Origin of the sequence: Microbacterium sp. B35-30 (assembly GCF_010634855.1) — a bacterium.
Classification (GTDB): Bacteria; Actinomycetota; Actinomycetes; order Actinomycetales; family Microbacteriaceae; genus Microbacterium.
In genome coordinates, this window is sequence record NZ_MWLQ01000035.1 from 1 (window position 1) to 46958 (window position 46958).

Annotated in this window: 43 protein-coding genes and 2 riboswitches; of the genes, 14 read left to right on the plus strand and 29 right to left on the minus strand. The window is 69.8% G+C overall.

What is annotated here, in order from left to right; genetic code table 11:
* Positions 1-72: 72 nt before the first annotated feature.
* Positions 73-1029, plus strand: coding sequence for a 2,3,4,5-tetrahydropyridine-2,6-dicarboxylate N-succinyltransferase (gene dapD, locus B2K11_RS17210; protein ID WP_163620121.1), 957 nt, complete (start codon positions 73-75; stop codon positions 1027-1029).
* A gap of 53 nt (positions 1030-1082) precedes the next feature.
* Here the strand turns inward: dapD and B2K11_RS17215 are convergent, their stop codons facing one another.
* On the minus strand, positions 1083-1652 hold the full coding sequence (locus tag B2K11_RS17215; protein ID WP_163620123.1) for a TetR/AcrR family transcriptional regulator: 570 nt from the start codon (positions 1650-1652) through the stop codon (positions 1083-1085).
* A 185-nt stretch (positions 1653-1837) separates the two neighbouring features.
* Between B2K11_RS17215 and B2K11_RS17220 the strand changes: the two genes are divergently transcribed.
* Positions 1838-3283, plus strand: a complete 1446-nt coding sequence (locus tag B2K11_RS17220; protein WP_163620125.1) for an MFS transporter — start codon at positions 1838-1840, stop codon at positions 3281-3283.
* 104 nt (positions 3284-3387) lie between these two features.
* Here B2K11_RS17220 and B2K11_RS17225 read toward each other — a convergent pair whose 3' ends face one another.
* The 6 genes from B2K11_RS17225 to B2K11_RS17250 form a co-directional block, all read right to left on the minus strand.
* On the minus strand, positions 3388-4686 hold the full coding sequence (locus tag B2K11_RS17225; RefSeq protein WP_163620127.1) for a citrate synthase: 1299 nt from the start codon (positions 4684-4686) through the stop codon (positions 3388-3390).
* A gap of 187 nt (positions 4687-4873) precedes the next feature.
* Positions 4874-5995, minus strand: a complete 1122-nt coding sequence (gene dapC / locus B2K11_RS17230) for a succinyldiaminopimelate transaminase (RefSeq protein ID WP_163620129.1) — start codon at positions 5993-5995, stop codon at positions 4874-4876.
* Between the two features lies 1 nt (position 5996).
* The gene (fdxA, locus tag B2K11_RS17235) at positions 5997-6317 is read right to left on the minus strand and encodes a ferredoxin (protein ID WP_018170155.1); all 321 of its coding nucleotides are present in this window, start codon (positions 6315-6317) and stop codon (positions 5997-5999) included.
* Positions 6318-6365: 48 nt separating this feature from the next.
* Entirely contained in the window at positions 6366-6731 is a 366-nt protein-coding gene (locus B2K11_RS17240) for a DUF6113 family protein (protein WP_163620131.1), read from the minus strand.
* Positions 6732-6799: 68 nt separating this feature from the next.
* Positions 6800-7114 carry an AzlD domain-containing protein gene (locus tag B2K11_RS17245; protein WP_163620133.1) on the minus strand — a complete coding sequence of 105 codons (315 nt, stop codon included), beginning with the start codon at positions 7112-7114 and terminating at the stop codon, positions 6800-6802.
* Complete coding sequence (locus B2K11_RS17250) at positions 7111-7872, minus strand: AzlC family ABC transporter permease (RefSeq protein ID WP_163620135.1); 762 nt, start codon at positions 7870-7872, stop codon at positions 7111-7113. The genes B2K11_RS17245 and B2K11_RS17250 overlap by 4 nt, the downstream gene beginning before the upstream one ends.
* 168 nt (positions 7873-8040) lie before the next feature.
* On the opposite strand from B2K11_RS17250, the gene B2K11_RS17255 reads away from it, so the two are divergent.
* Positions 8041-10125, plus strand: a complete 2085-nt coding sequence (locus B2K11_RS17255) for a hypothetical protein (RefSeq protein WP_163620137.1) — start codon at positions 8041-8043, stop codon at positions 10123-10125.
* Positions 10126-10206: 81 nt separating this feature from the next.
* Here the strand turns inward: B2K11_RS17255 and typA are convergent, their stop codons facing one another.
* Both typA and B2K11_RS17265 read right to left on the minus strand, forming a co-directional pair.
* Complete coding sequence (typA, locus tag B2K11_RS17260) at positions 10207-12117, minus strand: translational GTPase TypA (protein ID WP_163620139.1); 1911 nt, start codon at positions 12115-12117, stop codon at positions 10207-10209.
* Positions 12118-12207: 90 nt separating this feature from the next.
* Positions 12208-14001 (minus strand): ABC transporter ATP-binding protein, encoded by a 1794-nt coding sequence (locus B2K11_RS17265; RefSeq protein ID WP_163620141.1) that lies wholly within the window; start codon positions 13999-14001, stop codon positions 12208-12210.
* Positions 14002-14032: 31 nt separating this feature from the next.
* Between B2K11_RS17265 and B2K11_RS17270 the strand changes: the two genes are divergently transcribed.
* On the plus strand, positions 14033-14641 hold the full coding sequence (locus B2K11_RS17270; protein ID WP_163620143.1) for a PH domain-containing protein: 609 nt from the start codon (positions 14033-14035) through the stop codon (positions 14639-14641).
* A gap of 11 nt (positions 14642-14652) precedes the next feature.
* Here B2K11_RS17270 and B2K11_RS17275 read toward each other — a convergent pair whose 3' ends face one another.
* The 3 genes from B2K11_RS17275 to B2K11_RS17285 form a co-directional block, all read right to left on the minus strand.
* Positions 14653-15834 (minus strand): ABC transporter permease, encoded by a 1182-nt coding sequence (locus B2K11_RS17275; protein ID WP_163620145.1) that lies wholly within the window; start codon positions 15832-15834, stop codon positions 14653-14655.
* Between the two features lies 1 nt (position 15835).
* Positions 15836-17353: an ABC transporter permease gene (locus tag B2K11_RS17280; RefSeq protein WP_163620147.1), complete on the minus strand. Its 1518-nt coding sequence runs from the start codon at positions 17351-17353 to the stop codon at positions 15836-15838.
* A gap of 176 nt (positions 17354-17529) precedes the next feature.
* Entirely contained in the window at positions 17530-19380 is a 1851-nt protein-coding gene (locus B2K11_RS17285; RefSeq protein WP_239526206.1) for an ABC transporter family substrate-binding protein, read from the minus strand.
* A gap of 202 nt (positions 19381-19582) precedes the next feature.
* On the opposite strand from B2K11_RS17285, the gene B2K11_RS17290 reads away from it, so the two are divergent.
* On the plus strand, positions 19583-20410 hold the full coding sequence (locus B2K11_RS17290; protein ID WP_163620149.1) for a CPBP family intramembrane glutamic endopeptidase: 828 nt from the start codon (positions 19583-19585) through the stop codon (positions 20408-20410).
* A gap of 63 nt (positions 20411-20473) precedes the next feature.
* Here B2K11_RS17290 and gcvP read toward each other — a convergent pair whose 3' ends face one another.
* The 9 genes from gcvP to B2K11_RS17335 all read right to left on the minus strand — a co-directional run bounded on the left by gcvP (position 20474) and on the right by B2K11_RS17335 (position 31998).
* A complete protein-coding gene (gcvP, locus tag B2K11_RS17295) occupies positions 20474-23365 on the minus strand; it encodes an aminomethyl-transferring glycine dehydrogenase (RefSeq protein WP_163620151.1) in 2892 nt (963 codons plus the stop codon).
* Positions 23362-23745, minus strand: coding sequence for a glycine cleavage system protein GcvH (gcvH, locus tag B2K11_RS17300; RefSeq protein WP_163620153.1), 384 nt, complete (start codon positions 23743-23745; stop codon positions 23362-23364). Before gcvH ends, gcvP begins: the two co-directional genes overlap by 4 nt.
* A complete protein-coding gene (gcvT, locus tag B2K11_RS17305) occupies positions 23742-24875 on the minus strand; it encodes a glycine cleavage system aminomethyltransferase GcvT (protein WP_163620155.1) in 1134 nt (377 codons plus the stop codon). Before gcvT ends, gcvH begins: the two co-directional genes overlap by 4 nt.
* Before the next feature lie 45 nt (positions 24876-24920).
* Positions 24921-25016: riboswitch (glycine riboswitch) on the minus strand.
* Positions 25017-25113, minus strand: a riboswitch (glycine riboswitch).
* A 43-nt stretch (positions 25114-25156) separates the two neighbouring features.
* On the minus strand, positions 25157-26329 hold the full coding sequence (locus B2K11_RS17310) for a MarP family serine protease (protein ID WP_163620157.1): 1173 nt from the start codon (positions 26327-26329) through the stop codon (positions 25157-25159).
* A 113-nt stretch (positions 26330-26442) separates the two neighbouring features.
* Positions 26443-27309, minus strand: a complete 867-nt coding sequence (locus tag B2K11_RS17315) for an ATP-binding cassette domain-containing protein (RefSeq protein ID WP_163620159.1) — start codon at positions 27307-27309, stop codon at positions 26443-26445.
* Complete coding sequence (locus B2K11_RS17320; RefSeq protein ID WP_163620161.1) at positions 27306-28202, minus strand: ABC transporter ATP-binding protein; 897 nt, start codon at positions 28200-28202, stop codon at positions 27306-27308. Before B2K11_RS17320 ends, B2K11_RS17315 begins: the two co-directional genes overlap by 4 nt.
* Complete coding sequence (locus B2K11_RS17325) at positions 28199-29179, minus strand: ABC transporter permease (protein ID WP_163620189.1); 981 nt, start codon at positions 29177-29179, stop codon at positions 28199-28201. The genes B2K11_RS17320 and B2K11_RS17325 overlap by 4 nt, the downstream gene beginning before the upstream one ends.
* A 103-nt stretch (positions 29180-29282) precedes the next feature.
* Positions 29283-30278 carry an ABC transporter permease gene (locus B2K11_RS17330; RefSeq protein ID WP_163620163.1) on the minus strand — a complete coding sequence of 332 codons (996 nt, stop codon included), beginning with the start codon at positions 30276-30278 and terminating at the stop codon, positions 29283-29285.
* A gap of 43 nt (positions 30279-30321) precedes the next feature.
* Positions 30322-31998 (minus strand): ABC transporter substrate-binding protein, encoded by a 1677-nt coding sequence (locus tag B2K11_RS17335; RefSeq protein WP_163620165.1) that lies wholly within the window; start codon positions 31996-31998, stop codon positions 30322-30324.
* A 258-nt stretch (positions 31999-32256) separates the two neighbouring features.
* Between B2K11_RS17335 and B2K11_RS17340 the strand changes: the two genes are divergently transcribed.
* The 6 genes from B2K11_RS17340 (at position 32257) to B2K11_RS17365 (ending at position 39268) form a co-directional block, all read left to right on the plus strand.
* Complete coding sequence (locus B2K11_RS17340; protein WP_204260175.1) at positions 32257-32976, plus strand: NUDIX domain-containing protein; 720 nt, start codon at positions 32257-32259, stop codon at positions 32974-32976.
* 23 nt (positions 32977-32999) lie between these two features.
* Positions 33000-34370, plus strand: a complete 1371-nt coding sequence (gene nadA / locus B2K11_RS17345; protein ID WP_163620167.1) for a quinolinate synthase NadA — start codon at positions 33000-33002, stop codon at positions 34368-34370.
* Positions 34367-36196: an FAD-dependent oxidoreductase gene (locus B2K11_RS17350; protein ID WP_163620168.1), complete on the plus strand. Its 1830-nt coding sequence runs from the start codon at positions 34367-34369 to the stop codon at positions 36194-36196. Before nadA ends, B2K11_RS17350 begins: the two co-directional genes overlap by 4 nt.
* On the plus strand, positions 36190-37047 hold the full coding sequence (gene nadC / locus B2K11_RS17355; RefSeq protein WP_163620170.1) for a carboxylating nicotinate-nucleotide diphosphorylase: 858 nt from the start codon (positions 36190-36192) through the stop codon (positions 37045-37047). The genes B2K11_RS17350 and nadC overlap by 7 nt, the downstream gene beginning before the upstream one ends.
* Before the next feature lie 25 nt (positions 37048-37072).
* Entirely contained in the window at positions 37073-38242 is a 1170-nt protein-coding gene (locus B2K11_RS17360; RefSeq protein WP_163620193.1) for a cysteine desulfurase family protein, read from the plus strand.
* A 72-nt stretch (positions 38243-38314) separates the two neighbouring features.
* Complete coding sequence (locus B2K11_RS17365; protein WP_163620172.1) at positions 38315-39268, plus strand: glycosyltransferase family 2 protein; 954 nt, start codon at positions 38315-38317, stop codon at positions 39266-39268.
* A 20-nt stretch (positions 39269-39288) separates the two neighbouring features.
* On the opposite strand, the gene B2K11_RS17370 is transcribed toward B2K11_RS17365, so the two are convergent.
* The gene (locus tag B2K11_RS17370; protein WP_163620195.1) at positions 39289-41304 is read right to left on the minus strand and encodes an ABC transporter ATP-binding protein; all 2016 of its coding nucleotides are present in this window, start codon (positions 41302-41304) and stop codon (positions 39289-39291) included.
* Between the two features lie 60 nt (positions 41305-41364).
* Between B2K11_RS17370 and B2K11_RS17375 the strand changes: the two genes are divergently transcribed.
* The 3 genes from B2K11_RS17375 to B2K11_RS17385 all read left to right on the plus strand — a co-directional run bounded on the left by B2K11_RS17375 (position 41365) and on the right by B2K11_RS17385 (position 43939).
* Positions 41365-41574, plus strand: a complete 210-nt coding sequence (locus B2K11_RS17375) for a hypothetical protein (RefSeq protein ID WP_163620174.1) — start codon at positions 41365-41367, stop codon at positions 41572-41574.
* 134 nt (positions 41575-41708) lie between these two features.
* Positions 41709-43235, plus strand: coding sequence for a DHA2 family efflux MFS transporter permease subunit (locus B2K11_RS17380; RefSeq protein WP_163620176.1), 1527 nt, complete (start codon positions 41709-41711; stop codon positions 43233-43235).
* Between the two features lie 107 nt (positions 43236-43342).
* Entirely contained in the window at positions 43343-43939 is a 597-nt protein-coding gene (locus B2K11_RS17385) for a carboxymuconolactone decarboxylase family protein (protein WP_239526207.1), read from the plus strand.
* A gap of 71 nt (positions 43940-44010) precedes the next feature.
* Here B2K11_RS17385 and B2K11_RS17390 read toward each other — a convergent pair whose 3' ends face one another.
* From B2K11_RS17390 to B2K11_RS17415, 7 genes are all read right to left on the minus strand, one after another.
* Positions 44011-44520, minus strand: coding sequence for a hypothetical protein (locus B2K11_RS17390; RefSeq protein ID WP_163620178.1), 510 nt, complete (start codon positions 44518-44520; stop codon positions 44011-44013).
* A gap of 33 nt (positions 44521-44553) precedes the next feature.
* Positions 44554-44676: a hypothetical protein gene (locus B2K11_RS20805; RefSeq protein WP_275575845.1), complete on the minus strand. Its 123-nt coding sequence runs from the start codon at positions 44674-44676 to the stop codon at positions 44554-44556.
* A gap of 51 nt (positions 44677-44727) precedes the next feature.
* Positions 44728-45567, minus strand: coding sequence for a DNA-formamidopyrimidine glycosylase family protein (locus tag B2K11_RS17395; protein WP_163620180.1), 840 nt, complete (start codon positions 45565-45567; stop codon positions 44728-44730).
* 39 nt (positions 45568-45606) lie between these two features.
* On the minus strand, positions 45607-45894 hold the full coding sequence (locus B2K11_RS17400; protein ID WP_163620181.1) for a hypothetical protein: 288 nt from the start codon (positions 45892-45894) through the stop codon (positions 45607-45609).
* Positions 45895-45910: 16 nt separating this feature from the next.
* The gene (locus tag B2K11_RS17405) at positions 45911-46099 is read right to left on the minus strand and encodes a hypothetical protein (RefSeq protein ID WP_163620183.1); all 189 of its coding nucleotides are present in this window, start codon (positions 46097-46099) and stop codon (positions 45911-45913) included.
* A 119-nt stretch (positions 46100-46218) separates the two neighbouring features.
* Positions 46219-46587, minus strand: coding sequence for a hypothetical protein (locus B2K11_RS17410; protein ID WP_239526208.1), 369 nt, complete (start codon positions 46585-46587; stop codon positions 46219-46221).
* A gap of 50 nt (positions 46588-46637) precedes the next feature.
* Positions 46638-46958 (minus strand): hypothetical protein (locus tag B2K11_RS17415; RefSeq protein WP_163620185.1); only part of this gene is annotated, 321 nt, incomplete at its 5' end.

A 46958-nucleotide genomic window follows, 5' to 3' on the forward strand; every position in this document is an offset into this window, starting at 1 on the left:
GGGCGTGTCGCACCCCCACGCCCCCGGAAACACGCGGAAGACGGTCCCGGCCGACCGCGCTAGCGTGGAAGCATGAGCGAAGAACGATGGGTGTGGGGCGTGGGCCTCGCGACGACCGCCGAAGACGGAACCGTGCTCGACACGTGGTTTCCCTCCCCCGCCGCGGGACGGATCCCGCTCGGGTTCGACCCGCAGCTGGCGCCCGATCAGCTCGACCACCTCGCGGTGGCCGACCCCCGTCGCGCCGTCACCGTGGACGTGGTGGCGGTAGAGGCCGACCTCGACGCCCCGCCCTCCTCCACGCCGGATGCGTATCTGCGCCTTCACGCGCTCTCGCACCTGCTGGTGCGTCCCAACGACGTGAATCTCGACGGCGTCTTCGCGCACCTGCCGAATGTCGCCTGGACCACCGCAGGTCCGATTCATCCCGACACGCTGACCCGGCTCCGCCCGTATCTCGCGCGCGACGGGATCCAGGTGCAGGGCCTCGACAAGTTCCCGCGCCTGCTCGACTACGTCACGCCCCCGGGGGTGCGGATCGCCGACGCCTCGCGCGTGCGCCTGGGCGCGTACCTCTCTCCGGGCACGACGGTCATGCACGAAGGCTTCGTCAACTTCAACGCCGGCACGCTCGGCCAGAGCATGGTCGAGGGCCGCATCTCGCAGGGCGTCGTCGTCGGCGACGGCAGCGACATCGGCGGCGGCGCGTCGATCATGGGCACCCTGTCCGGCGGAGGATCGCACAAGGTGTCGGTCGGCGCGCGCACGCTGCTCGGCGCGAACGCCGGCATCGGGATCTCACTCGGCGACGACTGCGTGGTCGAGGCGGGCCTCTACGTCACCGCCGGCACCAAGGTCGTGCTCCCCGACGAGCCGCGTCGCGCGGACGGCTCTCCCACGACGGTCAAGGGTGCCGAGCTGTCGGGCCGGGCCGGATTGCTGTTCCGGCGCAACTCGCTGACGGGTGCCGTCGAGGCGGTCCGGCGTGCGGGCGTCGGAGTCACACTCAACGAGGCGCTGCACGCCTGACATCGGCCGGCGGGCCGCATCGCCGACGCCGGGCATGCGGCCGGCCGTACCTATCAGCGGCGGATCGCGTTGATCGCCAGGTTGAGCACCCGCTGCCGCTGAGCCTCGTCGTCGAACGATGCGACGGCAGCGACTCCTGACACGAGCTTCACCACGTCGCCGATGGAGATGTCGGGATCGACGTCGCCGGCAGCCTGCGCGCGCTTGAGCAGCGGCTCACCAGCCGACAGCATGATCGTCCGGCACTCGGCGAGCACCGGAGACCGGCGGTTCAGTCCGTCCAGCAGCGCGTGCTTCGTGCCGACATATGTCACGAACCGATCGAGCCAGGCGCGCAGCGCGTCCCAGGGCTCGAGGTCGGCGACCTCATCGGCGGCGCGAGCGAGGGCGTCGACTTCGCCGAGGTAGAGCGTCTCGATCAGATCGTCGCGGGTCGGGAAGTTTCGGTAGAGGGTGCCGATGCCGACACCGGCGCGGCGGGCGATGTCTTCGAGAGAAGCGCCGGAGCCCTCCTCGGCGAACGCCTCGCGCCCGGCGGCGACCAGAGCGTCGAAGTTGCGCGCGGCGTCGGCGCGCTGGGGACGGCGCGCATCCAACGCGGATACCCGCTCGACGACCGACATTCCGACGACCTCCCGTGGTGATGATGGCTGGCGCCCGCCGAGACGGGTGCAATCCGAATGCGAAGTTGTGATTGCGAAACGGAGGCATCCTCCGCTAATCTGAAAGCGGAGGCTTCCTCCGTTCGGAGACCTACCTCCACTTTACTCCGCATTCATCGGATCCGCACCCATCGGAAGGCCCGTCGATGCCCACCATCCCCTTCACCCCTCGCGCAGCGTTCGCGGCGATCGCCCTCAGCGTCGCCTCGCTCGCGCTGCTGCAGAACCTCGTCATCCCCGTCATCCCCTTGATAGCCGCCGACTTCGACGTGACGGCGGATGCGGCATCCTGGACCAACACGTCGTGGCTCATCGCCGCCGCGGTGGCCACTCCCCTCCTCGGCCGGATCGGCGACCTGCGCGGCCGCCGCAACACCTTCCTCGCCGTCCTCGGCGTCGTCGCAATCGGCGACATCGTGGCGTCGTTCGCGCCGAACCTGCAGATCCTGATCCTCGCCCGCGTGCTGCAGGGGATCGGCGGTGCGCTGTTCCCGCTCGCCTTCGGCCTGCTGCGCGATGTGATGCCCCGCCACCAGCTCACCGGCGCCATCGGCGCTACGAGCGCGATCATCGGCATCGGCGGTGCGGCGGGCAGCGTGCTCGCCGGCCCCCTCGCCGAACTGCTGGGGTGGCAGGGCATCTTCGCCGTGCCGTTCGTCGCCGCCGTGGCCGGCATCGCACTGACCGCGATGCTCGTTCCGCCGGCAGGGCTTCGCGCCACCGGAAGCGTCAATGTCGTCTCGGCAGTCCTGCTCTCGGGGTGGCTCATCGCCCTGCTGGTCCCGCTCAGCTCGGGTGCCCGCTGGGGCTGGGCCTCACCGCTCACGCTGGGCATGTTCGCGGCGGCAGCGGCGCTGGTCATCGCCTGGGTCGTCGCGGAGCTGCGCTCCGACAACCCCCTCGTGGACCTGCGCCTGATGGCGACTCGCGCCATCTGGCCGGTCAACGCAGCCGCACTCCTCATCGGTGCTGCCGCCTTCGGGTTCTGGGGCTACCTTCCCCAGTTCCTCGAGACGCCCGCCGACTCGGGGTGGGGTCTCGGGCTCGGCGTGCAGGCCGCGGGACTCGCAATGCTCCCGCTCCTCATCGGCATGTCGAGCGTCGGCTTCGCCACGGGTGCGATCGCACGCGTCATCCCGCTCCGGCTCATGATGGCGCTCGGCGCGCTGCTCATGGCGGGCGGCGTGGTGTTCGCCGTCTTCGACCACGAGACGGTCCTGACCCTCGCCATCGCGGGCGGCGTCTTCGGACTCGGCATCGGGCTCGCGTACGCCTCCACCGCGAGCATCATCGTCGAGAGCGTTCCGGCGGACCGCACCGGCATCGCGACGGGCGTCAACGCCAACCTGCGCACGATCGGATCGGCGATCGGCTCGGCCTTCACGACCGCGATCGTGTTCGGCTCGGTCGCTCCGGGAAGCTCCCCCGCCGTCGACGGGTACGCCGTCGCGTGGCTGACGCTCGCCGCCGGCGCCGTGGTCGCTGCGGTCATCGTGCTGGTCGTCCGGCCGCGTCGATCGACGGATGCCGCGACCACACCCTCCGACGAGGAGCGTGCGGACGAGCCCGCGACACTTGCCGAGGTCGCCTGATCGCCGTGTGACCCGAACGACGGATGCCGCGGCCCCGAGGGGCGCGGCATCCGTCATCTCTGTCGTCGATCACACGCGCGACGCGCTCATCGACCCAGACGGGGTCAGGAGAGACCGGGGTAGTTCCGCTCCTCGGCGCCGATGTACAGCTGCTGCGGGCGGCCGATCTTGGTCTGCGGGTCGCCCGCAGCCTCGCGCCACTGCGCCAGCCAGCCGGGCAGGCGGCCGATCGCGAAGAGCACGGTGAACATCCGCGTCGGGAAGCCCATCGCCTTGTAGATCACGCCGGTGTAGAAGTCGACGTTCGGGTACAGGCGCCGATCCTGGAAGTACGCGTCGTTGAGCGCGATCTCCTCGAGCTCCTTCGCGAGATCGAGCAGGGGGTCGCTGACGCCGAGCGCGGTCAGCACCTCGTCGGCCGATTCCTTCACCAGCTTGGCGCGCGGGTCGTAGTTCTTGTAGACGCGATGCCCGAAGCCCATGAGCTTCACGCCGTCTTCCTTGTTCTTCACGCGCTCGACGAAGCGCTGCACGCTCTCACCCGAGTCGCGGATGCGCGCCAGCATGTCGAGCACGGCTTCGTTCGCGCCGCCGTGGAGCGGTCCGTAGAGCGCGTTGATGCCGGCCGAGATGGACGAGAACTGGTTGGCGCCAGTGGATCCCACCAGTCGCACGGTCGAGGTGGAGGCGTTCTGCTCGTGATCCTCGTGCAGGATCAGCAGGCGCTCCAGCGCGCGTGACATCACCGGGTCGACCTGGTACACCTCGGACAGCACGCCGAAGTTCAGCTTGAGGAAGTTGTCGACGAAGCCGAGCGAGTTGTCGGGGTACAGGAACGCCTGGCCGATGCTCTTCTTGTGCGCGTAGGCCGCGATGACCGGCAGCTTCGCCAGCATGCGGATCGTGTTCAGTTCGACGTGCTCGGGATTGTTGGGGTCGGACTGGTGCTCGTAGTACGTCGACAGCGCCGAGACGGCCGAGGAGAGCACCGACATCGGGTGCGCGGTGTGCGGCAGCGCCGAGAAGAACCGCTTGAGGTCTTCGTGCAGGAGCGTGTGGCGACGGATCTTCTCGTCGAACTCCCCCAGCTGGTCGGCCGTGGGCAGCTCGCCGTAGATGAGCAGCCACGCGACCTCGAGATACGTGCTGTTCTTCGCCAGCTGCTCGATCGGATAGCCGCGGTAGCGCAGCACGCCCTGGTCACCGTCGATGTAGGTGATCGCGGACTTGGTCGCCGCGGTGTTCACGAAGCCGTAGTCGAGAGCCGTGTAGCCGGTCTGGCGGGTGAGGGTGGAGAGGTCCACGCTCGGCGAGCCGTCGGTGCCCCGCAGCAGCGGGAACTCGGCGGACGTATCACCGATCGTGAGGGTGGCCTTCTCCTGGTGGGTGCCCGCGTCGCTCACGGCGCCTCCTCGCGATTTCTGGTCGTACCGGGGGTGTCGTCCGGTCCTGAGCGTCACCGTGGGGCGGTCTGCGTCAGAACGGAGGGGCGGGACGGGCATGCCGCGTCGCCGCGTTCCTACAGCCTAGTGCGCCGCCGCGCCTACTGTTGACACGGCCAAAGGGACCCGGCATCCGATGGAGGAATCCTCAGCGAGGGACAACGGATGCCGCCCGCAGGCGTTCTGCGGCCGCAGCGATGCGGTCGTCGGTCGCGGTGATCGACAGCCGGACGTGCTGCGGGAAGTGCACGCCGTAGAAGTGACCGGGGCCGGCGAGGATGCCGAGGTCGGCCAGCCGGCCGAGGCTCTCCCACGCGTCGCGGCCCTCCGTCGCCCACAGGTACAGCCCGGCCTCGCTCGCGTCGATGCGGAAGCCCGCCGCTTCGACCGCGGGCCGCAGCGCCTCGCGCCGGCGACGGTAGAGCTCCTTCTGCGCGGCGACATGCGCGTCGTCCTCGAGGGCGGCCACCATCGCCGCCTGCACCGGCAGCGGCAGCATCAGGCCGAGATGCTTGCGCGCCGTGAGCAGGCGGGCCACCACGGCCCGATCACCGGCGAGGAATGCGGCGCGGTAGCCGGCGAGATTCGACTGCTTGCTCAGCGAGTACACCGACAGGATGCCGCGCAGGTCGCCGTCCGTCACCCGGGGATCCAGCACCGAGGGCACCGGGTCCCGGTCCCAGGGTGCGTCCCACCCGAGTTCGGCGTAGCACTCGTCGGACGCGAGCACCGCGCCGAGCTCCCTGGCCCGGTCGACCGCGGCACGCAGCGCGCCCACGTCGAGCACGCGTCCGTCGGGATTGCCGGGCGAGTTCACCCACGCCAGGCTGGTGCCCACCGGCCATTCCGCCGGGTCGTCGGACGCGACCGGCGTGGCGCCGACGAGTCGCGCACCGACCTCGTACGTGGGGTAGGCCGCGCGGGGATGGACGACGATGTCGCCCGGTCCGAGGCCCAGCAGCAGCGGGAGCAGGGCGACGAGCTCCTTCGAGCCGACGGTGGGGAGCACGTCGTCGGACGTCAGCCCTGGCACCCCGCGGCGCCGGTCGAACCAGGCTGCGATCGCACTGCGCAGCGACGGCGTGCCGACGGTCTGCGGATAGGCGTGGGCGTCGGTCGCCGCGCGCAGCGCGTCGGCGACGACCTCAGGCGTCGGGTCGACCGGGGAGCCGATGGACAGGTCCACGATGCCGTCGGGGTGCGAGCGGGCGCGTGCCGCGTAGGGTGCGACGGCGTCCCAGGGGTAGTCCGCGAGGTCGGCGACCCCCACGTCAGTGTTCCTGGGGCGGGAGCGCCTCGATGATCGGGTGGTCCTTGTGGATGACACCCACCTTGGCCGCGCCGCCCGGGGAGCCGATGTCGTCGAAGAACTCGACGTTGGCCTTGTAGTAGTCCTGCCACTCGTCGGGCAGGTCGTCTTCGTAGTAGATCGCCTCGACCGGGCAGACCGGTTCGCAGGCGCCGCAGTCGACGCATTCGTCGGGGTGGATGTACAGCGATCGGTCGCCCTCGTAGATGCAGTCCACGGGACACTCATCGATGCAGGCGCGGTCCTTGACGTCCACACAGGGAAGGGCGATCACGTACGTCACGCGATCAGTCTACCGGCGCACCGTCGTCGCTCGTCGCTCGTCGTCCGCTCAGTCGGCGGCGAGCGTCCGATCCGGCCAGGCGACGGCGAGTGCCACGAGAATCGGCACGGCGAAGGTCCAGAACACCGCCAGACCGGTCTGCGGTACGACCACCGAGCCGCCGGGGCCGCTCCCCGAGAACACCAGCGTCGAGATCATCATGCCGCCGCCGGTCGCGAGGGTCGCCCACCGGTCTGAGGTGAGGAGACGGACCGCCAGCAGCAGCGCTCCCGATCCGATCACCGCGAGGACGAGGCCGAGCGGGAACCAGCCGAGCTCGTATGAGTGCGCGACGGTGCCGGCGACGCCGTACACCAGCCCGACGAGCAGCGCGACGATCCAGCTGCCGATGCGGGCGGGGACGGAGGAACGCATGACTCGATGCTACCGACCAGGTCGGCGTGCCCGGACGGCATGCCCGGCGGCGCCCGGGCTCGTGTGGCTTACGCGGCCCAGCCCCAGAGCCGCAGCAGCGCCGCCACGAGCGCCGCAGCCATCACCACGACCAGGAACGGCGCGCGCAGGAGCAGCAGGCCGGCCGCCACGAGCACCGCCGGGACGCGGGCGTCGACCACCACGGCCTGACCGGCGCCCAGGGTCTGCACCGCGACCAGAGCGGCGAGCAGCGCCACCGTCAGCAGATCGGCGATCCGCAGCGGCGTCGGCGCCTCGACCCAGCGGGCGGGGATGAGGTAGCCGACGGTCTTGAGAGCCGCGCACACGATCGAGGCCACGAGCACAGCAGTCCACATGGTCACGGCAGACCCTCCCGCTCCGCCACGTCGTCGGGCTCGGCATCCACTCCGTCGTCCTTGCCGAGCCAGTTCGTCCAGCCGACGAGGATCGCGACGGCCGCCGCGACGATCACCGGGATCCCGGGCATCAGCACCGGCGTCAGCACCGTCGCCACCACGGCCGCCGCGATGCCCACCACGATGGGCTGGCGCGACCGCAGCCGCGGCCACAGCAGAGCGAGGAACGCGGCCGCCGCGGCGGCGTCCAGCCCGTACGCCCGCGGGTCGCCCAGCACGTCGCCGAGCAGCGCGCCCGCGAGGGTCGACAGGTTCCAGCCGATGTAGATGCCGATGCCCGTGACCCAGAATCCGAGCGTGCGCGCCCGCGACGTGCGCTGCGCGAGCGAGACGGCGGTCGACTCGTCGATCGTGAACTGCGCGGCGGCGGTGCGGCGCCAGAAACCCGCGCCGATCACGGGCGACATGCGGATGCCGTACGCGACGTTGCGGATCCCGAGGAGCGCCGCCGAGGCGATCGCCGCCGGCGCCGCGGCCAGTCCCCCGGCGCCGACGATCCCGACGAACGCGAACTGCGAACCCCCGGTGAACATCACGAGGCTCAGAACGCACGTCTGCCAGACGTCGAGGCCGGACGCGACGGCGAGCGCCCCGAACGAGATGCCGTAAGCGCTGGTCGCGATGGCGACCCCGAGGCCCTCTCGCACCGCCCGTCTGGCTTCGCCGGCGCCGTGCGCGTCGTCGAAACGAGGATCGAGAGTCACGTCGCCATGCTAGCGACGAGTCCGGACGAAGATCGGATGCGCACAGGTCGAGGATTGCGCTTTCCGGCCCACGCGAGCATGCTGGGGACACACGCAGAAAACGCTTCCTCGCTTGTGGGTGCCACCACCCGTTCTCATCACGGATTCTGCCGCGGACGAAGGAGTCCCATGAGAACGACGCTGCCCACGCCCACCGACACGCCCGCGCGGCGCATCCGCACACCTCGGCGATCGCTGGCCGCCGGCATCGGCGTGGCGACCGCGCTGGCCCTGGCCGCAGCGCCCGTGGTGGCGCTGCCTGCAGCCGCATCGGCAGCCGACCCCGCGCCCGCCCCCGCCGTGGATCTCGGGCACGAGGTGATCGCGCCGGGCGACGGGTGGGCTTCGTGGTCGGGGCCAACCTATCCGGAGCGCGTCCAGCGCCTCGCCGAGCCCGTCACCGGCGGCACAGCCGCCGGTCCGGCCGAGGTGTACGTCGTCGACGACTGGCAGGAGCTGCGCGACGCCCTCGCGGGAGTACCCGGCGGCTCGCAGAACGATGCGCGCTACAACCAGGTGCCGAGGATCGTTTATGTGACGGGCACGCTCGATCCCTGGCTGCGCGCCGACGGCACTCGTGTCACCTGCGACGACATCGCCTCCCAGGTGACGGTCGCGGGCTCCGGCGCGCAATTCGACATGGACGACTACATCGCGGCGTTCGGCCCGGGCGTCGACCCGTCCGGCCCGCTCGAGCAGGCCCGTGTCGAGGCCGCCGCGCTGCAGGCCCGGCTCACGCTGCAGCACATCGGCTCGAACGTGACCCTCGTCGGCGTCGGCGACGACGCGCGCGTGGTCGGGGCATCCCTGCGCATCCGCGATGCCCGCAACGTGATCGTCCGCAACCTGACGCTGTCGGACGCCTACGACTGCTTCCCGCAATGGGATGCCGGCGACTCCGGCGGCAACTGGAACTCGGCGTACGACAACCTCTCGGTGTGGACGTCCACGAGCGTCTGGGTCGATCACAACACGTTCGACGACGGCGACCACCCCGCGTCGAGCCTCGACACGGTGTACGGCCGGCCGTTCGAGGTGCACGACGGTCTGCTCGACGTGACGCACGGGTCGGACCTCGTCACGATGTCGTGGAACTGGTTCCAGCATCACGACAAGACCGACATCATCGGCTCGTCCGACTCGCGCACGCAGGACCGCGGCCAGCACCGCGTCACGCAGCACCACAACCGCTGGACCGACATCGGTCAGCGCGCTCCGCGCGTGCGGTTCGGCGATGTGCACGTCTACAACAACCTCTACGAGCAGACGGATGTCACCACCGCCGCCTCGTCGCCGGATCACGCGTTCTTCCAGTACTTCTGGGGCGCGGGCAGAGAGAGCAGCATCGTCGCCGAGTCCAACGCGGTCGAGCTCGTCGATCCGTCGAGCGTCTCGCGCATCATCGCCGGATGGGGCGGAACGGAGCTCCGCGCGAGCGACACGCTCGTGAACGGCGAGCCGACCGACGTGCTGGCGGCGTACAACGCGACGGCCGCGACCCCGCTCTCCCCCGACGTCCGGTGGGACCCCGCCGACGCCTACCCCTACGCACTCGACGCCGTCGCCGACGTGGCAGCGATCGTCCGCGCGGGCGCGGGTGCCGGCATCCTGTCGTCCGGATCGCCTGTCGCAACCGCCGCACCCGCAGCCTTCGCCGTCTCGGACGACAACGGCCGCGACACCGGGCTGCGCGACGGCGACTACCGGATACTGGCCGACCTCTGGTGGGGGCAGAACGCGACCGTCGTGAAGCTGTACGAGAACGGCGCACTCGTCGACGCGCAGTGGATCGACGGCGCCTCACCCGCCGCGCAGCACGCCGCGTTCGACATCGCGGGGCGCGTCGACGGCACCTACGAGTACACGGTCGTCGCACTCAATCCCCACGGCGAGGCCTCGTCGCGGACGCATACCGTGACGGTGACGGATGCCGCTCCCGGCCGAGCGGTGCTCACCGCCTCGGGCGCACGCACGGGCGTCGTGTCGATCACAGCCGATCTGTGGTGGGGCACCAACGCGACCGAGTACGTGCTGTTCCAGGACGGCGTGGAGATCGACCGGCAGCCGCTCGTCGCGGCGACGCCGGGCGCCCAGCACGCGGTCACCACCGTCGGCGAGCTGCCCTCCGGCACGTACGAGTTCACCGCGGTCCTGTCCAACGCCGCCGGAGCCACCGCCGCGAAGCCGGTGACGGTGACCGTCCGGGCGCGCTGAGAATCGCGAAAGGGTACATCTCCGCCACACACGTGGGGAGATGTACCCTTTCGGCGTTCCTGGACGGACGCGGGGCGCGCGTCAGGCGTTGGCGTCCTGGCGCTTCAGGCGCGCCGTCGCACGGGCGCGCTCGGTCGCGTCGAGATTCACCTTGCGGATGCGCACCATCTCGGGCGTGACCTCGACGCATTCGTCGTCGCGCGCGAACTCGAGGCTCTCTTCGAGCGACAGCTGACGCGGCGGCGTCATCGACTCGAACGAGTCCGAGGTCGAGGAGCGCATGTTGGTGAGCTTCTTCTCCTTGGTGATGTTGACGTCCATGTCGTCGGCGCGCGAGTTCTCGCCGATGACCATGCCCTCGTAGACCTCCTGCGTGGGCTGGACGAAGAACGACATGCGCTCCTGCAGCGCGATGATCGCGAACGGGGTGACGACACCCGAGCGGTCGGCGACGATCGAGCCGTTCTGGCGCGTGACGATGTGGCCCGCCCACGGCTCGTAGCCGTGCGAGATCGCATTAGCGATGCCCGTGCCGCGCGTCGTGGTGAGGAACTCGGTGCGGAAGCCGATGAGACCGCGCGACGGCACGATGAACTCCATGCGAACCCAGCCGGTGCCGTGGTTCGTCATGTTGTCCATGCGGCCCTTGCGCGCGGCGAGCAGCTGCGTGATCGCGCCGAGGTACTCCTCGGGGGCATCGATCGTCAGGTGCTCGAACGGCTCGTACGTCTTGCCGTCGATCTTCTTCGTGACCACCTGCGGCTTGCCGACGGTCAGCTCGAAGCCCTCGCGGCGCATGTTCTCGACGAGGATCGCCAGCGCCAGCTCACCGCGGCCCTGCACCTCCCACGCGTCGGGGCGGCCGATGTCGAGCACCTTCAGCGACACATTGCCGATGAGCTCGCGGTAGAGGCGGTCCTTCACCATGCGAGCCGTCAGCTTGTGGCCCTTGACCTTGCCGACCAGCGGCGAGGTGTTGGTGCCGATCGTCATCGAGATGGCAGGGTCGTCGACCGTGATGGCCGGCAGCGGACGCACGTCGTCGGGGTCGGCGATCGTCTCGCCGATCGTGATGTCTTCGAATCCGGCGATGGCGACGATGTCACCGGGGCCGGCGCTCTCCGCCGGGTAGCGGTCGAGTGCGCGCGTCTTGAGCAGCTCGGTGATGCGGGCGTTGCTGGTGCTGCCGTCCGAGCGCACCCAGGCGACGGTCTGGCCCTTCTTGAGCGTGCCGTTGAAGACGCGCAGGAGCGCCAGGCGACCGAGGAACGGGCTCGAGTCGAGGTTTGTGACCCACGCCTGCAGGGGCGCGTCGTCGTCATAGGACGGGGCCGGGACGTGCTGGAGGATGGCCTCGAACAGCGGCTCGAGGTCGTCGTTGTCGGGCAGCGTGCCGTTGTCGGGGCGGTTGCGCGAGGCGGCGCCGGCGCGGCCCGAGGCGTAGACGACGGGAACGTCCAGCAGCGCGTCGACGTCGAGGTCGGGCACGTCGTCGACGAGGTCCGATGCCAGGCCGAGCAGCAGGTCGTGCGCCTCCTCTTCGACCTCGGGGATGCGCGCGTCGGGGCGGTCGGTCTTGTTGACCAGCAGGATGACGGGCAGCTTCGCCTCGAGCGCCTTGCGCAGCACGAAGCGGGTCTGCGGCAGCGGACCCTCGCTCGCGTCGACCAGCAGCACGACGCCGTCGACCATCGACAGTCCGCGCTCGACCTCGCCGCCGAAGTCGGCGTGACCCGGGGTGTCGATCACGTTGATCGTCACGGGCACTTCGGTGTGGACGCCCTTGTAGGTGATCGCGGTGTTCTTCGCGAGGATCGTGATGCCCTTTTCGCGCTCGAGGTCGTTCGAGTCCATCGCGCGCTCTTCCATGTGCTCGTGAGAGCCGAACGAGCCGGTCTGGCGCAGCATCGCGTCGACGAGGGTGGTCTTGCCGTGGTCGACGTGAGCGACGATAGCCACGTTGCGGAGGTCCGGACGGAGGGCGCGCGCCATGAGGGAATCCTTGAAAGAGAATGGGGATGCCGGAGTGCCGGCATCCCCATTCTATTGGGCGCTCCTGTGTGTCGCCTTTCGGCGCTCTCGTCAGCCCTCCAGGCCCGCGGCCAGGAGCGCCGCACGCGCTTCGCGGCGCACCCGCTGCTCTTCGGGATCCGGCACCGGAACCGCAGCGATGAGGCGCTGCGTGTACGGGTCCTTCGCGCCGCGGAGGATCTCGTCCCGGGTGCCGGCCTCCACCAGCTTCCCGTGGTGCATCACCGCGATGCGATGGGCCAGGATGTCGACCACGGCGAGGTCGTGGCTGATGAAGAGGCAGGCGAACTGCAGCTCCTGCTGCAGCTCCTGGAGCAGGTCGAGGAACCGCGCCTGCACTGACACGTCGAGCGCCGAGGTCGGCTCGTCGGCGACGAGCAGCTCGGGAGCGAGTGCCAGGGCACGGGCGATGCCGACGCGCTGCCGCTGACCGCCGGACAGCTCGTGCGGGAAGCGGTTGCGGTACGACCGAGGCAGCTCGACTTGCGCCAGCAGCTCCTCGACGCGCTTGTCGAGCGCCTTCCCCTTGGCGAGGCCGGCCAGCAGGATCGGCTCGCCGATCGACTGGCCGATGGGCATGCGCGGGTTGAGCGAGGACGCCGGGTCCTGGAAGACGATGCCGGTGCGGCGGCGGATCGCGAACAGATCCTTCTGCGAAGCGTCGGAGATGTCTGCGCCGACCGTGGTGAGCTTGCCCTCCGCGATCGGCAGCAGGCCGATCGCCGCGCGCCCGAGCGTGGTCTTGCCCGAACCCGACTCGCCGACGAGACCGACGATCTCCCCCGGGTAGATCGCCAGGTCGATGTGCTCGGCCGCGCGGAACGCGGGGATGCGGCCGCGCTTGGGATAGTCGATCGCGACGTCCTCGAACGCGAGCACCGGCGTGCGCGTCTCGATGATCTCCGCAGCCTCGCTGGCCCGCTCACGGATCAACGAGACGGACGTGAGGGCCTCCGCTGCGACCACGACCTCGGGGATGGCGGGCGACGTCTCGAGCACGCCGAGACCGAGGTGCGGGACCGATGCCAGCAGCTGCTGGGTGTATTCGTGCTTCGGCGCGTGGAAGATCTGATCCACCGTGCCGGACTCGACGACGACGCCCTCCTTCATCACCATGATGCGGTCCGCGAGGTCGGCCACCACGCCCATGTCGTGCGTGATGAGGATGATCGCCGAGTCCAGTCGCTTGTGGAGGTTGCGCAGCAGATCCAGGACCTCTGCCTGCACCGTCACGTCGAGCGCCGTGGTGGGCTCGTCGGCGATGAGCAGGAGCGGGTCGCCCGAGATGGACTGCGCGATCATCGCGCGCTGCCGCTGACCGCCGGACAGCTGGTGCGGGTACTTGTTGAAGGACTGCACCGGGTTCGGCATCTCGACCATGCTCAGCAGCTCGATCGCTTGCGCCTTGGCCTCGGAGGGGGTCATCGAGCGATCGTGGGAGCGGAGCGCCTCCATGATCTGGAACCCGATCGTGTAGACCGGGTTCAGCGCCGTCATCGGCTCCTGGAAGATGACCGCGATCTCTCTTCCGCGCAGCGAGCGGAGCGTCGCGTCATCCACCCCGCGCAGTTCGCGGCCGAGCAGCTTGATCGATCCGGTGACGCGCGAGTTCTCGGGAAGGAGGCCGAGCAGCGACATCGAGCTCGTGCTCTTGCCGGAGCCCGACTCACCGACGATGGCGAGGACCTCGCCGCGGCGCACCTCGTAGTTCATGTCGATCGCGGCCGGGTAGAACTGGCCCTCGACCCAGAACTCGACGCCGAGGTTGTTGACCTCGAGGATCGTCTCCGGAACGGCGTCCCGCGACGCCGCGATACCGGCGTCCGTGCCCGTCGTGTCAGTCATTCGTGATGTCCCATCTGCAAAGCTTGAGGTCATGTCGTTCCAGGAGGTCGTCTACCGGCCCGTCTTCAGCCGTGTCCTCGCTGTCGTGACCATCGTCATGTGCGGCCTCGGAATCGCCGCGCTGTTCTGGTCGGATCCCGCCTCGGCGGTGCGGTACATGTGGCCGCTCGTCTTCGTGGCCGCCCTGGCGTGGGCGCTGTTCTGGCGCCCGGGTCTGCGGGTCGAGGAGCACGGGATCACGGTCGAGAACGTGCTGCGCACGCATTTCGTGCCGTGGCCCTCGATCGAGTCGATCGACACGCGCTTCTCGCTCACCCTCCACACCGCTGCGGGGCGGATCGGAGTGTGGGCGGCGCCGGCGCCTGGCCGTCACCGCACATTGGGCCTCGCGCCCGGCGATTTCGAAGGAATCGGCGAAACCGCCCGCGGCGGCGCCGGCGAGCTGCGGCCCGCCGATGCCGTCACGACGATGAGCGGCAACCTCGCCCAGCTGATCCGTGGCCGCTGGGAGCAGCTGCGCGGCGCGGGAGCCTTCGCCAGCGGCGTCGACCCCGAGGCGTCGACCACGACGTGGCACTGGGCGACCATCGTCCTGATCGCGGCGCTGGGCGTAGCCGCCGCGATCAGTCTGCTGGTCTGACAGCAGCACCGTCACCGCTCCGGGTCGAACGGCTTGTGCTGCACGTCGCCCGGCTCTTCGGGGCGGGGGTCGTGATAGTTCACGACGTCGCCGGTGTACACCGCTTCGCCGGCCACGGTCACCGACGGCGCGTCGGTGGAGGCGGTGGTGTCGACGAGGACCGGCACCGGGCCCTTGCCGCGAGCGGCACGGGCCATGGCACGCTCGCTCGGCTTCTTCTTCTGGCGCGGGTCGAACGCGTCGCGCAGGCCGTCGCCGATGAAGTTGACGCAGAGCGCGATCATGATGATGAAGACGCCAGGCCACCAGAACAGCCACGGGCGGGTGGAGAACGCCGCCTGGTTGTCCGACACGATCTTGCCGAGCGACGTGTCGGGCGACTGCACGCCGAACCCGAGGTAGCTCAGCGCCGACTCGAGGAGGATCGCCGCCGCCATCAGCAGCGTCGCGTTCACGACGATGACGCCGACGGCGTTCGGGAGGATGTGCCGGAAGATGATGCGGCGGTCACGCGCGCCTGAGACGCGCGCGGCGTCGACGAACTCCCGCTCGCGCAGCGTCAGGAACTCGCCACGCACGAGGCGGGCCATCGTCGTCCAGGCGAACATGCCGATCACCACACCGAGCACCGCGGCGCCCAGGCTTCCGAACGCGTTGCCGAGCACCGAGCCGATGACGATGAGCGGGATCGTGATGATGACATCGGTGAAGCGCATCAGCACGCTGTCACGCCACTTGCCGAAGTAACCCGCGGCCGCGCCGATGACCACACCGATGGTCGTCGCGAGCACGCCCGCGATCACCATCACCATGATCGACTGCTGCGCACCGCGCATGACGACCGCGAAGATGTCGCGGCCCACCTCGTCCTGACCGAACGGGTGCTCGCCGATCTGGAACGGCCACAGCGACAGCGTCGGAACACCGTTGTTGATCTTGGGGGCGATCTCGTCCCACGAGTACGGCCACCACCCGGGGATCCGAAGACCCCACAGGTTGACGCCCACCGACGTGAAGGCGAGCAGGATGATGAGGATCAGCACAGCACCCGAGACCATCGCACCGCGGTGCCGGAAGAACCGGCGGCGGACGATCTGACCCTGGCTGAGGCCCTCGGTCTCCTTCTGCTCGATGGAGATCTCGGCGACAGCCTGGGTTTCGGTCCCGGGCTGCTCGGTGATGGAGGTGTTCATGTCAGCCCACCTTGATTCTGGGGTCGAGCGCCGCGTAGACGAGGTCCGCGATGAGGTTGAAGAGGACGGCGATCGTGCCGGTCACGACGAAGAACGCCATGACGGGGTTCGGGTCGTGCGCACCGAGTCCGGCGACGAACAGGCGGCCCATGCCGGTCCAGCCGAAGACCGTCTCGGTGACCACCGCCCCGCCGATGATCGCGCCGACGTCGAAGGCGATGATCGTCGTGATCGGGATCAGCGCGTTGCGGAACGCGTGGCGAACCACGACCGTGCGCTGGGTGAGGCCCTTCGCGCGCGCCGTGCGGATGTAGTCCTGGTTCATGACCTCGAGCAGGCTGGCCCGCGAGTAGCGGGTGTAGCTGGCGAACGAGATGAGGATGATCGCGATCGTCGGGAGCAGCAGGTGGGTGAACAGGTCGATTCCCTGCACCCAGAAGTTTCCGCCGAGTCCCGGGGTCGACGCCCCGACGGTGGCGATCGGCCGCCCGCGGATCTTGCTGGAGTTCGAGTAGACCTCCCAGTACGACATGTACTTGTCGAGAGCGATCAACGCAGCGACGAGCAGGCCGACGATCGCCGTCGTGCGGACCACGGGTGCGCGATCAGGTGCACCCATGAACCAGCCGACGGCACCGCTGACGACGACCGCCAGCACGGCCAGCCCGAGGAAGACCGGGAGCGTCATGTTGTTGAGGATGTAGTTCTGCATCGGCATGTACAGCGCGATGCCGATGACGGCCACGATGAGCGAGGCGTACACCGCATTGCGGTTGCGCAGGCCCGTGGAGATGGCGGTGACGCCCAACGCGATGCCCACGGCGAGGAAGCCGAAGACGAAGATGCCGATGTTCGGGTCGGCGAACCACTGCGTCGCAGACAGCACCGCGAGTACCGCGCCCGTGGCGACGGCCGAGAGGCCGAAGACGATCAGGCGGCGACGCCATCTGCCGCCGATGAGCGACATCCAGATGAGACCCGCGCCGAGCGAAATGCCGATGATCACGGGTATGGAGATCGTCGGCTCGCCGAGCCAGTCATTGAGCCGGATCGCGCCGTACTGCTTCAGCAGCACCGCGACCCAGAACACGGGGAGCGAGAAGAACAGGAAGGCGATGAGCGTCACGCCGTAGTCGAAGCCGGTGTACTGGCGCAGCGCCGAGAGGATGCCGACCGAGATACCGAGGATGATGGCGACGACCGTGGCGGTGGTGACAAGCGTCAGCGTCGACGCGAGCGCATTGCCCAGGAGCGCATTGACCTGCTGGTTCTGGATGCTGACCCCGAAGTCGCCGCGGAAGAGGGCGCCGAGCCACAGGAAGTAGCGCAGCGGCGGCGGGACGTCGAGGTTGAGGAGCTTGGTGCGAGCTTCGATGAGCTCGGCCTTGTTGGGAGCGCTGCTCTCCTTGATGTCCTGCAGCGGATCGCCCGAGAGCGCCGTGAGGATGTACATCAGGAAAGTGGCGGCGAAGAGCACCAGCACGGATGCGATCAATCGCCGGAAGATGAATGAAGCCATGGATTGGCCGCCTACCTATCGATGAATCAGCGCCGGATGCGCGGACCGGATTTTGTCCGTCACCGCGCACCGCGCTGGGAGGAGTTTACGCGGGTGAGGTGCAGGTCTCCTGAGGAGACCTGCACCCCACCTGAGGAATCAACCGGATCGCGACCCGGAGGAACCTCTACGTCGGATTACTCCTCCGAACCGGCGTCCGTCACTGCCCAGTCCCACGTGTTCCAGAAGATCGTGGGAGCGAGGATCGACGCGTCGATGCCCTCCACACGGTCGCTGATGCCCGTGACTGCCGGGAACTGGAAGATCGTGACCCCGTAGAAGTCGCTCCACAGGATCTTGTCGGCCTCCTGCTTGATCTCGATCTGCTTCTCCGCGTCGAACTCCGACGAGATCTCAGCCGACAGCGCGTCGATCTCAGGGTTCGAGTAGAAGTTCATGTTGTTGATGCCGCCGGTCTTGAACGTCGCCGACCAGTCGGTCACGGCGAGGCTCGTCGACTGCCACCCGAAGAACACGGCGTCGTACGCACCGGGCGTGCCGAGGAGGCCGCCCCACTTGTCCGAGCCGCAGTCCGTGACGTTGAAGCCGGCCTGGTTGGCCGAAGCCTGGATCAGGGCGAACTCGTTGACACGACGCGGGTTGTTCGACGCATACAGGATGCAGACCTCGGGGTTGGTGATGCCCGACTCTGCGAGGAGCGCCTTGGCACCCTCGATGTCGACCTCGGCGAACGCGTCGGAGCCGTTGTTCGCGACCGAGTCGTCGTAGCCCTCGGAGCCCGGCACGAAGTTCTGCGAGCTGCGCAGGAGCGCGTCCTCGCCGACGATCGGCTTGATGAGCTTGTCGACGATCTCCTGGCGGGGAACCGTCTTGAGGAACGCCTCGCGGACCTTCGGGTCCTTGAAGATGTTCTCCGGGTTCTTGCCGTTCTCGAACTGCAGGTCGAGGTGCTCGTACGTGCCCTCGACGCCGGTCTGCACCGTGATGCCGTCGATCGCGTCGAGCGCGGTCTTCAGGTCAGCGGTCGCCTGGGGCGAGATGACGTCGACCTCACCGTTCTCGAGCGCCTGAGCGGCCGCGAGCGGGTCGGGGATGAAGCGGACGGTGATGTCCTCGATGTTCGGGGTGTTCTCACCCTTGTACTCGGGGTTCGCCGTCAGAGTGATGTACTGGTCGGCGACGAAGTCCTTGATCATGTAAGGACCGCTCGCGAGGTACAGCTCCGGGTCATCCGGCAGCTCGGTGAAGTTGAAGCCCGAGTTCCAGAAGGCCGAGATCGGCGCGAGCGCCGCAGCGTCCTCGCTCTCGATGGCGTCGAGGACGGCCTGCTTGGCCTCTTCGTTGTCATCGAGGCCGAGGGCGTTCTTCGCCACCACGTGCGCAGGCAGGATCGTGCCGAGGGTTCCGAACGCGACCTCCCAGTCGACGTAGGGAGCCGAGTAGACCATCGTGATCGACTTGCCGTCTTCGCTGACCTCGGGCGTGTCGTGCACGAGACCGAACTGGGCGTCCGGGCTGGCACCGCTGTCGAAGTAGATGACGTCGGTCGGGAAGGCGTCGGTGAACTCGCCGGTCTCGGCGTCGGTGAAGTCCGACGGGTCGAAGTCGGGCGTGTCGAGCGAACGCGACAGAGCGGCCCAGTTGAGCATCAGGTCGGCGGCGTCGATCGGGGTGCCGTCGGACCAGGTGACGTCGTCGGCAAGCGTGTACTTGACCGTCAGCGGGTCTTCCTCGACGAGCTCGTACGTGCCGAACGAGGTGTTCTGCACCAGCTCGGGCGTGTTGTTGTAGTACGAGAACCCGTCATAGGTCAGGTAGTTGATGTTGTTGTTCGCCGTGGCGTTGCCGAACGAGGTGTTGCCGTTGGCCGAGTAGAACGCCTGGTTCCACGCCGCGGTGATCGACGAGCCTTCGACGAGACCGGAGTCGTCGCCTGTCTCTTCGCCGCCACCGGCGGCGCAGCCCGAGATCGCCAGTGCGCCGGCTGCGGTGAGCGCCACCGCGGCCGAGATGCGCTTAATTCTCACTGTTCCTCCTGTGCAGGGTAGGTGCGCACACGTAGGACGGGGGCCATACGGGGGCGCGGATGGGAAAACCTTATGCACGGGTGATGAGATGGTCAAAACGATGGACGAAAACGTTACAGAGCCTTAACTCAACTGAAGCCAAGTGTGACAATCTGACAAGATGACCGCGCCGAACCGCCCCTCGGACGTGAGAAACCCGACGATGTCGGACCGTGCCCCCGCCTTCGAGCGCCGGCGCCTCACGTGGGAGATCTGGATCGTCCTCGCCGTGACGGTGGGCCAATCGGCACTCTATTCGGTTCTGTCCCTCACTCGGGCCCTGCTCCGCCCCACACCGATCGGCAATCAGCAGACCCAGCTCAACCCCTCGCGGGATGCCGCGGCCTTCTGGGACGTGCTGTACCAGCTGCTGTCCGTCTTCTTCGCGCTCGCGCTGGTGGCGCTCGTCGTCTACCTGCTCTGGGAGCCCGGAGGCAACGCACTGCGGCGCATGGGCCTCGACTTCACCCGGTTCGGCGGCGACCTCGGCCGCGGCATCCTGCTCACCGCCGTCATCGGCCTGCCGGGTCTCGCGCTCTACGCGGCGGGCCGCGCGCTGGGCATCACGGTCGCCGTCGTCGCCTCGCCCCTGGACGCGGCCTGGTGGACGGTGCCCCTGCTGCTGCTGTCGGCGCTGCGGGCGGGGCTCACCGAAGAGGTCATCTTCATCGGGTACCTGTTCGACAGGCTCCGCCGGCTGGGCTGGAACGACTGGTCGATCATCCTGACGACGGCGGCCCTGCGCGGCGCCTACCACGCCTACCAGGGCTTCGGCGCGATCGTCGGCAACTTCGCGATGGGCGTGGTCTTCGGCTGGTGCTACCGCCGATGGGGGCGCATCATGCCCCTCGTCATCGCGCACACCCTCCTGGACATCGTCGCGTTCGTCGGCTACCCCCTCGCGGCCGCGCTGTGGCCCGAGGTCTTCGCCCCGATACCTCAGCCGACCCCGACGCCCGCACCGACGCCGGCACCGACTCCCGCGACGTGAAGGCGATGGGATGCCGGGGGCACCGGCATCCCATCGCTCACGGACAGCTGCAGGACGAGTTCTTCAGGCGAAGGCCTCGATGGGCGGGCAGGCGCAGACGAGGTTGCGGTCGCCGTATGCCTGGTCGATCCGGCGGACCGGGGGCCAGTACTTGGTGCGGATCTGCGCGTGAACGGGGTACACCGCGATCTCGCGAGAGTACGGATGCGTCCACTCGCCCACCACGACGGCCTCGGCCGTGTGCGGGGCGTTCGCGAGGGGGTTGTCGCCGGCGGGCCACTCCCCCGCCGCGACGGCGTCGGCTTCGGCCTTGATCGCGATCATGGCCTCGATGAAGCGCTCGATCTCGGCGAGGTCCTCGGACTCGGTCGGCTCGACCATGAGGGTGCCCGCAACAGGGAACGACATCGTCGGGGCGTGGAAGCCGTAGTCGATGAGTCGCTTGGCGACGTCGTCGACCGTGACCCCGGTGGCCTCGCGCAGCGGCCGCAGGTCGAGGATGCACTCGTGCGCGACGAGGCCGTCCTCGCCGGTGTAGAGCACTGGGTAGTGCTCCCGGAGGCGCACGGCGATGTAGTTGGCCGCGAGCACCGCGGCGGCGGTCGCGTCGCGCAGGCCCTCGGCGCCCATCATGCGCACATACGCCCACGAGATCGGCAGGATGCCGGCCGACCCGTGCGGTGCGGCCGAGATCGGTCCGCCGTCGAAGACGCCGCCGGCGTGGTCCCTGCGCTGCGAGAACGGGTGGCTCGGCAGGTACGGCGCGAGGTGCGCCTTCGCCGCGACCGGGCCCACGCCCGGGCCGCCGCCGCCGTGCGGGATCGCGAACGTCTTGTGCAGGTTGAGGTGCGAGACGTCGCCGCCCAGATCGCCGAAGCGGGCGTACCCGAGGAGCGCATTGAGGTTGGCGCCGTCGATGTACACCTGTCCGCCCGCGTCGTGCACAGCCTGGGTGATCTCGAGCACGTCGTGCTCGTAGACGCCGTGCGTCGACGGGTACGTGATCATGAGCGCCGCCAGCTCGTCGGCGTGCGCCGCGATCTTCGCGCGCAGGTCGTCGAGGTCGACGTTGCCGGCGTCGTCGCAGGCGACCACCACGACGCGCATGCCGGCGAGCACGGCGGACGCGGCGTTGGTGCCGTGCGCGGACGACGGGATGAGGCACACCGTGCGCGCCCGGTCGCCGTTGGCGCGGTGGTAGCCCCGGATCGCCATGAGTCCCGCGAGCTCGCCCTGCGAGCCCGCATTCGGCTGCAGCGACACCGCGTCGTAGCCGGTCACCTCGGCGAGCCACACCTCGAGCTGCTCGATCAGCGCGAGATAGCCATGGACGTCGGCCTCCGGCGCGAACGGGTGCACGCGTGAGAACTCCGGCCACGACACGGCGGCCATCTCGGTCGCCGCGTTCAGCTTCATGGTGCACGAGCCCAGCGGGATCATGCCGCGATCGAGTGCGTAGTCCCGGTCGGAGAGCTGCTTGAGGTAGCGCATCATCGCCGTCTCGGAGCGGTGGGTGTTGAACACCGGGTGCGTGAGGAACTCCTCGACGCGGCGCAGCCCCGAAGGCACGCCGGCGAGGGGCTCGGCATCCGTGAACGGGACCGTGCGCTCGCCCTGCGCGCCCGACCCCAGGAACTCGTCCTCGGGAAGCCCGAAGGCCCAGGCGACCGCGGCGAGATCGTCGGCGGTCGTCGTCTCGTCGACCGAGACGCCGACCGTCGCGTCGTCCGCCCAGAACAGCTGGTAGCCGCGTTCGCGGGCGCGCTCGATCACGCGGCGCGAGGCGCCCGGCGTCGCCACGCGGATGGTGTCGAAGAACGCGTCCGAGCGCAGCGACAGTCCGTACGACCGCAGCCGGGCGGCGAGCGCCTCCGCCTTCTTGGCGACATCCGTGGCGATCGCGCGGAGCCCATCCGGCCCGTGGTACACCGCGTACATCGAGGCCATCACGGCCAGCAGCACCTGCGACGTGCAGATGTTCGACGTGGCCTTCTCGCGGCGGATGTGCTGCTCACGCGTCTGCAGGGCAAGCCGGTACGCGGGGTGGCCCGCGGCATCCTGCGAGACGCCCACGAGGCGTCCCGGCAGCTGCCGCTCGAGCCCCTGGCGCACCGCCATGTAACCCGCGTGCGGTCCGCCGAAGCCGAGGGGCACGCCGAAGCGCTGCGTCGTCCCCACCGCCACGTCGGCGCCGAACGACCCCGGCGAGCGCAGCAGGGTCAAGGCGAGGAGGTCGGCGGCCGCGACCACGAGCGCGCCCGCGACATGCGCCGCGTCGACGACGCCGGACGGGTCCCACACGTGCCCCGAGGCGCCCGGATACTGCACCAGCACGCCGAAGTGCTCGTCGGGAAGCATCGCACCGTGGGCGAGGTCGAGCTCGACGAGCTCGATGCCCACAGCGGCCGCCCGATGGGCCAGCAGCGCCTTCGTCTGCGGCAGCGCGTCGGCGTCGACGACGAACACGTCGGATGCCGACTTCGAGGCGCGCCGCGCCACGAGCATGCCTTCGACCACGGCGGTCGACTCGTCCAGCATCGAGGCGTTCGCCGTCGTGAGCCCGGTGAGGTCGGTCACCATGGTCTGGAAGTTGATGAGCGCCTCGAGGCGCCCCTGCGAGATCTCGGGCTGGTACGGCGTGTAGGCGGTGTACCAGGAGGGGTTCTCGAGCACGTTGCGCGAGATCACGGACGGCGTGAGCGTGTCGTAGTAGCCGAGGCCGATCATCGGGCGAGCCGTGCGGTTCTGCGAGGCCAGCTCACGCAGCTCGGCGAGCGCCTCGGCCTCGGTCGCGGCAGGCGGGATGTCGCTCGTCGGGCGCGGCTTCGCATGGATGGATGCCGGCACCGCCGCCTGCACGAGGGCCTCGACGCCGTCGTAGCCCAGGGCGTCGAGCATCGTGCGCTGGGCTGCAGCATCCGTTCCGATGTGACGATCGGCGAACAGGCCCGTCATTCGGCGCCGCCCGTGAGCGAGATGTAGGCGTCGCGGTCGAGCAGCTCGGCCACGGCGGCGGGGTCGACCGTGAGCTTGACGAGCCAGCCGGCGCCGAACGGGTCGGCGTTGACGAGCGACGGGTCGTCGACCACGGCGTCGTTGACCTCGACGACCTCGCCCGTCAGCGGCGCGTAGAGCTCGCCGACCGACTTGGTGGACTCGATCTCGCCCACGACGGTTGCGGCAGTGACCGTGCTGCCCACCGCGGGGAGCTCGACGAACACGACGTCGCCGAGCTTGTCGGCCGCGTACGAAGTGATGCCGACGGTCGCGGTGTCGCCGTCGAGGGCGACCCACTCGTGCTCGGCGGTGTACTTGAGGGCGGTGAGGTCGGTCATGAGTTCCTCCGGTAGAAAGGCAGGGCGGTCACGGTCGCGGGGATGCGGGTCCCCCGCACGTCGATGAAGAGCTGGGTGCCGGGCGCGGCGGCCGCCGGCGAGACGAACGCCATCGCGATGGGATGCCCCAGCGTCGGGCTGAGCGCCCCGCTCGTGATCTCGCCGACCGGGGCCGCGGCATCCCCGGCGTCGAACACGGCGTAGCCGGCGCGGCCCGCGCGACGGCCCTCGGAGGTGAGGCCGACGAGCACCGGGGCGTCGGGCGTCATGACCGCCGCGAGTCCGGACTTGCCGACGAAGTCGTCCTTGTCGACCGCGACCACGCGGCCGAGGCCGGCCTGTGCCGGGACGATGTCGCGCGAGAGCTCGTGGCCGTAGAGCGGCATCCCGGCCTCCAGGCGCAGCGTGTCGCGCGCGGCGAGGCCGGCGGGAACCAGTCCGAGGGGTTCGCCGGCCGCCAGCAGCGCGTCCCACAGGGCCGGCGCGGCCGCGTTCGGGATCAGCAGCTCGAAGCCGTCCTCGCCGGTGTACCCGGTGCGGGCCACGAACAGGGGGGCGTCGTCGAACGACCCGGACGACCACGCGTAGTAGCCGAGGTCGGCGAAGGACGGCGTGACATCGACGATGCCGGGGGTGGCCTCCACCACGGCACGGGCGATGGGGCCCTGCACGGCGATCAGCGACATGTCGTCGGTGTGGTCGTCGAGCTCTGCGTCGAACCCCTCGACGCGCGCGGCGAACGCGCGGCCGACGGCATCGCGGTTGCCCGCGTTCGCGATCACGAGGAAGCGATGCTCCGCGATGCGGTAGACGATGACGTCGTCGACGATGCCGCCCGAGTCGTCGAGCACCAGCGAGTACTTCGCCTTGCCCACGCGCATCGAGGAGATCGCGCCGGCCAGCGCGTAGTCGAGGAACGCCCCGGCGCCGGCCCCGTCGACGCCGAACTCGGCCATGTGCGAGATGTCGAAGAGTCCGGCCGCCGTGCGCACCGCGTGGTGCTCCGCGAGATCGGACGTGTAGCGCACGGGCATGAGCCAGCCGCCGAAGTCGGTGAACGAGGCGCCCAGCGCCTCGTGGCGGTCATGGAGCACGGTCGTCCGCGAGTCCGAAGGGCGGTGGTCTGTCATGAGTTCTCCCGGTCGCTGACGGGCAGGCGCCGCTCGACGCCTGTGAACTCCCCCTCTGTCATGGGCCTGAGAGTTTCGCCGGGTGCGAGGCATCCGACTTTCTCCTTCGGCGGACGCATCAGCGTCACTCTCCAGAGTCGGCCTGCCCGAACGGTACGCGTACCTGAGAGATTGGCGGGGAGGCTTGCTCCTTCGGTGCTCGACGATCGCGCTGCCGAGGCTCTCCCGCCCGGGTGATGGGCCGTATTGACTTGCGCAGCAAGCATAGCGGTCGACCGGGCTCAGCCGACGCAGGATCCCGTCGACACGGTGTTCGACAGCGACGGCGCACGCTCCGCCACCGGCGTGAGCTCGGCCATCGTCATCGCGTAGCCCAGGTTCTCGTCGTTCTCGGCACGGGCGAAGACGACACCCGCGACGGCGCCGCCGTCGGTGAGCAGCGGGCCGCCCGAGTTGCCGGGCCGCACCACGGCGTTCAGGGCGTAGATCTCGCGCGGGTTCCATGACTCGTCGTACACGTCGGGCACGCTGGCCGTTCCCACGGACTCCACTCCGGCCGCCACCATCGTGAACGGCCCCCCGTAGGGGAATCCCTGCACGGCCGCCGCGTCGCCGGCGGCCAGCGTCCCCGAGAACGGCAGGACGTCGGCGCCCAGGTCGTCGACGGCGATCACGGCGAGGTCGTCGATCGGGTCGAAGTACACGATGCGACCCTCGCGCGCCGACACGCCCGGCAGCTCCACGATGGGGGTGTCGACGCCGGCGACGACGTGGGCGTTCGTGACGACGCGGTCCTCCGCGATGACGAACCCGCTCCCCGCCGATCCCCGCCCGCAGGCGTACGCGGTGCCCGAGATCCGGGCGACGGATGCCGCAGCCCGCTGCAGCTCGGGATCGTCCAGAGCGACCGGGGGCGCCGGGTCGACGGTCCCGGGCCCGAGCAGCTGACCGAGGCCCGGGAGGCTGTCCTCGAGCACCGCCCCGCGCAGCTGTGCCAGCGCCGCGGCGACCGGGTCGGGGGTGGCCGCCTCGATGCCCCGCAGGATGCTCGACGAGGCGACGGCGGACGAGATGATGGGGATGCCGGCGACGGCGATCGCCGGAGCCACGAAGGCGAGCGCGAGGACGGCGGCGAGCACCGACGCGATGCCGCCGAGGAACCGCTCGACGCCGCGGAGCTTGAGCCGGTCCGCGCCGGAGCGCAGCGCCGCGCCGATCGCTGCGCCGATGGCCGCGCCGGCGAAGACGAGGCCGATCGCGGCGAGGATCACGGCCGGTCCTCGCCAGACGGGCGACGGCACCCAGGAGCTCACGAGCGGCGTGAGCCAGTACGCCGCGAAGGCGCCGGCGGCGATGCCCGCGAACGTGCCGATGCTGGCGAAGAAGCCGCGTTGCACTCCGGAGATGCAGGCCCCGATGAGGAGAAGGACGATCACCACGTCGACGACGACCATCCCACCCCTTCCGACCGTCAGGATCCGTCTCGACAGGCTACGCATCCAGCCTGGGAGACGACCCCCACGGGCACTCCGGGCGTGTCGCGTCGTGATCGCGCGCGAGCGGTGGCTCAGTGCTGCGGCGCGGCCAGCTCCCTGCGCACCTCGTCGCGCAGCCTCCCCTGATTCTCGGGATCGGGCGCGGCTCCCAGCAGCGTGCGCGTGTAGTCGTGCTGCGGGTCGAGGATGACGGTGTCGGCCGGGCCGCGCTCGACGATGTCGCCGCGGTACATCACCAGGATCTCGTCCGAGAAGTGGCGCGCGGTCGCGAGGTCGTGGGTGATGTAGAGGACTCCCAGGTGGTCCTCGCGCTGCAGCTGGGCGAGGAGGTTCAGCACGCCCAGGCGGATCGACACGTCGAGCATCGAGACGGGTTCGTCGGCGATGATGAACTGCGCCCCGGGCGCGAGCGCCCGCGCGATCGCGACGCGCTGGCGCTGACCGCCCGACAGCTCGTGCGGTCGGCGCTCCGCCATCTTGTCGGTCGGGGTGAGTCGCACGCGGTCGAGCAGCTCGAGCACGCGCCGGCGCACTTCGGCCTTACCCATGCCCGGGTTGTGGATGCGCAGCGGGCGCTCGAGGTGATGCTCGATCGAGTGGAACGGGTTCAGCGACGCGAACGGGTCCTGGAACACCATCTGCACGTCGCCGCGGTACGCCGCGACCTCCCGGCTGCGGTTGCCGGCCGGCTTGCCGTCGAGCAGGATCTGCCCCTTCGTCGGGGTCTCGAGCCGTGCCAGCATCTTCGCGATGGTGGACTTGCCCGAGCCGGACTCCCCCACCAGCGCGATCGTGCGGCCCGCCTCGAGCGTGAACGACACATCCTTCACGGCGTGGAGGGTGGAGAAGCTCAGCCCGCTGCGGAGCCGGAAGTCCTTGACCAGGTTGCGCGCTTCGAGCGTGCGCGGTCCGTCAGCGGTCGGTGGCTGGGCGGTCATGCGGCTCCTCCTTCGAGCGGGACGTTCGCGGCCGAGCCCAGCGTCGCCGAGACCGGCTGCGTGCCGGTGCGCACGAAGTCGCCGCGATCGCCGCGCAGGCTCGGGAAGCTCGACAGCAGCTTCTTGGTGTACTCGTGCTGCGGATCGCGGTAGATCTCGGTCGCGGTGCCGAGCTCGACGATCTCGCCCTGCAGCATGACCGCGATGCGGTCGCTGATCTCGATCAGCATGGGCAGGTCGTGCGTGATGAAGATCACGGCGAACCCCAGCCGCTCGCGCAGTCGCATGATCTCGCGGATGATGCCGCGCTGCACCACGACGTCGAGGGCGGTCGTCGGCTCGTCCATGATCATGACCTGCGGATCGAGCGCGAGCGCCATCGCGATCATGACGCGCTGCCGCATCCCGCCCGACAGCTCGTGCGGGAAGCTCGACAGCCGCTTCGGGTCGACGCCCACGAGCTCGAGAAGCTCTTCGCTGCGCCGCTGCTTGTCGCGTTTGGACATCTCGGGGCGGTGGGTGGTGAACACGTCGAACAGCTGCGCGCGGACGTTGATGACCGGGTTCAGCGAATTCATCGCCCCCTGGAACACCATCGACACCTTGTCCCAGCGGAAGCGGCGCAGCTCCTCGTCGGCGAGCCCGACGACGTCGATGTCCTCTCCGGAGCGGTCGTGGAACACGATCTCACCCGACGTCATCAGCGCCGGCGGCTTCAGCAGGCGGTTGACCCCGTACGCGAGGGTCGACTTGCCGCAGCCCGATTCCCCGGCCAGGCCGAGGATCTCTCCGCGGTGGAGCGTCAGCGACACATCGCGCACCGCCTTGACGGGCGGATCGACCTCGTACTCGATCGAGACGTTGCGCGCCGTGAGGACGGCATCCCGGTTCATGCGGCGGCTCCGTTCGTGCTGCGGACGGCCTCGACACCACGGCCCGCGCGCTTCGCCTTGCGCACGCGGCGCGCGTTCTCGGGGGCGAGGCGCAGCTTCGGGTTGATGATCTCGTCGATCGAGAAGTTGATGAGCGACAGGCCGGCGCCGAGCAGCGCGATCATGAGGCCGGGCGGCACGAACCACCACCAGGCGCCTGTGCCGAGCGCCTGACCGGTCTGCGCGTCGTTGAGCATCGTGCCCCACGTGATCGATCCGGTCGGCCCGAGCCCGAGATACGACAGACCCGCTTCGCCGAGGATCGCGAAGATGATCGCGAAGAGGAACTGCGCCGCGAGCAGCGGGAGCAGGTTCGGCAGGATCTCGACGCGGATGATGCGCGTCGTCTTCTCGCCCGCCACCCGGCTGGCGGCGACATAGTCGCGCGACCGCAGCGAGCGCGCCTGCGCCCGGAGCACGACCGCGGAGCCCGCCCAGCCGGTGATGCCGAGCACCACGGCCACCAGCATCCAACTTCGCCCGGGGATGTAGGTGGCGATCACCATCACGAGCGGCAGCCCCGGGATGACGAGCATGATGTTCGTGAAGAGCGAGAGGATCTCGTCCCACCAGCCGCCCTTGTAGCCCGCGATGATGCCGAACACGATCGACAGCACCAGCGCGATGAGACCGGCGGTGATGCCGACCATGAGCGATCCGCGCGTGCCCCACGCGAGCTGGGCGAGGACGTCGTAGCCCAGCTTGGTCGTGCCGAGGAGATGCTCCGGGCTCGGCGGCGACAGCGCCGGGTTGTCGGAGTCCATCGGATCCTGGGCGAACAGCGGCCCGAGGATGCCGAACAGCACGATGCCGATGACGATGGTGAGACCGAGCGCCAGCTTGAGCGACATCCGCGGCAGCAGCTGCCGGATGCCGCGGCGGGCGGCGGATGCCTCGTCCCGTGCCGCGACGACCTCGGCGTCGACGGGCGGCGTCATGAGGGCGCCGGGCGCGACGATGACGGAGTCGATGGTGCGGTCGGAGAGCGTCTCGGGGACGCTCACGACTCGGCCGGTCGACGGTTCGGTCACTTCGACCCTCTCAGACATTGTGACGCGCTCTCGGGTCGATGAATCCGTAGACGATGTCCATGATGAAGTTCGCCGCGAGCACCGCGACGGTGATCACGAGGAAGACGCCCTGCATGAGCGCGTAGTCGCTGTTCTGCACGGACTGGATCATGAGCTTGCCGATGCCGGGGTAGGTGAACACCTGCTCCATCACGATGGAGCCGGCCACGACGAAGCCGAGCGAGATGCTGAAGCCTGCGATCGACGGGATCGCGGCGTTGCGCGTCGCGTAGGTGCGGAGGATGCGCATCGGCTTCAGCCCCTTGGCCTCCGCCGTGACGATGTAGTCCTCGGACACCGTCGAGACCATCATGTTGCGCATCCCGAGCAGCCAGCCGCCGACCGAGCTCAGCACGATCGTCAGCGCCGGCAGGAAGCCGTGGTAGATCGCGCTGCCGATGAAGTCCCAGCTCCACTCCGGGCCGTTGGGGAACTCCCAGACGTCGTAGCCGCCGAAGATCGGGAAGATCCCGAGTGCGACGGAGAAGATCGCCACCAGCACGAGCGCCAGCCAGAAGTACGGGATCGACTGCAGCACCGTGGTGAACGGCACCAGGTGATCGACCCAGGTGCCCCGCCGCCACCCCACCCAGGCGCCGATGCCGACGCCGAGCACGAACGAGATGACGGTGGCGATCCCCACGAGGATGACCGTCCACGGCAGCGCCGCCGCGATCAGCTCGGTGACCGGCGTCGGGTACTTCGTGACCGAGACGCCCAGGTCGCCCTGGAGCATCCGGCCCCAGTACGCGACGTACTGCTCCCACATCGACGACGTGTCGCCGCCGAGGAGGGCCTTGATGTTTCGGACGGTCGTCTCATTGAGCTCGCCGCCCGCCCGCTGCATCTTCGCGAGGAGGATGTCGGCGGGGTCACCGGGCAGAAGCCTCGGCAGGAGGAAGTTGAGGGAGATCGTCGCCCACAGTGTCACCACGTAGAACGCGATCCGCCGCGCATAGAACTTCATTGCGGCCTGCTCCTCCGTGCCGCGGCCTCTGCCCGGTTCTGCATTACTTCACCGGCTCCAGGTGCTGGAGGACGTAGCCGGACGCGACCGAACCCCAGGCGGGCGGGAACGCGTACAGGTCCTCCTCGGTCGGCCAGCCCGTGAAGTCCTTCGTGTTGAAGAACGTCTGGGTGGCGTTGATGACCAGCGGGATGTAGGGCAGGTCGCGCACGATCTCGGCCTGGAGGGCGGCGTACGCCTCCTGCTTCAGTGCCTCGTCGTCGGTGGCGGCCGCCGCGGCGACGGCCTCGTTGACGACGGGGTTGTCGTAGCGGCTGAAGTTCCAGCGACCCGACGGGACCTCCTGGCCGACCTGCGACGTCGACTCACCCGCGAACCAGTCCTTGTAGATCTGGAACGGGTCGGCGACCGAGGTGCCGATGACGCCGCCCATGATCAGCTGGTACTGACCGGTCTGGCGGGCGTCCGAGAACTCCTGCCACTGCACCGTCGAGGCGTTGACCTTGATGCCGGCCTCGGCGGCCTGCTCGCTGATGAGCTTCGCTGCGTCGTTGTAGTCGGTCCAGCCGTCGACCGAGAGGAGGCTGAGCTCGAGCGGGGCGCCGTCCTTCGCGTAGAAGCCGTCGCCGCCCTTCGCGTAACCGGCGGCCTCGAGGATCTCACCGGCGGCCGCGGCGTCGGGCGACTGAGGGCTGATCTCGTTGGCCGGGTCGCCGACCCACTTCTGGTCGCGAGGCAGCAGCGCGAAGGTCGGCGAGATGTCGCCGGTCAGGCCGACGAAGGCCTTCTCCTTGATGGTGCCGCGGTCGATCGCGACGTTGAGCGCCTGGCGCACGGCGACGTCGGTCTGCGGGCCGGCGCAGCCGAGGTCGGCGTTGGCACACGTGTAGAGGACGGTGGGGTCCTGCGGCGTGTTCAGCATGCTGATCACACCGTTGGAGGTGACCGAGTCCGGGTTGGGCACGAACATGCCGGTCCAGTCCAGCTCGCCCGCGGTCAGCAGATCCTGGGCCGACTGGTTGGCGTCGATGCCGATGTACTGCAGCTTCTTGATCGCGGGCACGCCCTCGTCGCGGAACTCCTCGTTGGCGACGACGGTGTAGGAGGCATCCGTCACGCTGTCGACCACGTACGGGCCGGTGCCGACCGGCTCCTCGTCGGTGAACGTCGTGTAGTCGTCGACCTCCGACCAGATGTGCTCGGGCAGCATCCAGGTGGTGCCGAGGATCTGGAACTCGTTGGTGAACTGCGGCGTCTCGTAGGTGAGCACGACGGTGCTCTCGTCCGTGGCCTCGGCCGAGATGAGGCCGTCGCGGTGGTTCGGCTCGTAGTTGAAGGTGAACGCGGCGTCGTCGGCGGTGAAGTCCTCACCGTCGTTCCACTTCACGCCCTCCTTGAGCTTCACCGTGATGACGGTGCCGTCCTCGTTGTACTCGAAGCTCTCGCCGAGCATGGGCGCGGGAGCGTCGTCGGCCGTCTTGTTGTAGAAGAACAGCGGCTCGTAGATCGGGCCGAGTGCGGCGTGCAGCACGCTCGGCGAGAACGGGTTGAAGTTGGCCTCGATCGGTGTCTGACTGCCGGCCCAGACCCGGAGGGTGCGCCCTTCGGACTCGCCGTTGTCGTCGCCGCCACCACCGGCGCAGCCCGACAGGCCGATGCCCAGGATCGCTGTCCCGGCCACGGCGATGAGCGCCGCTCGGCGCTTCGCGTTTCGAATCATCGTTGGTTCTTTCTCTCGTGCGGCATTGCAGGAAGGGAAGGTGCGCGGGCACCGGCATTCATTAAGTACTGAGCCCTAACAAATGTTTGGACGTAAACCTAACAAACATTCCCTCCCGTTCGCACCCCTCAGCAGCCGCACGTACGTCACGTCTTGGCAACGGTTCCTTCGCGCGCGCCGCAGCCGAGGTGCGTTACGGCCGCGGTTTGGCTTCTGGTCGCAGTGACACTATGATCGATTCCGACAGTTAGAGTCATCATGACCAGAACAGCTTCCGAAGTCCCCGCCCCCGGCTCAGCCACCGGCGCCGATGCGACGCGCGTCGCGGTGTCGACCGTGATCTTCACGCTCCGGCGCCTGCCCGGCAGCGACGCCGTCCGGGTGGTGCTTCCGCTCGTGCGGCGCACCCGGGATCCGCACGAGGGCCAGTGGGCGCTCCCCGGCGGCTGGCTCGATGCAGCCGAAGGCCTCGCCGCCGCGGCATCCCGCACCCTCGCTGAGACGACCGGCCTCGCGCCGAGCTATCTGGAGCAGCTGTACGCCTTCGGCGCCGTCGACCGCTCCCCCACGCGTGTCGTCTCGATCGTGTACTGGGCGCTCCTGCGGGCCGACGAGATCACCGACGCCTCGGTCGAGAATGTCGCCTGGTTCGATGCGGCGACGCTCCCCCGCCTCGCCTTCGACCACAACGAGATCGTCGAGTACGCACTGTGGCGCCTGCGGAACAAGGTCGGCTACAGCCGCATCGCCCACGGCCTCCTCGCCGATGAGTTCACCCTCGCCGAACTGCGCGAGGTGTACGAGGCGATCCTCGACAGACGACTCGACCCGGCGAACTTCCGCCGCCAGGTCGAGAACTCCGGCACCCTCATCCCCACCGAGGGATTCCGCACCGGCAGCCACCGCCCGGCGCGCCTGTACCGCTACAACAAGGACGTCGAGCTGGCCGACCGCGGCCCGCTCGACACCCGCGACTGACCCATCCGAACGGAGCGCCCGACATGCCTGCCGTCAACATCACCCTCCAGCCGCCGCCCGCCACCACGGAGCGGACACCGACCGATGCGTCGGTGGATCACGCGATCCAGGCGATCATCGCGGGAGCGTCGACCGACGAGACCTGCAACACCGACCTGGCCGCCGGCCCGTGGGACTTCGACACGCGCCCCGGCTACGGGCCGGGCTCGTCGATGGGCGACGTCATCCCCACCGGCTCCCCGCGCCAGGGAGAGCTGCCCCGCGAGTACCGCGAGGCGTCCGAGGCCGAGCTCGCCGACCGCGTCCGCGCCGCCAAGGCGACGCTCGGCGACCGGGTCGTGGTGCTCGGCCACTTCTACCAGCGCGAAGAGGTCGTCGTCCACGCCGACTACGTGGGCGACTCGTTCCAGCTCGCGAACGCGGCCCTCGAGCACCCCGATGCCGAAGCCATCGTGTTCTGCGGCGTGCACTTCATGGCCGAGACCGCCGATCTGCTGTCGCGCCCCGAGCAGGCCGTGATCCTGCCCAACCTCGCCGCCGGCTGCTCGATGGCCGACATGGCCGACATCGACCAGGTCGAGGACTGCTGGGAGCAGCTCGCCGAGGTCTACGGCGACATGGATGCCACGGATGCCGACGGCCTGGTGCCCGTCATCCCCGTCACGTACATGAACTCCTCGGCCGCGATCAAGGGCTTCGTCGGTCGCCACGGCGGCATCGTGTGCACGTCGTCGAACGCGCGGACCGTCCTCGAATGGGCATTCCAGCGCGGCCGCCGCGTGCTCTTCTTCCCCGACCAGCACCTCGGCCGCAACACGGCGAAGGCGATGGGCGTCCCCCTCGAGCAGATGCCCATGTGGAATCCGCGCAAGCACCTGGGCGGGGCATCCGTCGACGCGATCGAGAGCGCCCGCGTCATCCTCTGGCACGGGTTCTGCTCGGTGCACCGGCGCTTCTCGGTCGAGCAGATCGAGAAGGCGCGCGCCGAGCACCCCGGTGTGCGGGTCATCGTGCACCCCGAGTGCCCGATGGAGGTCGTGGACGCCGCCGACGAGGCCGGCTCGACCGACTACATCCGCAAGGCCATCGCCGGCGCGGCCGAGCCCACGACGTTCGCCATCGGCACCGAGGTGAACCTCGTGCAGCGCCTCGCCGCCCAGTACCCGCAGCACGAGATCTTCTGCCTCGACCCCGTCGTGTGCCCCTGCTCGACGATGTACCGCATCCACCCGGGATACCTCGCGTGGGTGCTCGAGGGGCTCGTGGCGGGCGAGGTGCGCAATCGCATCGAGGTGCCGCAGGACGTCGCCGATCCCGCCCGCCTGGCACTGGAGCGGATGCTGGCTGCCAAGCCGCCGGCAGCCCCCGCCGCCGCTTGGGAGAACGCGTCATGACCGTGCCTGCGGCACAGCCGCGCGCGATCGTCGTCGGCTCGGGGATCGCCGGACTGCTGACCGCGCTGCACGCCGTCGAACACGGCTGCCGAGTGACGCTCGTCACCAAGGACGTGCTCGAGCACGCCAACACCCGCTACGCGCAGGGCGGGATCGCCGGCGTCATGTTCGACGACGATCGGGCCCAGGACCACGTGCGCGACACGCTCGTCGCGGGCGCCGGGCACAGCGATCCCGACGCGGTGCGGGTGCTCGTCGACGAGGGCCCGGCCCGCATCCGCGAGCTCATCGCCCTCGGCGTCGCCTTCGACCGCGACGCCGCCGGCGGGCTCGTGAAGGGTCTCGAGGCCGCGCACTCGTATCCGCGGATCCTGCACGCGGGCGGCGACGCCACCGGCACGGCGATCGAGAAGGCGCTGGTCGCCGGGCTGCGCGCGAGCGACGTCACCGTGATCGAGCATGCCTTCCTGGTCGGCCTGGTGCTCGACGAGGTCGCCGCGCCCACCGCGGGCGCGCGACGGGTCACCGGGGTGGAGCTGCTGATCGGTGAGACGGGTGCCGGCCCCGGCCGCCGCGACACCCTCGAGGCCGACGCGGTCGTGCTTGCCACGGGCGGCGCCGGCGAGCTGTACGCCCACTCGACCAATCCCCAGGTGGCCACGGGCGACGGCATCGCCGCGGCGATCCGCGCCGGAGCCGACGTCGCCGACCTCGAGTTCTTCCAGTTCCACCCGACGGTACTGGAAGGCAAGGCCGACGCCGCCGGGCTGGAAGGCAAGGCTGACGCCGCCGGGCTGGAAGGCAAGGCTGACGCCGCCGGGCTGGCGGTGGGCGGTTCCTTCCTGGTGTCGGAGGCGGTGCGCGGCGAGGGCGCGACGCTGGTCGACGAGCACGGGCGACGGTTCGTCTTCGACGCCCACCCCGACGGCGAGCTGGCGCCCCGCGACGTCGTCGCCCGGGCGATCGCGGCGCAGATGGAGGCTCAGGGCGGACGCCCGGTGCTCCTCGACGCGACGCGCATCCACTCCTCAGACGCCGACGAGCGCGCGGCGTTCCTCGCGCGGCGCTTCCCGACGATCGACCGCGCCGTGCGCGAACGGGGTCTCGATTGGGCGCGCGAGCCGATCCCGGTGACGCCGGCCGCCCACTACCTGATGGGCGGTGTCGCCACCGACCTGTTCGGCCGCACCTCCCTGCCGGGCCTCTACGCCGTGGGTGAGGTCGCCCGCACCGGCGTGCACGGAGCGAACCGACTCGCGTCGAACTCGCTGCTCGAGGGCGCCGTGTTCGGCGCGCGTGCCGGCGATGCGATCGCCGCCGACGCGGCATCCGGTTCCTGGCCCGCCTTCGCGGGCCAGGGCGCGTCCATCTCCGCGGGCATCCGCTCCGCCGGCTCCGCGGCATTCGCGCACGACGCGCTCGCACCGACCCCGCGCGCGTTCTCGCGGCGAGCGCTGCAGGAGCTCATGTGGGAGCACGCGGGACTCGTGCGCGACGAGGAGGGACTCGGGCACGCGGCATCCGTGATCGCCCAGTGGCGCGAGCAGCTGCGGACTCCGGTCACCGAGCACGGGTACGAGGATGAGAATCTGCTGCTCGTCGCGGCGGAGGTCGTCGCCGCGGCCCGCGCCCGCCGAGAGTCCGTCGGCGCGCACTTCCGGGCCGACGCACCGGTCGAGGATTCCGCTCTCGCCCCCGCCCGCAGAACTCCACGGATCGACGCGCCAGCCCGCCTCCGGGCCGCGGGCGCTGCCGATCGGGGCCAGGATCTGTGGAGTTCTGCAGATACACCGGCGCCCGCCGTCGAGGAGGCGGTCGCATGCTGACCCGGGCCGTGATCGACCGCGCGGTCGCCGCCGCCCTCGAAGAGGACGCACCCTGGGGCGACCTCACGAGCGAGACGCTGATCGCCGAGAACGCCGTCGCGCGCGCCGATCTGGTGGCCCGGGAGCGCGGCGTCTTCTCGGGCGGCGAGGTGTTCGCGGCCGCGTTCCGGCTCACCGATCCGGCGATCGACGTCGAGCTCCTCGTCGAGGACGGCGAGTGGTTCGAACCCGGCGCCGTGCTGGCCGTCGTGACCGGGTCGGCGCGAGGCGTGCTGACGGCCGAGCGCATCGGACTCAACTTCGTGCAGCGGATGTCGGGCATCGCGACGCTCACCGGCGCCTACGTCGCCGAGGTCGCCCACACCCGCGCTCGCATCGCCGACACGCGCAAGACGACGCCGGGGCTGCGCGCCTTCGAGCGCAAGGCGGTGCGCGACGGCGGAGGCCGCAACCACCGCCACTCGCTGTCGGACGCCGTCATGGCGAAGGACAACCACCTCGCGGTGCTCGCGCACAAGGGCGTCTCCCCCACGGCAGCGCTCCTCGCCGCGAAGGACCTCCTCCCCCACACCACGCACATCGAGGTCGAGGTCGACCGGCTGGAGCAGATCGAGCCCGTGCTGGCCGCCGGCATCGGCACGATCATGCTCGACAACTTCTCGCTCGACGAGCTGCGCGCGGGCGTCGACCAGATCGCCGGCAGGGCGACGGTCGAGGCATCCGGCGGCGTGTCCCTCGACACGGTGCGCGCGATCGCTGAGACCGGCGTGGACGTCATCTCGGTCGGCGCCCTCACCCACTCCGCACGCGCGCTCGATCTGGGGCTCGATGTGCGGATCGACGCCCCCTGAACCAAGGGAGCCGCAGCCGATGAGCATGCTCTACCTCGACAACGCCGCGACCACGCCGGTGCGCCCGGAGGTGCTCGAGGCGATGATGCCGTACCTGACCCGCTGGTACGGCAACCCGTCGAGCCATCACACGGTCGGCGAGGCGGCTGCCGACGCACTGGCCGATGCCCGCGCGCGCGTCGCCCGGGTGCTCGCGCTGCGCGCCGGCGACATCGTCTTCACCTCCGGCGGGACCGAGGCCGACAACCTCGCGATCAAGGGCATCGCCATCGCCACGGCCCTGCGCCGCGCGGAAGCCGACGGTCACCCGGGCAGGGTGCACGTCGTCACGACGCCGATCGAGCACGAGTCGGTGCTCGAGTCGGTCGCGTACCTCGAGCGGGTGCACGGGTTCGCGGCAACGCGGGTGCCGGTCGACGCGCACGCACGCGTGTCGACGGATGCCGTCGCCGGAAGCCTCCGCGATGACACCGCGCTGGTGAGCATCGGGTACGCCAACAACGAGGTGGGCACGGTCCAGGATGTCGCCGCCATCGCCGCCGCCGCACGTGAGCATGGCGTGCCGCTGCACCTCGACGCCGTGCAGGCCGCCGGCTGGCTGTCGCTGTCGGCGGTGGAGCTCGGCTACGACGCGATCTCGCTCGCCGGGCACAAGCTCGGGGCGCCCAAGGGCACCGGGGTGCTCGGCATCCGCGGCCGGATCCCGCTCGAGCCGCTGCTGCACGGCGGCGGGCAGGAGCGCGGCCGCCGCAGCGGGACCGAAGACGTGGCCGGCGCCGTCGGCTTCGCCACCGCCCTGGAGCTCGCCGAGGCGGAGCGGGTCGAGGCATCCGCTCGCATCAGCGCGATCCGCGACCGCTTCATCGCCCGCGTGCTCGAGCGCGTGCCGTCCGCACGGCTCACGGGCCACCCCGTGCACCGGCTCGCCGGCACCGCGAGCTTCACCTTCGCCGGCACCGGCGGCGAGGCCGTCCTGCTCGAGCTCGAGCGCCGCGGTGTCGTCTCGTCCAGCGGCTCGGCCTGCGCCGCGGGCAGCGACGAGCCGTCGCACGTGCTCGTCGCGATGGGCATCGCGCCCGAGCTGGCGCAGACGGCGGTGCGGTTCACATTCCCCCGCTGGCTGAACGCTCCGCTGGATGCCGTCGCCGACGCGGTCGAGGCATCCGTCGCCGCGGTATCGGCACCCGATCGCTGACCGTCGCACTGCGCCGCAGCGCGGTTGCCGCCGACGGATCCCGATGCCCTCGGGCGACCGTAGGATCGGGACGTGACCTCCGCCGTGACCGTGATCGTGCCCGGCTACGACGTTGCGGCCTACGCCGGCGAGGCGCTGGACTCGCTCCGTGCCCAGACGCGGACCGACTGGACCGCAATCCTCGTCGACGACGCGTCGACCGATGAGACCGGCGCCCTGTTCGACGCCGCGGCCGCCGACGACGACCGCTTCCAGGTGGTCCACCACCCCGCGCAGCGGGGCCTCGGCGCAGCGCGCAACAGCGGGCTGGACCTGGTGCGCACGCCGTTCGTCGGCTTCCTCGACGCCGACGACCGCCTGACCCCCCATGCGCTCGAGCGGCTCGTCGGCACGCTCACGGCCAGCGGCAGCGACTTCGCGCTCGGCGCGTACGTGCGGCTGCGCCCCGACACCGCCGGCGGCTACACCGCGGGCATCGTGCAGCCGTGGGTCGCGGCCGCCACCGACCCGACGCGCCTCGGCACGACGCTCGACCAGCACCCCGAGGCATCCGGCAACATCGTCGCGTGGTCGAAGGTGAGCCGGACCGACCTCTGGCACCGCGCCGGCCTGCGGTTCCCCGTCGGCAAGGCCTACGAGGACCAGATCGTCGCCCAGCAGATGTACACGCGCGCCCAGGCGTTCGACGTCATCCCCGATGTGGTGGTCGAGTGGCGCGAACGGGCAGACGGCTCGTCGATCACCCAGCACAAGGGGGAACTGCCGGTGCTCCGCGACTACCTCGATGCGCTGAGGGGTGGCATCGCGGTGCTGGATGCCGCCGGCCAGGCGCGCGCAGCGGCATCCCGAGTGCGTCTCATCCTCGCCATGGACCTGCCGCCGCTCGTGGATCTCGCCCGCGACCACGCCGACGTGAACTACCGGCGGGAGCTCGGGGAGTTCGCACGAGCGCTCTGGTCGCGGTTCGACGGTCCGGAGCTTCCCGAGCCCGCCGCGACCGCCGTCGCCGCAGCCCGCGTGTGGTGACCTGGGCCTGACGACCGACCTCAGTCCTCGCGCCAGTCCGCCTCGACGGCGCCCCTGCCTGACGCCAGCACCTCGTCCACCGGAATCACCGGAACGTCCGGAGCGATGTCCGCCCGGCGGCCCGGGTGGTCGGCCGGCGGCTCGGCATCCTCGGCCTCGAGGATCTTCGTCGTAGCGAGCTGCTGGGCCGCGAGCTCGGTGTAGAGGCCACCCGCCGCCAGCAACGACGCGTGCGTGCCCGACTCGACGATGCGTCCCGCCTCGACCACGTGGATCACGTCGGCGGCGATCACCGTCGAGAGCCGGTGGGCGATCGACAGGGTGGTGCGGCCGCGGGCCGCGGCATCCAGCGCCTCCTGCACCACGCGCTCCGACACGGTGTCGAGCGCCGACGTGGCCTCGTCGAGCAGCAGCACCGGCGGGTCCTTCAGCAGCACGCGGGCGATGGCGATGCGCTGCTTCTCGCCGCCCGAGAGCCGGTAGCCGCGCTCGCCGACGACCGTGTCGTAGCCCTGCTCGAAGCGCTCGATGACGTGGTGGATGTTGGCCGCACGGCACGCGGCCTCGAGCTCGGCATCCGTCGCCGCCGGCTTCGCGTAGCGGAGGTTCTCGCGAATGGTGGCGTGGAAGAGGTAGGTCTCCTGCGAGACGATGCCGACGTGGTCGACGATCGACTCCTGGCTGAGGCGGCGCACGTCTTCACCGGCGAAGAGCACGGAACCGCCGGATGCCTCGTAGAGCCGCGGCGTCAGGTAGAGCACGGTGGTCTTGCCTGCGCCCGACGGCCCGACGAACGCGACGTGCTGCCCCGGCTCGGCCACGAACGAGACGCCGCGCAGGGTCGCCCGGCTGTCGCCGGCGGCGTCGGGGTAGCGGAACACGACATCACGGAACTCGATGCGCCCGATGGGACCGGGCGCGTCGGCCACATCGATCGCGGCGGGATCGTCGCGGATGGCCGGCACGAGGTCGAGGTACTCGAAGATGCGCGCGAACAGCGCCGACGACGTCTGCAGGTCGAGCGAGACGCGCATCAGACCCATGAGCGGCATGAGCAGCCGGGCCTGCACGGTCGTGAACGCCACGATGGTGCCCGCGGTGATGGCACCGCTGCCGCCCCCGATCAGGTAGCCCGAGACCAGGTAGATGATCGCGGGCACGCTCGCCATGATGACCTGCACGACGGCGAAGAAGCCCTGGCCGCTCATCGCCCGGCGCACTTGCAGGCGCACCTGGTTGAGGTTCTCGTCGGCATATCGGCTCGCCTCGGTGCGCTGCCGGTTGAAGGACTTCGAAAGGAGGATGCCCGAGACGCTCAGCGTCTCCTGGGTGATGGCCGTGAGCTCCGAGAGCGACTCCTGCGTCTCGCCGGCGATGCGGGCCCGCACCTGGCCCACACGTCGCTGGACCAGCACCAGGAAGGGCATGAGCACGACGGCGATGATCGTGAGCCGCCAGTCGATGAGGATCATCGCCACGAGCGAGGCCACGACGGTCACGGTGTTGCCGAGGATGCTCGTCACCGTGTTGGTGAGCACCCCCGAGACGCCGCCCACATCGTTCTGGAGGCGCGATTGGATGACGCCGGTCTTGGTGCGCGTGAAGAAGCCGAGCTCCATCGACTGCAGGTGGTCGAATAGCTTCACCCGCAGATCGCCCGTGACCCGGTTGCCGACGGTGGAGGTTAGCCAGGTCTGCACCACGCCGAGCGCCGCCGACAGCAGGAACAGCACGATCATGGCGACCACGAGCCGCCAGAGCAGCCCCAGGTCGGGCGGCGATCCGTCGAGCGGGAACAGCGCATCGTCGAAGACCCGCTGCACGAGGAGCGGCGGGATGACCGCGATGCCCGCTCCGACGACGACGAGCAGGCCCGTGATGAGGATGGACCACTTGTACGGACGGAAGAGTCCGACGACCCGCTTGCCCAGGCCCGGGATCTCGGGCGCCTCCGCGTTGGCGCGGCGCTGCGCCTCGGTGTCGACGGGCCGGAAGCCGGGGTGTCCGCCGCCTCCCCCGCCCCCACCGCCGCGCATGCTCACACGGCCAGCCTAATGAGCCCTGCCGACCCGGGGCTCCGACGCTAGGCTCGAGCCATGACCTCGACTCCCGACGCCCCCGAACACGACGGCAGCGACCTCGCCGAGCTGCGCGAGGAGATCGACGCACTCAAGGCGATCCCGCACGAGGAGATCGTCAACCCCCTCCCGAAGAACCTCGAGGACCGCGAGCCCGACGCCGAGCCGACCGATGCGATCGGATCGGAGAAGTGGGACGACACCGAACCCCGGCGCTCCGGCAGCTGACCCCGGCGGGTCGTCCGCCCGGCGGCTGACCTTCCCCGAATCGGGAATGGGATGTCGGAACCTGTGGTTATGGTGAGAGCTTGCCATCCTCGGGTGGCACTTCGCTGTCCATCCGAGCCTCGAGGAGACGACCTATGGCCGCCATCGATACGACCCCCGGAACCGGCAGCATCGCCGTCCCCCGCACCGCCGTCACCGCCACCGCCAAGCTCGGCCCGCGAGAGAGCCGCGTCATCTGGCTGCTCCTCGCCGCCGCGTTCGTCGCGATCCTCAACGAGACCACGATGGGCGTCGCGATCCCGCACCTCATCACCGACCTCGGCATCACCGCCCTGGCCGCACAGTGGCTGACCACCGCGTTCATGTTGACCATGGCCGTGGTCATCCCGATCACCGGCTTCCTGCTGCGCCGCTTCACCACGCGGACGATGTTCGTCGCCGCGATGTCGCTGTTCTCGGCGGGAACGCTCGTCGCGTTCCTCGCGCCCGGGTTCCCGATGCTCCTCGTCGCGCGCGTGGTGCAGGCCTCGGGCACCGCCATCATGATGCCGCTGCTCATGACGACGCTGATGACCGTCGTGCCCGCAGCCATCCGCGGCCGCATGATGGGCCGCGTCAGCATCGTGATCTCGCTCGCTCCCGCGATCGGCCCGACGCTCGCCGGTGCCATCCTCAACAACTTCGAGTGGCGCTGGATCTTCGGCATGGTGCTGCCCATCGCCATCGTGGCGCTCGTCGTCGGCGCCCGCTGGATCCACAACCTCGGTGAGACCACGCACGCTCCGATCGACGTGCTGTCGGTGATCCTGTCGGCCCTCGGCTTCGGCGGACTGGTCTTCGGGCTCAGCCAGCTGGGCGCCGGCGGCCATGGCGGTGGGGCGGATGCCGCGGCCGCGAGCGCCGCTTCGACCACCACGCTCGTCGTGTCGCTGGCCGTGGGCATCGTCGCACTCGGCCTGTTCGGCTGGCGCCAGGTGCTGCTGCAGCGCAAGGATGACGCGCTGCTCGACCTCCGCGTCTTCCGCAGCGCGAACTTCTCGCTCTCGATCGGGCAGATGGCCATCATGTCGATGGCGTTCTTCGGTGCCATCACCGTGGTGCCGCTGTACCTGCAGGACGTGATCGGCGTCGACCCGCTCACCGCGGGTCTCGTGGTGCTGCCCGGCGCGCTCGCGATGGGACTCGCCGGTCCCTTCATCGGTCGCATCTACGACCGCTGGGGCACGAGGGTGCTGCTGGTGCCCGGCGCCGTGATCACGAGCGCGATGCTGTGGTACTACACGACCTTCGGCACCGAGACGCCGGTGTGGCTCGTCGCGGTGGCGCAGACCGTGCTGTCGTTCGGCCTGGCGCTGTCGTTCACGCCGCTGTTCACGGCGTCGCTCGCGTCGCTGCAGCCGAAGTTCTACTCGTACGGCTCAGCGGTCGTCGGCACCGTGCAGCAGGTCGCGGGCGCAGCCGGCATCGCGGTGATGTTCGGGGTCATGGCCGCAGCCACCGCCGCGGCCACGTCGTCCGGCGCGGAGCAGGCCGCCGCGGGTGCCGCCGGCACACATGCGGCGTTCCTGACGGCTGCGGTCCTGTCGCTGCCGATGCTCGTCGGCGCCTTCCTGATCCGCAAGCCCGCCGATCAGCCGGTGGGCATGCCCTCGGCCCACTGAGCGCCCGGACGCGCCGGCCCCGGTATCAGGCGGATGCCCCACCCCTCGACAAGGGGTGGGGCATCCGCCATTCTGGTTGCGCCCGAACCCGACGGGAAGGCACGACAGTGATCGTCAGCACTCCGGATCTCGACGGCGCCACCGGGCACGTCGCCGACATGTACGACAGCGACCGGAAGGGCGACGGCTTCGTCTTCGCGTACACCCGGGCAATGGCGGTGAATCCCGAGGCGCACCAGGCCTTCGAGAGACTGGTGCGTGCGATCGTGCCGTCCATCGGCCTGCGCACCTACGAACTCGCCACTCTCGGTGCCGCGCGCGCGATGGGCTCGGAGCACTGTCTCCTCGCGCACGGCCGCCGGAGTCTGCGCGCAGGGCTCTTCGACGAAGACCAGCTGGCGAGCCTCGCGCGCGACGGCGTCGAGGCCGACCTCGACGAGCGCGACCGTGCCGTGGTCGCCTACGCCGAGAAGCTCTCGACGGATGCCGCGTCCATGACGGACGCCGACTCGGGCCGACTGCGCGAGGTCGGGTTCACCGACCGCGAGATCGTCGACATCACTCTGGCCGCCGCCGCGCGCAACTTCTTCAGCCGTGCGCTGCTTGCTCTCGCCGTTCCGGTCGACGACGTCCCGGGGCTGACGCCGGCGCTCGTCGCGGCGCTGCGCGCACCGGGCGACGCCGCGCGCGGCAGTCTTGGTTGATCGTCGGCGCTGATTGATCGTCAGCGCTGATTGATCGTCAGCGCTGGTTGATCGTCAGTGGTGGTTGATCGTCAGTGGTGGATGATCGCCTTCAACAGGATGAGCACTCCGCCGAAGGCAGCCGTGATCACGGCGCTGAGGATGCGGGGAATCCAGTGGGTGCTCCAGCGGGCCACAGCGATCCAGCCCAGCGCACCGAGCAGCACGGTGTTGACGATGAGTGCCACCCAGAGGGCGAGACTGTCTTCGATCACCCGGGTCGCCCCGAGGAGCAGGATGAGCAGTGGAGGAACCGCGGCGAGGAGCATGCCACCCGACTGATGGGCGGCGGCGCGAAGGCTCGCCCGCAGCCCTGCTCTTCCGTCGGTGGCCGCGAGACGACCGAGCGTGCCGGCGAAGACGTGCGCGGCGTAGAACACGATCACCGTCACGCCGACGGTGATCAGTGCATCGACGGCGGTGCCGGTCGAGGAGCCGCTGACCACGATCATCCCCGAGACGAGGATGAGTCCGTAGATCGCCTCCTCCGACATGAGGATGCGACCCACGCGCGGGGTGATGTGGAGCTGGTCGTCGGTCATCGACGGCGCGGGGCGAGGTCGGGGAGCGTCAGGTCAGTCGATGCTGCAGCTGCCGCCGCCGCAGCACGAGCCCGCGGAGTCGGCGACCGTGAGCAGGTTCTTGTCGTCGGGAACCGGCGAAAGGGTGAGGGGGGCCGGCTGCTGCGAAGTCGTCATGCCGTCCATGCTACCTACGCGGGCGTCCGCACGGGCGCTCTGCGGCCCGGGTCACAGCGGCACTCCCCCGTTCTGGCACGTCGGGCAGTACTGCGCGGACGTACCGGAGAACGTGAGATCGAGGATCGTGTCGCCGCAGACCGGGCACGCTTCGCCGCTGCGCCCGTGTACGCGCATCGCGGCGACCTTCTGCGCCTTCAGCTGGTCGATCGGCACGCCGCTCCGAGCCGCGATGGCCTCTCTGACCGTCGTGACCGTCGCCTCGAACAGCCGGTCGGTCGCCTCGGGCCCGAGCGCCGCCGCGTGGGTGACCGGCGACTGGCGGGCGAGGTGGAGGATCTCGTCGGAGTACGCGTTGCCGATGCCCGCCAGCGTCTCCTGCTCCTGGAGGATCGCCTTGATCTGCTTCCGGCGCCCGCCGAGTGCGGTATCGAACTGGGCGCGCGTGAAGGCGGGGTCAGCCGGGTCGGGGCCGAGCTTCGCGATGGCGGGGACCTCGTCTGCGCGGTCGACCACGAAGAGTCCGAGCGACACCCAGGATCCGGCATCCGTCACCTCGAGAGCGATGTCGCCCGACAGGTCGAGAGTGGCGAGGGCCGGTGGCGCCTCGGCCGGGAGGACGGCATCACCGCCCGCTGAGTCCGCACTGAGCCAGCGCATCCACCCGTGACGGCCGAGCGACACCACGAGGCTCTTCTCGTCGAGGAGGAGCTCGACATGCTTGCCATGACGCGCCGCACCGGTGATCGTGCGTCCGGCGATGCCGGCGGGCGGCGAGTTGCGCGTCTTGACCGTGCGGAACTCCAGCACATCGACGGCACGGATCTCACGACCGGATGCCTCGTCAGCGAGGAACCGCGCGAGAGCCTCGACCTCTGGCGACTCAGGCATGGCCCCATCCTGCCATCGCCCGCCGACACGGCGATGGTCTCACGCGTGCGCGGGCGGCCGGTGCGGGATCGGGTCGGGCTTGAGGGCGCCGAGACTGCGGCACTGCTCCAGCATCTGCACCGCCGCGAGGAAGAGCATCTCCAGCGAGGCGAAGCGCGCCGTGCCGCAGCCGACCGAGACCCACACGACCTCGTACATGCCGTCGTCACGCAGCTCGACGTAGGCGACGAGACGGGAGGGATCGCCCCGGTCGATCGCGTGATCTCGCAGCCGCCACGCGCGATCCGCCAGCGGGGTCAGCACGAGCTGATGGATGTCGTCGCGCATGTTCCCCTCCGCACTCTCACTCATGCCGGTCGGCAGGCATGGGTCCCCACCAGGGGTGCTCGTCGGAGGGGCGCCGACGGCGGCGCTCTGCGGCGTCATTGCGTGCCTGTCGCTCCCCCGGCCTCGTTCCGCGTGGCGATTCGGGCGCCGACGTGTTCGGCGCCGGGTTGTGCGCGACGTCCTCGTCGGCGATGGAATCGGTCATCGTCAACCTCCTGCGGTCCGAGGATGCAGCCCCGCGGCCGCGAGGACAAAGGGGTTGACAGCGAACGCGCGACCGGTCGGAGGAGCCGACCGCGGCACGGACGCACGTGGAGACCGCCATCAGGCTGCGGGCTGGGCCACCTCGGCTTGTGCCTGCTCCGGCCGCGGCGGGCCGTCGCCCGACGCCGCGAGCAGGCGCACGTCTGCGAGGTCGAGGACGAGTCCGCCGTTCGAGCTGGCCGCCGCCGCCAGATTCGCGAGCAGAGCGTGATCGATGGCCGGTTCTTCGATGTTCTCGAAGACGAACCGCAGCGGGATGGACGGCTCGAGCCACACCGAGGAACGGCCGCTGCCGTCGGGATGACGCCAGGTCAGCATGAAGCTCTCGTTGCGGCGCAGCTTGGTCGCGACGACGAGTTTGACGTGGGCGAGGAGATGTTCCGGCATGTGCACCGGATCGCCCTCGGCACCGTAGATGAGTTCAGCCATGGGTGCTGTTCCTTCCGAAGGCCAGGCCCCCATGATACTTCGTTATCGAACTATTCGGTGATGAGACTTTCACCATCGGGTGTTTCATTCATCTGAATTTCATGGTCCAATAGGACCCCGGCGCCAGCATCGCGGCGCCGGACGCAGAGAGGGGCGAAGTCGTGATGGTCCAGACCGAGGCTTCCGAACCAGCGGAGAGCGAACGACCTGATGTCGCCGGGATCCTCGAGCATCTTCGTCTCGCCGAGGCGAAACTCACTCGCCAGCGCGAGCAGCAGAGCGGGATGACCGAGACCGACCGTGCCGCGATGCGGTATCTGCTCGAGCGCGATGACTCCGAAGAGGTGACCCCCGGAAGGATCGCGCGCGCG

Excerpts from the sequence above, each read along its gene's own strand:
- dapD (WP_163620121.1), top strand. The coding sequence starts at position 73 with ATGAGCGAAGAACGATGGGTGTGGGGCGTGGGCCTCGCGACGACCGCC.
- B2K11_RS17215 (WP_163620123.1), bottom strand. The coding sequence starts at position 1,652 with ATGTCGGTCGTCGAGCGGGTATCCGCGTTGGATGCGCGCCGTCCCCAG.
- B2K11_RS17220 (WP_163620125.1), top strand. The coding sequence starts at position 1,838 with ATGCCCACCATCCCCTTCACCCCTCGCGCAGCGTTCGCGGCGATCGCC.
- B2K11_RS17240 (WP_163620131.1), bottom strand. The coding sequence starts at position 6,731 with ATGCGTTCCTCCGTCCCCGCCCGCATCGGCAGCTGGATCGTCGCGCTG.
- B2K11_RS17255 (WP_163620137.1), top strand. The coding sequence starts at position 8,041 with ATGAGAACGACGCTGCCCACGCCCACCGACACGCCCGCGCGGCGCATC.
- typA (WP_163620139.1), bottom strand. The coding sequence starts at position 12,117 with ATGGCGCGCGCCCTCCGTCCGGACCTCCGCAACGTGGCTATCGTCGCT.
- B2K11_RS17265 (WP_163620141.1), bottom strand. The coding sequence starts at position 14,001 with ATGACTGACACGACGGGCACGGACGCCGGTATCGCGGCGTCGCGGGAC.
- B2K11_RS17270 (WP_163620143.1), top strand. The coding sequence starts at position 14,033 with ATGTCGTTCCAGGAGGTCGTCTACCGGCCCGTCTTCAGCCGTGTCCTC.
- B2K11_RS17275 (WP_163620145.1), bottom strand. The coding sequence starts at position 15,834 with ATGAACACCTCCATCACCGAGCAGCCCGGGACCGAAACCCAGGCTGTC.
- B2K11_RS17280 (WP_163620147.1), bottom strand. The coding sequence starts at position 17,353 with ATGGCTTCATTCATCTTCCGGCGATTGATCGCATCCGTGCTGGTGCTC.
- B2K11_RS17290 (WP_163620149.1), top strand. The coding sequence starts at position 19,583 with ATGTCGGACCGTGCCCCCGCCTTCGAGCGCCGGCGCCTCACGTGGGAG.
- gcvP (WP_163620151.1), bottom strand. The coding sequence starts at position 23,365 with ATGACGGGCCTGTTCGCCGATCGTCACATCGGAACGGATGCTGCAGCC.
- gcvH (WP_163620153.1), bottom strand. The coding sequence starts at position 23,745 with ATGACCGACCTCACCGCCCTCAAGTACACCGCCGAGCACGAGTGGGTC.
- gcvT (WP_163620155.1), bottom strand. The coding sequence starts at position 24,875 with ATGACAGACCACCGCCCTTCGGACTCGCGGACGACCGTGCTCCATGAC.
- B2K11_RS17310 (WP_163620157.1), bottom strand. The coding sequence starts at position 26,329 with ATGGTCGTCGTCGACGTGGTGATCGTCCTTCTCCTCATCGGGGCCTGC.
- B2K11_RS17315 (WP_163620159.1), bottom strand. The coding sequence starts at position 27,309 with ATGACCGCCCAGCCACCGACCGCTGACGGACCGCGCACGCTCGAAGCG.
- B2K11_RS17320 (WP_163620161.1), bottom strand. The coding sequence starts at position 28,202 with ATGAACCGGGATGCCGTCCTCACGGCGCGCAACGTCTCGATCGAGTAC.
- B2K11_RS17325 (WP_163620189.1), bottom strand. The coding sequence starts at position 29,179 with ATGACGCCGCCCGTCGACGCCGAGGTCGTCGCGGCACGGGACGAGGCA.
- B2K11_RS17330 (WP_163620163.1), bottom strand. The coding sequence starts at position 30,278 with ATGAAGTTCTATGCGCGGCGGATCGCGTTCTACGTGGTGACACTGTGG.
- B2K11_RS17335 (WP_163620165.1), bottom strand. The coding sequence starts at position 31,998 with ATGATTCGAAACGCGAAGCGCCGAGCGGCGCTCATCGCCGTGGCCGGG.
- B2K11_RS17340 (WP_204260175.1), top strand. The coding sequence starts at position 32,257 with ATGACCAGAACAGCTTCCGAAGTCCCCGCCCCCGGCTCAGCCACCGGC.
- nadA (WP_163620167.1), top strand. The coding sequence starts at position 33,000 with ATGCCTGCCGTCAACATCACCCTCCAGCCGCCGCCCGCCACCACGGAG.
- B2K11_RS17350 (WP_163620168.1), top strand. The coding sequence starts at position 34,367 with ATGACCGTGCCTGCGGCACAGCCGCGCGCGATCGTCGTCGGCTCGGGG.
- nadC (WP_163620170.1), top strand. The coding sequence starts at position 36,190 with ATGCTGACCCGGGCCGTGATCGACCGCGCGGTCGCCGCCGCCCTCGAA.
- B2K11_RS17360 (WP_163620193.1), top strand. The coding sequence starts at position 37,073 with ATGCTCTACCTCGACAACGCCGCGACCACGCCGGTGCGCCCGGAGGTG.
- B2K11_RS17370 (WP_163620195.1), bottom strand. The coding sequence starts at position 41,304 with ATGCGCGGCGGTGGGGGCGGGGGAGGCGGCGGACACCCCGGCTTCCGG.
- B2K11_RS17375 (WP_163620174.1), top strand. The coding sequence starts at position 41,365 with ATGACCTCGACTCCCGACGCCCCCGAACACGACGGCAGCGACCTCGCC.
- B2K11_RS17380 (WP_163620176.1), top strand. The coding sequence starts at position 41,709 with ATGGCCGCCATCGATACGACCCCCGGAACCGGCAGCATCGCCGTCCCC.
- B2K11_RS17390 (WP_163620178.1), bottom strand. The coding sequence starts at position 44,520 with ATGACCGACGACCAGCTCCACATCACCCCGCGCGTGGGTCGCATCCTC.
- B2K11_RS20805 (WP_275575845.1), bottom strand. The coding sequence starts at position 44,676 with ATGACGACTTCGCAGCAGCCGGCCCCCCTCACCCTTTCGCCGGTTCCC.
- B2K11_RS17395 (WP_163620180.1), bottom strand. The coding sequence starts at position 45,567 with ATGCCTGAGTCGCCAGAGGTCGAGGCTCTCGCGCGGTTCCTCGCTGAC.
- B2K11_RS17400 (WP_163620181.1), bottom strand. The coding sequence starts at position 45,894 with ATGCGCGACGACATCCATCAGCTCGTGCTGACCCCGCTGGCGGATCGC.
- B2K11_RS17405 (WP_163620183.1), bottom strand. The coding sequence starts at position 46,099 with ATGACCGATTCCATCGCCGACGAGGACGTCGCGCACAACCCGGCGCCG.
- B2K11_RS17410 (WP_239526208.1), bottom strand. The coding sequence starts at position 46,587 with ATGGCTGAACTCATCTACGGTGCCGAGGGCGATCCGGTGCACATGCCG.